The following is a 57,671-nucleotide window of genomic DNA, read 5'->3' as shown; positions in this document are numbered from 1 at the left end:
CCAATAAGACAACAGCTCTTGTAGTTTGAGAATTAAAAGCTGATGGTACATGCTTTACTATATACTCTACTATTTCCTTAATTCTTTCATCTGATATTGGTGACTCCTTACTTATTGCATAAATGCTTCTTCTTTCCTTTATTGCTTCATAAAAATTTTTATTCATTTATAACCTCTCCTATCTTTTTATATAAAATTTTTTTATTAATCCTCATAAACCTTTTTAAAAAAATTATTTCAAAACTTTTCTCTGCTAAATTAAATTATTTTAAAACATTTCTTAGTTGTATTAAATTCTCTAAAAGCTGAGTTTTACTTTCTTCATCTAAATCTTTAAATAAATTATCTAAAAAGTCCTTATGTTTAGGAAATATATGCGAAATATAATCTTTTCCTTTTTCCGTTAAGGAAACATAATAAACTCTTTTATCTTTATTACATTTTCTACGAACTACAAACTCTTTTTTTTCTAGTTTATTTATTACATAGGTAATTGTTCCACTAGTTACAAGAATTTTTTCTGCTACTTTTTGCACTGGTTGGTCTCCTTTATGATATAACATTTCTAAAACACCAAATTCACTTATATTTAAGTCAAACTCTTGAAGACTCTTCTCTATTTGAAAAAATAAATTATTATAAGTTCTAGCCACTGCAACAACTAGCTTTAAATTTACATTATCCATATATTCACCTACATTATCTTGATTTCAAGATAATTATACCTCTAACATATCTTGAAGTCAAGATAATTATTGAAAGTAATTATCAATTACTACCAAAGCTATCTTCTTTCGCTCCTTAGCCTTGTTCCAAGTGTCTAAAATAAGCTACTTCCTTATAATAAATATAACCATAAAGTATATAGTTATATTTATAACAAAATAAAGCATAAAGTTTCCTATATGTATATAATGAAACCTTATGCTTTATTATTTTTCTAGTCTTAATTATGTAACTCTTATATTTGCTCAATACCTAATAACACTTCTCTATAAATTTAATTCTATATTCCTTTTATAGCCGATTCAAAATCATCTACATATTGAATAGATTCAGTCCATCCTGCAATACTTCTTCCTAATCTTTTAAATTGAGATATAGTTATAGCATTTCCTTTAGTAATTAAAAATCTGTTTTTAAAAGGAACAGCCATGTATCTTTCTAATAAACTTTCTAACATAGTTGCTACTTGTGGACTTGATGGTTTTAATTCTGGTGCATCTATTACTAAAGTATAATCCTTTGAAGGAAATGTTTTAGTAATTTCATCATAATCCTTTAAAAAAGATGCTCCATCCTCTTCACTAAAAAATCCAGATGCTTGTGCATGAAAAACTTGTTTCACTTTGTCCACCTTTAATTGATAAGTTGAATTTTTCCCTTGATATTGTTTCATTTGAAAATCTCCCTTGAAATATTATTTATAATTAATTTTTTAACTATATTAACAATTTTAAAGTTTAAATAATAATACTGTTACAACAGAACCTGATCCCATAGATGCTAAAGTTAAATAATCTCCCTTTTTAACTTTTCCTGTTTTTATAGCTCTATCAAGGGCAATAATAGGACTAGTTGTTCCAGTATAACCATATTCATTTCCCACATAGGTTGTCTTATTTGTGTCAATTCCTAACTTTTCTAAAGTAAGTCTAGCATCTGGAATTGTAAATTGAGAAAATATTAAGTGATCAATATCTGCTACCTTTATTCCATTATCTTCTGAAATTTCATTAATTAAATTTACCCATACATCAGAGATAAAACTTCCATCAAAAGGCTTCCAGAACCACTTATTATCCTCACCATTGGCTACCCCATATTTTGTAATCTTAGAATAACCAACTTTAGGCATAAGAATATTGTTACATTCTGAAGTTTGTGTTAAATGAACTGAGTCAATAAATCCTCTCTTTTCATCCTCTTCAACTTTTTCTAATATAACAGCAGCTGCCGCATCACCAAAGTTTGTATAAGAAACTGAATCTTTTTCATTTCCTACAGCACTAAATAATATTCCCCCTACAACTAATGCTCTCTTAAACCTTTTATTAGTCATAAGTATTCTACTAGCTTGATCTAAAGCAGTAATCATTCCTAAGCAATTGGCATTTGTATCATATGCCATCTTAATTCTAACATCATCTCCACCTAGCATTTCTAATAATTTGACTGCATTAGAAGGTGATGTATATTCTGGAGTATCAGTTGCAAAAATTATTAAATCTATCTCTTCTATATTTAAGTTTGAATCCTTCAAAGCATCTTTACTAGCTTTATATGCCATAGTAATTACAGTTTCATTTGTATCATTAGAAAGATATCTATATTCTCTTTCTAAATGCTTTAATAGTCCTGTTACCTCTATCCCCATCTCCTTAAAATGGTTAATAAAGTAGTCATTATGTACTCTATTATCAGGATGATATACTCCTGTACTAATAATATTTATGTTTTGTTCTTTCATGAATTCTACCCCTTGTGCTTTAATAACATATGTGTTTTTATTCATTTTTTCATAATATGTATACAATTATCATTGTATACATATTATAGTAAATTGTGACAATATACAACAATTTTCCAAGAAAATTTTTATTTTGATTATAATTTATATTCAACTCTTATTAACATGCACAATAAAAGACTGCAAACATTTTAATGATTGCAGTCCTATTTCTTTATAATATATAACAAACTAATTGTATATATTATATTTCTTTATTTAGTTATCCTTTCTTAAACTAATCTTTATATCTTCTCCATTTATATCTCTTATAATGATTTTCACTTTATCTAAATCATCAAAAGTAGTTAAGTCATACATAAAGGCTATTCTTACTCCACCATCTATATTTTCCATATTTCCATTAGTGAATTTATAAATATTACTCTCATTTTCATCAGTAAGTATCATTTTATTAACTATATTTTCATCTACTTTTAACGCTTCTATATTTATATCCATTTTTACTATTGTATTAGTGGCTGAAGATACCATAGAATCAAATTTGATATTTTCATTTTCCTCTTCTAAAACATAACCTATACTTTCAACATTCGTAACTCCATCATATAAATCTAACTCATAATTCCAGTTGCCATTAATTTTTTCTATTGAATCAGAATTATTTTTATATAAAGCAATGTCAACAATTTCTAGGGATATACTCTTTATATCTTCAATTATACTTTTTGTATCTGTAATTATTAAATCACATTCTATCTCTCCACTTTCTGCATTAACTAAATCTATATTCCACTCAACCCCTGTAAAATATGGTGAATACATTCCTTCTTCATCTTTGCCTAAAATAACTCTATCATTATTATCTTTAATATTAAAACCAAACCTTAAACCACTAACATCATTTAATTTATCAGCATCATCAAAGTTCAAAGTAAATGATATTCCTATTTTATTTTTGTCAGGAATTATTTCATTAACTTTTATTGATATTCCATTATCTTTTACTTCATTATCTAACATCTCTTGAACATAGCCATTACTTTTAGCTTTTTGTATTCCTCTATCTTTTAAAAGCTCTTCAATACTAGCTAATACCTTCGGTCCTATAGAAAATGATAAAATTAAACATACCCCAATAAATGATGCTACTATCTTTTTATTAATTTTGCTTTTGATTTTCTTATTTCTATTAATTTCTTCACCATTTCTAATTTCATTAAACGCATCATTTACTTTCTCTAAAATCCCTTCTGGAATACTTTCCTTTTCACTTAACTTGTCTTTAATCTTCTTATCTATATCCACTACTTACTTCCCCCTACCTTAAAATTTCTATTTTCCTCATTATAACTTTTTAAATAAATCTCCTTAAGCTTTTGCCTTGCCCTGCTTAATCTAGACTTTATTGTGCCTTCCTTCTCCTTTAATATCTCACTTATTTCCCTTGTATTAAATCCACTTACATAATAAAGTACAATAACTGTTTTATAACTTTCATCTAGAGAATTTAAAGTCTCATTAAATACTATATTTTCTTCTATACTAACCTTAGCCTCTAATAAATCCTCATTCTCAATACTCTCATAATAATCTTCAACATATATTACCTTTTTATTTTTCAAGATAATATCATTACATTTATTTATAAGTATTTTAATTAGCCAGGTTTTAAAATAAGAGGTATTCTTAAGTACACATATGCTTTTATATGCAGATAATATTGTTTCTTGTATTGCATCTCCTATGTCTTCTTCAGAGCTAAGCCTAGTTTTCGCTACCTTATACATCATCTGAAGATGCTCATTTATTATAGATATAAAAGCTTCTTTATCCCCATTTTGAGCTTTTTTTATAAGAAGTTCCATTAATTTGCCTCCTGAAAGTTTTCTACGCATGCGTTTCTCTTTACATATATTAGACTTAATATATCATAGAATAGTTGCATTGAATTTCTTTAAATAAAAAAATAGTAGCTCTTCTTATAATTAGAAGAATTCTACTATTGTTCTTAAAACTTACTTATATGAGTTTATTACTACTATTTTTTAAATATATTTTCTGCTTGCCTTCTATATAAAATTATTGTAGCTACTAATAATACTATAGAAATAGTAAATATAATTGCTGTTATTAAAACTCCTTTATTAACATAAAAGTCCCTTAGAAAATTTCATTTATTAATCCTATTGCATTACATACTGAGTGAAAAATAATTGCCCAAACAAAATATGCATATGAATCATATTCTAATTTTATAATTTCCTCACTAGGAAATATAATTGATATTCATGTTGAAATTAGCATTTGTATAAGTATTACAATAGTTTGAAATAAAAAAGCATAGATAAAAAATAATATAACTTATTATCATTGATATTGTTTGATATATAATATTCACTTCTACAGAATCTATAAATACCCCTCTTTAAATAATCTATATATTTCATTATTATATTATTGTAGATTTATAATATATAGAATTGATTTTAGTTTTAATAATTTAGAAAGATTATTTAAACTAAATTTATTCATCTACTCTTCATTTTTCTTATATGCATCTTTACCTTCAAAGTCTGTGGTAAGTAATCTTCCATTAACCATAATTACAACCCCTAATAATAAACTATCGTAAGCTTCTTCATAATTAACGTCGAAATATTCTATAGCTGTTAAGATTGAAAAAAATAAAACTCCAATAATAATAAAAGATAAAATTTTCTTTTTTACCGTATTTCCTATAAGTCTTAAAGGATTTTTCCAAACCTTAAATAATAAAATATAAGCTATTGTTGCACTTATCATTGCTGGAATATTTCTGTATAAAAAATCCATAAACATCCTACTATATATTTATAATAAATCTACTCTACTTTCTTTACATCCATTTTCTTATCTTCTCTTTCAGTGTTAATAATTCTACTATTAATACTCGTCAAAACTCCAATGACAGTCCACTGAAAGATTTCTTTAAAGTAAATATTAAAACTATCAAAAATACTACCTACTACTCCACACAATATAATTAATACAACTATTGAAATAATCTTTTTCTTCCTTGTATTTGCAATATATCTAAAAGGATTTTTTAAAGCTTTGAAAAATATTAGATACCCTATAGAGTTACCTACCATACTAGATAACACAATAATAAAAAATAATGCCTTTTCATACATAACCATTCCCCCTGTATATATCTTAAAATTTACCCTATAATTAATTGTATCACCCTTATTTAAGGGTTTTTGTTGAAAATTGTAAAAGCACTTATTTTTTTCTCCCCACAATATGACTTTTATTTTTCCTTTTTTCTTTATATAGTAGGATTTTATAAAAGTAGTTTATTAGTTCTATAAGTTCATATTAAAATCTTAAAAATACTTATAAAAAATAAAAGCTACACATCCTAAAATAAGATGTGTAGCTTTTACTTCTACTTCAAATATTATTGTCTATAATAACTCGTAATTTAAACATAAAGGAACATCATAATTTTTATCTCTTATAAGTTCTGCATCTATATTATAAATATTTTTTAATACTTCCTTTTTCATTATTGAATTTGGTTCATCTTTATAAAGTATTTTTCCATCCTTCATTGCAATAATAAAGTCAGAATACTTTGCCGCATGATTTATATCATGTAAAACCATAACTACTGTACACTTATGTTTTTCATTTAAGTTATTTACAATATTAAGTACTTCAAGCTGGTGAGACATATCTAAAAAAGTGGTTGGCTCATCTAATAATAATATATCTGTTTCTTGTGCTAATGCCATTGCCAGCCAAACTCTTTGTCTTTGTCCTCCAGATAAATCTGATAATTCTCTTTCTCTAAAGTCAAGAGTATTAGTTACCTTTAATGCCCATTCAATCTTTTCTTTATCTTTTCTAGATAATTTATTTACATTAGATCTATGAGGATATCTTCCATAGGAAACTAATTCTTCTACTTTTAACTCTGAAGGAGCAGTAGGATTTTGTGATAATATAGCCAGTTTTTCTGCTATTTCCTTACTCTTCATATTATCCATATTTTTATCTAGAAGAAAAACTTCACCCTTTTCCTTTTTAAGTATTCTTCCTATACTTTTTAGTAAAGTTGATTTACCACATCCATTAGGTCCAATAATACTTGTTACTTTCCCTTCTTCAATGCTTAAATCTAAATCATCAATTATTATTTTTTTATCATAGCCTATTTTTAAATCTTTTATATTAATAGCATTCTTCATATCTTACCTCTTATGATTTAAATAATAAATATACAAAATAAGGAATACCAATAATTGATACTACTATTCCCACAGCCAGTTCTGATGGAGCAAAAATAGTCTTAGCAATAAAGTCTGATACTACTAAAAGTAAGGCTCCAATTAAGGCTGTTACAGGCATAAGTTTTCTATGTTTTATTCCTACTAGTTGCCTTGCTATATGTGGTGCCATTAATCCAATAAAACCAATATTCCCAGCAACGCATACAGATGCACTAATTAATCCAACACAAGCAAATAGTAATTTTTTCTTTTCTTTTTCTAAGTTTATACCAAGACCAACTATACTTCCTTCTTCTAATTGGAAATAATCTAGTAAATACACCTTTTTATAAAGATATAATCCTAAAATTATTATCCAAGGAAGCATCATATAAATAAATGTCCAGTTTGCATTATATATGGAACCTGCTTGCCAAATAGCTGCAAACTCAAAATCTGTAGCATTCATTTTCATAGAGAAAAGCATGGATACAGCTGAAAAACCACTATTTATGGCTATACCAGTTAATATAAGTTTTTGCATATCCATCTTGTTATTGTTTTTTGAGAATAATAATATTAGTATTGCTGCTGCTAAACCACCTATAAATCCAAATACAGGCATAGCAAAGATGTTTAAAAAATTACTTCCATCTGATACTGATGAATTAAAACTAACAAAAAACATGTATATAATAACAGCAGCTCCTGCTCCAGAATTTATTCCTAATATCCCTGGATCAGCTAATTCATTTTTAGTAATTCCTTGTAAGAAAAGCCCTGCTATTGATAAACCTATTCCAACTAAAATAGCAATTATTATTCTTGGAAGTCTAAATTCAAATACTACTAATCTAAACTTTTCATTATCGTTTAAATTAAATAGAGTTTGGAATACCTCTCCAATACTTATATCAAACATCCCATTTGTTAAATGTAAATAGAAGGCTGCTACAATTAACAATATTAGTGCTATTATTATAAAAGAATAATTAACTTTTCTCTTATGCATTTTTTGCCCCTCCTTTTGTCTTTATCATATATAAAAAGAAAGGAACTCCAATAATAGCTGTTACTGTTCCAATTGGTGTTTCAAATGGATATTCTATGTATCTACTTATTAAGTCACATAAACTTAAAAAGAAAGCTCCCCCAATTAAGGAATATGGAATTATATACTTATAATCATGTCCAACTATCATTCTAATCATATTAGGTATTACTAATCCAACAAAAGCAATCTTACCAACTAATGCAACTGAAGTGGCTGTAAGTAAAACTACAGCACCCATAGATAAGAATTTCACTATATTTGTTCTTTGCCCTAAACTAATAGCTATATCCTCACCTAATGAGCTTATTGTAATGTCCTTAGCCACCATAAATGCTATTAAAATCCCAACAATCCCTATTGGAACTATTAATTTTAATAACTCAATATTTACAGTATGAACCTTTGTATTATACCAAGCTGAAATAGTTTGAGATACTTGGTAGTACATTGCAATTGCTGATCCTAAACTACTTAAAAAACTACCTACTATTGTTCCTATAATAGCAAGTCTAACAGGTGATAACCCATTTTTTATAGATGAACCTATACCTAAAACTAATACAGCTCCTAGTATAGAACCAAATATAGAAACTAAAATTAGACTTCCATTTGAAAGTCCTGGATAAAAAACCATGGCTATAGTAATTAAGAAAGCTGAACCATCATTTACTCCCATTAATGAAGGTGATGCTAGATAATTTCTTGTTATCCCTTGCATAATTGCACCAGCTACAGCTAAAAATCCCCCAACAACTAATACAGCTATGGCCCTAGGTAATCTATTACTTCTTATAATTAAGTGATCTACATTATTGGCATCAAATTTAAATATAGCATCATACACAACTTCTTTTGGTATGGATTTAGTTCCTAAGGTAACAGATAAAATAGTCACAGCTATTATTCCTACTATACATATCATAAATATTATTAACAATTTTTTATTAAACTTCTTCATCTTTATCCCCTTAAAAAATTGGGACTGCCCCAAGACAGTCCAATTAAGAATTACTAATTAAAAATGAATAACTATTAATGTAATATCTTCTAATATGCAATAAATAATTTTATTTTGAAAACTCCTACTGAAGTTTTTTCATAAATTTTATTTTACATTCTTCATTATCCATTGCGCGGCAGCACTATATGCCACAGCAATATTCTTCTATTTTAATAAATTCTCTACAACTGCATCTAAAAATCTAACTTTTGACCAAGCTGTTCCCCCTTGAGCTAAAGGATCAACTGAGTTAACAAATACTTTATTATTTTTAGAAGCTTCTATACTCTTAAATATAGGATTTTCTAATAATTGATTTAAAGCTTCAGGAGCATCACTATTCTCAGAATCCTCAAATTGTAAGAAGATTGCATCTGGATTTATTTCTGCTAAAGTTTCTATAGTAAGCTCTGCTTGTGCTTTAGAATTTGTAATTATTTCAGGAATCTTTACTCCTAAATCAGTATATAAAACTGGATTTAAATATACATCTGCCGGATATACATACATTATTCCGCCTCTAATTCTAATAACTAAAACATCTTTATCTTTATATTCACTTGAAAGTTCTTCTTTTGTCTTTGAAGCTTTTTCTTCATAATCTGAAATTAATTTATTAGCTACATCTTTCTTTCCTGTTATCTCTCCTAGAGCTAATAGATTATCTTTCCAATTAGCTGATATATGTGAATATGGTAATGTTACAGCTATCTTGTTTAACTTATCAGAAACTTCTTCTTTAAATTTTGAACTTCCAATAATAACATCAGGATTTAATCCTAAAATAACTTCTGCATTAGGACTCATTTTATCTCCAACTAAAGTTACTCCTTTAAAGTCTTCAGCTAGATATTTAGGTACTTCCCCAGCTACTTCTAAAACTCCAACTGCATTAACACCTAAAACTGCTGCATCTTCCATTCCTTCTAAACTTGCAAGAACTACGTTCTCAACCTTTTTGTCAAAAGAATATTCTTGTCCTAAATAATTTATTGTAAATGGCTTGTCCTCATTTTCTGTAACATTTTGTTCTGTAACATTCTTATCTGTAGTATCCTTATTAGTGCAAGCTGCTAAACTTCCAGCTAAAACTACTGATAAAAATAAAGTTAAGTATTTTTTCATATTATCCCTCCGTTGGTATTGATAATCATTTTCAATTCATGATTATTCTATCAGAATCTTTCAGAAGGGAAAATAGACTTTCCGGAGAATTTTTTGTACTTTTGCCGATTTTACTTTTTTAGTACTAAACTTGTTACTAGATTAGTATTAATTTCTCTATATTTTCTAGGGCATACCCCTACATTTTTTTTGAATGTTTTACTGAAATAAAAGCAATCATTATATCCAGTCATATCAGCTATTTCAGAAATTGTATAGCTAGAAAACTTTAATAATCTTTTAGCTTCTTTTAGTCTATATTCTGTTAAGTATTTTATTGGAGATAAGCCTGTAACTTCTTGAAAAACCTCACTAAATCTCCTTCTATCAATATCTAATATATCCGATATTTGACTTACTGATATTGGTTCATTAAAATTCTTATTTATGTATTCAATTCCCTTATTAACTAATTTCAATTTATCATTATATTGCACGTCTCTTACAGTCTCAACTAAAGAATTAATTAAATTTATAAATTCTACTTTGCAAGAGAATTTTGTGAAATTATCTGGACTTAATGATTTGTCCCGAATATTTTCACAGTATTTTATTAATGGTAGCCTGTCCTCAATTTCTAAATAAAATGATTCTTCCTGTATATTTTCAAACTTTTCAGTAGTAGATATATTTTTATAATGAACTACGTAATACTCTATACCTACATCTTCAGTTTCTACTCTAATATCCATTCTTGAGCCACAATGTAAAACAGTATTATTATTTAAATTATATTTTTGATTATTTACAGAAAAAGAGCATTCTCCCCTTATAGGTATTACTATTCCACATAAATCTTTTGCAGTTTTTCTATTAAGATCTTTTTCTTTAGGAAGCAACTTAGCTTTAAATATATCAATAAATTCAATAGAACTCTCAGAAAAATATTCAATTAACCAATTAATGCTTTGTTTCATGATTGTTGACCTTTCCCTTCTATTATTTTATACTTGTTACTAAATATTAGCATAAAGGAGCAATTTATATGGATAATTTTAAGATAAAATCAAACTATACTAATAACTTTTATGATATTAAATTCTACATTCCAGAAGATTCAAATGCAAGTGATTTACCACTAATAGTAGTCCTAGATGGTGGATATTATTTTGAAATAGTTAAATCTTGTATTAGACAGCAAAGTCAATTATTTGTTAAAACCGGGGTTAAACCTTCTATAGTTGTAGGTATATGTCATCAAGAATTTGAGAAAAAAGAAAAGAGATTTTTAGACTTTACAGCTCCAGCAGATAAATATTTCATAGATGAAAAAAGAAAATTTATGATACCTGATAACCTAGGTGGTAGTGAAAATTTCAATAATTTTATAGAAAAAGAGCTTCTACCAATAATCGAATCTAATATAAATTTTGATAAGAATAATATGACTATACTTGGTCATTCATTAAGTGGTTACTATGTATTGTGGAATTTATTAAAGGGTTCAAATATCTATAAAAATATAATTTCCTTTAGCCCATCTGTATGGTGGAATGATTACGAAATTTTAAACTTCAAAGGCCTAGAAAACAGTGATAAAAATATTTTTATAGGTGTAGGTGAAAAAGAAGGATACATGGTTGAAGGAGCTGAAAAAATATATAGTAATATTAAAAGCTTTAATAACAACACTACTCTCTATATTGCACCAGAAGAAAATCATGGTTCTGTAGTAATAACTGGTATAAGCAGAGCTCTTAGATATATTTTCTCATTCTAATAATTAAATAGAATGGTGCTGTCGCACAATGTAAAATTAATAATTAAGAATAAATAATATAAAATTAATGAAAAAAACTCCCTTAAGAGTTTTAAAAATCATTTATTTTTTAGTAATTCTTTAATAGTTACATAAATAATTCTTAATTTCAGTTGATAATGCCACAGCTCCATTCTATTTATTTTAAGTTTAACTTTTTAAATGTCTACTTTAATAAGCATATTCTAAAGCTTTACTTTCCTAGTAAAAATTAATAAGTAATTATCATAATTCATCTCTCTCAAAATTGAACTGCATATTTAACATTATCTAATCCATTTTCCATAAATACATCTTCAAGTGTTAATGAATCTTCCCTTAAGTCTACTACGTTATCTAGCTCATATTCCCATTTATAATTAGAATTATTAAATATATTTACCGACTTGCTATTTGTATTTATTTCAGATGGCTCACTTATAGTACCTACAGCCAAAACCTTAGTTTCATTTGTATTTGTTTCATCTACTAATACAAACTTTTCAAATCGATTATAATTATCGGGTAAATTAGTTAATGCATAAATGCCCTTATCTATAACCTCATTTACAGTATCCTTAGTTGCCTTTAAAACTATTATCTTTTCTTGACTCATTAAATTACTTGTTATACACATAAGATTACCTCCTTATTTTTATTTCCTTATCTTTAATTGTTTAAGCATGTATCTTATCTAGTCTATGAGTAACTTTATAATTATTTTCTATGGATTTTCTTCTAAATTCCTATTATGTTCATTACTATTTAATCCTCTTCCTATAAATCCTCCTCCAGGTTATAAGATTTATATTATTGTTTGCAAATTAACTTATAAGTATTCTAAATAAATTATGAGTTTATTTATCAGATCATTTCTACAGAAGTTTTCATATCAATTGTTTGATTAACCACATTTATTAATCAATAAGTGATATACTGAACACATAAAAAGTTAAAATTTGATTGGAGGTATAAGAGTGAAAAATATTTATGATTGTTATACACTAAACAACGGCGTTAAAATACCATGCGTCGGATATGGAACATACAAGGCAGCAGAGGGAAACAGTGCAGAAATCATACGCACTGCCATTGAAGCAGGATATAGATATTTTGATACAGCCTCATTTTATGAGACAGAAACCTATCTTGCTGAAGCTGTCCGCGGCAGTAAAATCAAAAGAGAGGAATTCTTTTTTGCTTCTAAGGTATGGAAAGATGAGATGGGCTATGAAGAAACTAAAGCTGCACTATACAGGACTCTAAATAATCTAAATACAGATTATCTAGATCTTTACTTAATCCACTGGCCTCTTCCTTCTCCTGATTACAAAGAATGGAGACAACTAAATATAGATACTTGGAGAGCAATGGAGGAACTATACCATGAAGGAAAAATCCGTGCAATAGGATTTAGTAATTTTCTACCACATCATATAGAAAACATTATTCAAAATTGTAAAGTTTCCCCTATGGTTAACCAGTTAGAATTTCATCCTGGCTATACTCAAGATGCAACTGTGCAATACTGCAAAGAACATAATATTCAAGTACAAGCATGGAGTCCAATTGGAAGGACAAGAGTTTTAAAAGATCCTCTTATTTTGGAGCTAGCTGAGAAATATAAGGTATCTCCAGCTCAGATTTGTTTAAAATTTGCCCTACAAAAAGATATAATACCAATTCCAAAATCCTCTTCCATGGCAAGGATGAAAGAGAATCAGGATCTGTTCTCCTTTGAAATTTCAAAAGAAGACATGTACCGTCTTGATACAATGCCTCAAACAGGCTGGTCAGGAGAACATCCAGATAGAGAAAGAGTTCCATTATAATTTTCTAAAGCATAAAAAATATTACTGGAAACTCAAATTTCCAGTAATATTTAAATAATAAAAATAATAATTACACAGAATTATCTATTGTCTCTCAAATACACAAAACTATCATTTAATCAAATTTAATATTTCTATTGTGCCTTTAATACAATGCGTTCTTCTTTTCCATTCCATTTAATTATGAAAGTAATTTCAGTATCTTCAGAAAGTATTGTCCCATTTCCACCAGAGTCACTATCCTTTACATAACAATTTTTATCAATAGTTAACCTATTTACTATCAAATACCATCTATAGTTTCACTCTCAAAATCAATAGTAATAATGTACCTATCATAACAATAGTAGCCTAAATAAGATTATTTAAAAATTGAGCTTATAATTAAACTTATCATATATGTTATAAATGAAAATATTATTGCTATAAAAAGAATATTTATAATTAACATGTTATAGCTTATTATCATATTTATTGATACATATTTTGTTATTCCTAATAAATTTAATATAATAAGGATTAAAAACATGCTAAAAAGACCCTTGCTAGCTCCTTTTATATCTGCTTTACTTAATGATATATGAGAAGATATACATATTGCTAACAATATAAAAATTATAAATTCTACATTCTTAAAATTATCTAATGTAAATACTAACTTTGTTAATTCTTTAAATGATAATACCACATTAATTAAGTTAACCTGATTGATATTATTAAGTATAGTTGACATAAAAACATTATAAACACTTGGTATAAGAAAATACATTAGAATACCAATAGAAATAGTTCCTCCTAAAATAGGGGCTATCCCGATAAAGAAGTTCCCTATTTGTTGATATATACTCTTAGTATTATATCTATGTTTTACATAACCTAATGTATTATCTTCACTACTCGGCTTAAAAAGCTTTATTTCTGTTATCTCATGCCTAAAAATAATAGCTACTATTGCATGGCTTAACTCATGTATAGGAACACCTATAAACCCTGTTATATAAATAGATTTTCTTCCAAAAGCTTTATAAAAATTTTTAATAGACCTCTCTCTAAAAAATCCTAATATAAACCCAACTACAACAATAGAGCCTACAAGGCATACAATTTCAAATATAGTTATAATTAATAATTCTTTTAAAAACTCCATGCATTAATTCCTCTCTATATTTACTAATTTAATAAAGTCAATATTTTAAGAATACCAGGTTTTAGTCCTACTTTTCTCGCATTTTAAAGTATACTTTTTTAATAAAGTTTAATTTAAATTATTAATTAGATTAATATAACAAAAAACTATTATTTCACATTTGGAAAAATAAATTTTATAGAAAAACCTTTATTTATTATTGAATCAATTTCTATATCTATTTTCATTAAGTCACAATATTTCTTAACTAAATATAATCCTATCCCTGTTGATTTCTTTATATTATCATAATTCCCTGTAAATCCTTTATCAAAAATAAAGGGTAAATCTTGTTTTTCTACACCAAGTCCATTATCTTTAATTTCGAGATAGATTCTCTCATCTTCTTTATATATTCCTGATTTTATCCAAATATATTTATCTTTATCTTTTGAATATTTTAAAGCATTTTCTATAACTTGAGATAAAATAAACTTCATAGTTTTTTCATCTGTAACTACATTTTTATTATAAATTTCTACCTCTAAGCTTACATTGTTTTCTTTAATTAAGCTATTTAAATCCATTATTACATCTATTGTAATTTCATTAATATCAACTTTTTTAAATTTAAAATTTATATGTGAAGATTGAAGTCTTGCATAATATAAAATCAAGTCCAAATCAATACTAATTCTATAAATAACATGATTAAACCTTTTATATACTAAAGGGGACATTTCATCTTTCCTATTTTCAAGTAATAGAGTTCCTAGATGAAGCGGGGTTTTTATTTCATGAATCCAACCTTCTATTAAATCCTCATGTTCTAAATACTTTTCTTCACTTTCTTTAATCTCTTTTTCCAAACTTCTTAATTTATCACCAATATTTTTTATTGAATCTATATAATTTTCATTAAAGATATTCAAAAGTTTTGCTTCATTCTCTTCATTAGGTTCATTTAAAAATCTTTCGAAATAAATTTCCTGATTGCTTATTTTATTTCCTTCAAAAAACAGACCAACTAAGATAATTATTAAGGTAAAAAGAACCATTAATCCAACTAAAACTTTAAAATTATTTGGAGACACTAACCACATCATAAATATAAAAAATAAATTAGTTAAGATAAGAAGAAAAATCCATATTCCTGATTCTATAAAACTACTTTTAATTTTACTCCTCATCTATAACCTCCAATTTATATCCAATCCCTCTAATTGTTGTAATAACATTATCTAAATTAATTTTTGATAAACTTTTTCTAAGTCTTGTCATGTTAACCTGAAGAATATTTTCATCAACAAAATCTTTTGTTCCCCAAAGTTCAATAAATAAATCTTCCTTTTTAACTGTTTTGGGATAATTAATCATAAGATTACGAAGTATCTTTCCTTCATTTTCTGGAAGTATAATAGAATTTTCTAAATACTTTACTTCGTAGATTTTTTCATCTAAAATCAAATTCCCAACAGAAATATTATTTATAATTTTTTCGTACATCTTAATTATTTTTTCTGCTCTTGCAATTATTCTATCTGGATGACAAGGCTTGGTTAAATAATCATCTGCACCTAAATCTAATGCATGTAACTCATCTTTCATTTGATTTCTAGATGTAAGTATAAGAACTGGAAAAGATGTTCTTTGCTTCAATGATTTACATATTTCAAACCCAGACATTCCTGGCAAATTCAAATCTAAAACTATTAAATCTGGATTAGATTTTTTTATATCCTCTAAAGTATTGTTAAAATTTGTTATGCTTTCTACTACATATCCTCTCTTTTCAAAAATACTTTCAAGCTCTTCTCTAATATATAAATCATCTTCTATTATTAACACCTTTTCCAAAATACTCAGCCCCTATCAAAAACATTTAATGAATTTATTTCTTTATAACTTGTTCTATCAATTATTTTTATATAAATAAGTTCTACAATAACTAACATAATAATTATAACAGAAGCTATTGGTCCAATATATACTAAAAGCTTTTTACTTTCCTCATTTAAAAAACTATTAAACATTGCCCATATTCCAAATATTGAACTTATTAAAGAAGCTCCTATAACTAATCCAAAAAATATTCTTACTTGAGATTTTGCAGACTTAAATACCTCTGATTTTTCTGCTCCTAGCTTAAGTAAGATTTCGTATCTTTCTTTTGTAGAGCTAAGCTGTATTAAAAACTTAATACCAATCATTGTATTTCCTATTATTAAGAATATAATTCCTAAATATAAAGTTAAATAACTACCTGTTACAATATAAAACAGATTTCTTCCCATACCTTGTAGATAGCTCTCATATTGTAATCCACTTTCAGATAAAATTTCATTAACTTCACTTATAGCTTGCATTAATCCTTTCTCTTCAACCAAATTATTATTTATATTTAAATTCCAAATTGGATAGTCTGTATTTCCTATAAGATTCTTATATAAATCATCCGAAACAATAAGAGCATTTGAAAGAGTTATTGCTCTATCAGCTACAATGTTATCTATATAATACTCCTTAGCTAGATCATATTTTTCTCCTTGAATTATAATATATGGATTTTCTTTTAAAACTTCATTTATAAAATCTTCTGAGTAAAATCCTGAATTAGAATAAAAGGCAACTTCATTATTTTCTAAAATAAGATTTTCTTTTCCTGATGCTTCTCTCATTTTATTAAAAGATTCTAAAGAAATTATATACGGATAATTATCAGTTGTTAAATACTGCAATATTATCTTCTTACTCTTTGATTCAGGCATTTTTTCTATTTTCTGTCTAAAGCCTTCCCAAGAGAACTCTAATACTTCATTATCCCCTGAATTAAGTGATGCTCTCATACTATCTAAATAGACAGGATAATAATTTTCTACATAAGAATTTAAATCTAAGGTATTTATAGTTTCCTTAATTTCCTCTTCAGAAGCTGTTATTGAGAAATCTACTGTTCTATTAGTATTATCTTGATTTGATATAGCTACAGAAGCCCCAAAAGCAATACATATCATTGATAATAAAACTAATAAAGAAGAAAATGCTAAAGTATTTGATTCAAAAAATATATTTTCTTGAATTTGTCTCATTGTAAATGTAAATAAACCACTAGATTTCTCTGACCTTTTATTTAACGTATTTCCAATTAAAGCACTAATTCCTTTAAAGAACATAAAAGTGCCAGTAATTCCTGTAACTAAAACTATAATAGCAACAACTAAATTTAAAGATTTCAAAAGTAAAATAGCAACTAGGTAGGCTATTATTAGTAAAATGACTCCTATAATTAAATAAATCCATCTAGATTTTTCAGAAGAAATAATTTGCTTTTTGGAGCTATCTTTCTTTATTAAATCAAGAGGTTCCTTCTTACTTATAGAAATACTTAATAAAATCATAGCTATAATTTGTACCAACAAAAATCCTATAACAGTTCCTATAATACCTGTATATGAAAATTTGAATTGATGTCCTATAATTCCTATTCCAATTATCTTTATAGTAGCTAAACTTATTAATTCCGTTAAAAACAAAGCTATTGGTATTCCTATTAAAAGAGAAATTAAACTATTGTATATTGTTTCTCCCATAAGTAATCCAAAGATTTTTCCTCTTCTCATACCTAACATCTGATACATTCCAAATTCTTTTTTTCTTCTTTCCAAATGATATCTACTAGAAAAATATATTAAGAAAAATAGGAAAAATAAAGATAATACATATACAAGCTTAATTAAAATCATTAGCTTTTGAATTGCATCACTTTCCATAGTTCTTAAAAAACTAATTACATCTTGATCTTCTAAAGAAAGTAAAACATAAAAAGATACTATAGCTACAATTAAAGAACCAAAGTAAAGTCCATTTTCTTTTCTACTCTTTTTTGCATTTTTGAAAATATGCTTAAAGAACATTTGCACTTCCTCCTCCTAATTGAGCCATTACCATTAAGATTCTTTCATAGAAATCACTTTGACTCTCTTTTTCCTTATTTCTTCTAAGTTCATGAAAAATAACTCCATCTTGTATAAATAAAATTCTTGAACAAAAACTTGCTGCATTAACATCATGAGTAACCATTAAAATAGTTGATTCATTTTCTTTATTTATAATCTCAAGCTTACTCATTAAAGACTTAGCATTTTTTGAATCCAAAGCTCCTGTTGGTTCATCTGCTAATACAATTTCTGGATTTGTAATTAAAGCTCTAGCAGCGGCAACCCTTTGCTTTTGACCTCCTGACATTTCATTTGGATACTTATTTAAAATAGATTCGATATCTAATTGTTTAACTATTTTAAGCAACTTTTCCTTAGCTACTTCATAACTAATATTGTGAATAGACAAAGGTAAAATAATATTCTCTTTAGCTGTTAAATTATCTAGTAACTCAAAATCCTGAAATAAATAACCAATTTTATTCCCTCTAAAATCGGCTAATTTCCTTCCCTTAAAAGTACAAATATCTTCACCATTTAATAAAACCTTACCAGATGTAGGCCTAAGCATAGTTGAAATACAATTAAGTAATGTTGTTTTACCTGATCCACTAGCCCCCATTATTCCTAAAAACTCACCTGGTAGAACATCAAAAGTAATTCCTCTTAAAGCTTCAGTCTTACTTTCATTACTTCCGTATACCTTCTTAATATTTTCAACTTTTAATAATTTATCATTAATATTCATTTATTCTCCTCCTACTCTTTATATATCTAATTCTAATAAAGAGTAGTGTAAATTAAAACTTACACTTTGTGTAAGGTTCCACTTTATCTATAGTACATTATTGATTAACTTATATTTTGTGTAGAACATTCTTAAAATAAAAACTCACTATAATTAAATCTTTAACCCTTATTATTTATTACCCTAAACATAATCTATTAATATTATTACAGCATCATTTTTACCAAAATATACTTCATTTATAAAATAGATAATTTAATTTTTTCTTTTTAATTTATATTTAATTCTTATTGCCTAAGAGTATAACTTTTATATCATATCTTCAATATTAGGAGTTGTCTTATTTCTTTATATTACGCTCAAGAATAAAAAGCCTAGATATTCTAAAATTAATTAAAATACCTAGGCTCATTACTAATAAAAACTGCACACTCATTCACTAATTGTAAGAGTGTGCAGCCTTATATTATACTTATTATTAAACTTCTTTAGATAACTTTTCTAAATCAGCAATTATAACATTTACTAAATCTAATTTGCCCTTGGCATAGTCTTTTTCATTTAACCAATCTAGTCCAAGTTCTAAAGCTTTTTTAGTTTCTTTATATTCCTCTAATAATTTTTTAATTGTTTCTTCTCTCATTTATATCTCTCCTCATATAATTACTCAATTGTAACTAATTTCCCAAGGTTATTTTTATTAAATTAAGAAAGCTTGTCCCAATGTAAAACTACTCAACTGTAACTGATTTTGCAAGGTTACGTGGCTTATCTACATCGCAACCCTTTTGTTTTGCCATATAATAAGATATTAATTGTAGTGGAACTACTGATAATACTGGTGTTAGTAGTGAATTAGTTCTTGGAATATAAATCACATCATCACATACTTCCTTAGCATCTTTGTCCCCTTCATTTGCTATTGCTAAAACCCTTGCTCCCCTAGTAACTACTTCTCTAATATTACTTATCATCTTATCTTTTAATTTATCTTCAGTTAGTAATGCAATTACAGGTGTTCCCTTTTCTATTAATGCAATTGGACCATGTTTAAGTTCTCCTCCTGCATAAGCTTCTGAATGAATATATGATATTTCCTTAAGCTTTAATGAACCTTCTAATGCAACTGCATAATCTAATCCTCTACCTAAGAAGAATAAATCTTTATCCATATAGTTTTTTGAAGCATATTTTTGAAGCTCATCTTTTTTATCTAAAATCTCTTTTACCTTATCAGGTAATATTAATAATTCTTCTTTAAGTTCTTCTGATACTTCCTTATTTAATGTTCCTTTAAGTTCTCCAAAATAGATTCCTAAGATATACATTGCTATAAGTTGAGTTTCATATGCTTTAGTGGATGCAACTGCAATTTCTGGACCTGCCCAAGTATAAAGCACATGATGTGCTTCTCTTGAAACTGAACTTCCTACAACATTAGTTATAGCAATAACTTTGGCTCCTGTTTTCTTGGCATCTCTTAATACTGCTAATGTATCTGCTGTTTCCCCAGATTGACTTACTACTATAAGTAGCGATTTCTCTGTTATTAATGGATCTCTATATCTAAACTCTGAAGCTATATCTACTTCAACTGGTATTTTAGCTAACTTTTCTATAATTGTCTTTCCTACTAATCCAGCATGATAGGCTGTTCCACAAGCCACTATAAATACTCTATCAAAGTTTTCTAATTCTTCTTTTGTAAGATTAATATCATCTAATTGAACTTTTGTATCCTTTAAAACTCTAGATGTTAAAGTATCTTTTATAGCTTTTGGCTGCTCATGTATTTCTTTTAACATAAAGTCTTCATATCCGCCTTTTTCAGCTGCATCGACATCCCAAGTTACATGATAAATTTCTTTATCTATTTTTTCTCCATCTTCAGTTTTTATTTCTACGCCGTCCTTTGTTAAAATTACAAATTCTTTATCTTCTAATAAATAAACTTCTCTAGTATGATTTAAAACTGCTGGAATATCTGAAGCTATAAAATATTCACCTTCTCCTACTCCAACTATTAATGGACTATCTTTTCTAACTGCAACTATCTTATCAGGTTCTTCTTTACTGATAACACCAATAGCATAACTTCCTTCCATCTTTGAAGTTGCTTTAGTTACAGCTTCAAATAAGTCACCCTTGTAATAGTAATCTACTAAGTTAGGAATTACTTCAGTATCTGTATCTGAGCAAAATGTATATCCCTTAGTCTTTAACCATTCTTTAAGCTTTATATAATTTTCTATTATACCATTGTGAACAACACTTATTGTTACATCTCCATTACTATGAGGATGTGAATTAATATCTGATGGTTCTCCATGAGTTGCCCATCTAGTATGACCAATTCCTATATGTCCCTTCAATGGATTTTCATTTAAATTTTCTTCTAGGTTTTTAAGTCTTCCTTTATATTTCTTTACTTTTATTTCTCCATCTTCTAATATTGCAACTCCTGCTGAATCATATCCTCTATACTCTAATTTAGATAATCCTTCAACTAATATAGGAGATGCTTCTTTTCTTCCTACGAATCCAACTATTCCACACATTATATTTTTCTTCCTTCCATTGTCTATTATTTTTCATTCTAAATTAAGGACCCATTACAACATATAAAAATTATATTCCTCATTATTAATCTTGCATTGTAATAGTACCTTGAAGGTTTTAACACCAGGCTAATATTGTCCTATAAGTCACCTTATAGATTTGTTAGCCGTTAACGGTAGTGTGTAATACCGTGGGGCACCCGCCGAAGTATCGATAACTCCCCAACCTCGTCAACTTAAGTGAGATTCCAAATCTTTGATTTGGTTAATCGAACTTACTCAGCCTTGCTGAGTTTCCTCTTTGACTCCAAATCTTCGATTTGGCTAGTCGAACTTACTCAGTTTTACTGTATTTCCTCTATTACTCCCAATTCTACACTTGGTCAGTCGAACTTGCTCAGCCTTTCTAAATTCCTATATAGCTTTAAATTTTATATTTAAATAGACGAACTTAATTAAATTGAAATTTGAACTATCATCGGTTTTCCTTCTCATTTCATTTTAATTTTTATACTCTACATAACTTCAACTTAATAAAATAAGTTTTAAAGTTTCAGTTAAGTTCGCCTATATAAACCATAATTTATCACCTAAAAGAAACTCCTTATCAACTCAAAATGTATTTGCATCTTCAAAGGAAACTTCACTGGCATTCGCTGGCTGGGTAAGTTCCACCAACCAAATCGTAGATTTGGGGTTTTAAAGGAAACTCGACTCGCATTCACTCGCTGAGTACACTCTGCGTAACTTCAACTTACTAAAACAAGTTTTAGAGTTTCAGTTAACTTCGCCGTACTAAATCAAAGATTTAGAGGCATCAAAGGAAACTCGACTCGCATTCGCTCGCTGAGTAAGTTCCACCAACCAAATCATAGATTTGGGGTGTCACTTAAGTTCTGGCGCTTTATTTTATGACTATCCTCCTTTTCTTAACATCATTTAATTTATAGTACAGTTTATGCAACTAAAATTAAAATCTACACTAATTTTAGCACACTTTCTATTAAATTCAACCATTTATAGTTAAATTTAATTATTTTATCTTATTTAAATAAAATAAATTTAAATTACTCTCATTTTCTCCTGTTTACTCTTATTAATAACTATACATGTAGATGTCTAGACATATATTCAATGATAATTAATAATATATAATGCATAATTATAGAAAAAAACTCAGCCTAAGCTGAGTTTTTATTATTAACATTAATGTGATAACTATGGAATTTATCTTACTATAGTTGCTTTTATTTGATTAGCTATGAATTTCTTTGGTAAATCCACTTATTAGATTTAATTTTTCTTCTCTTGATAACTGCTTTATAGCATACTCTCTTTTCATTGCATCTTTTTTATCTTGAAATTCTTCAAAATATACTATTTCTACTGGAAGTCTAGGTTTAGTATATTTTGCTCCTTTTCCACTATTATGAGCTTTAAGCCTTTTTTCTAAAGAGGTTGTCCATCCTGTATATAAAGTGTTATCTGAGCATTTTAATATATAAACATAATTCATTTTATCACCTAGTTTAACTTTTCTTATAATCTAATAAATAAATTATAACTTAAAAATAGGTTATCTTAAACACTGATACTTAAGATAACCTATCTTCTACTTATTTCCTAAAGGACTCTTCTATTTTATTTTTCATTTCTTCAACTTTATCTTTAGCTACCTCTGTCTTATTTCTAATAGAGTTATCATATTCGTTGAATAAATTTCTCATATGCTCCATTGTGCTTGCCAAAGAAGCATCTTCTATTGTACCCATACTATTCATTTTATTTTCAAATTCTGTTCTATATGTTTCCCATTCTGCAGCATCTATTTTATCCACACCATTTTCTACTCTACTTCTAAAATCTGTGTATAAATCTTCTATATCTTTTCTAGACCTTTCAATATCTGTACCTGCTGCTGTGCCAGGAGTATTGGAATTACCTGTATTAGGATTAGTACCATCATTCATTCCTTCCCCATTATCTATTCCTGATCCATTATTCATTCCTGATCCATCATTCATTTTAGTGTTATTATTAGTTGATGGATTCTTATTATTTCCCCCACACGCTACTAGTCCTAAACTACAAGCAATTAACATGCCTATTAATAATTTTTTCATTTTCATGCCTCCTTTCTTCTACATAATTATCTTCTCTCTTATTTCAGAAATTATGTGGTGAAGAAATATCATATAAAATGAAAAAAACTCTAAAAAGAGTTTTTTCTTCTTTAATTTCAGTAAAATAAATCAATTACCTACTTAATTATTAATTGTTAAATAATAATTGTATTATCACTCCGCCTAATATAGTTAATGCATAAACTAAATTTGTAATAACGCAGTTCTTTACAGCTAGTATAAATGTATCTTTCTTAGTTTGAAGCTTGTTAAACTTATCTATATTCCCTTGAACAAACTTTAAAACTAGTAATGTAACTAAAGAAATAATAGGTAAAGATTTAGTAATTACGCCTATTACTATTGAAATAAATCCAATATAGTAAAGCCACTTAAATAGCTTTAAAGCATTTTCTTTTCCAATATATATTGGAAGTGTATATCTCTTATTTACTATATCTTCATCTATGTCGCATATATTATTGGCAAGCATTATATTGGATATTCCCATTATTGGAGATAAGCTTATTAAGAATATATTTGCTAACTCTATAATATTAAAACTTATATTTATGTTGCTTAAGTCATTAAAACTTATATTTAATATTCCAGTATCAAATACATGAATATAAATAGTTAAGAATGTTATTATAAAGCCCATAGTTAATCCTGAGAATATTTCACCAAAAGGTGTTCTTGAAATTGGTATAGGTCCAAAAGAATATGTAATTCCTATAACAAAGGATATAGCACCAATTAATAAAACTATTATATTTGTATTTTTAACTAATAATAATCCTAAAGCAGCAGCAATAATTAGCATAGTAAAAATAGTTACCCTAACTATCTTTGGGTTTAAATTATGGCTTACTATTGCATTATGAGTTTCATATCCATAACCTTCTTTTTTTATGGCTTTAGCATAGTCCATATAGTTATTTATAGCTGTAGTAGTCATATCAAATATTATCATTGAAGAAAACATTATAATTGCGTTTTTTACGTTAAAAGTATCAAATCTATATAATGCATAAAATGTTCCTAATAAGAAAGGAATAACACTTGCTACCTTTGTTCTGATTTCTACTAAATTTAAAAAGCTTTTAATATTCATTTATTTTCCTCCTTATTTATTACTTTAATATTTTAACATAAATAGAAGGAAAACATAATGTATTTTAAATTTTCCTTTTTCCTACTTAACTAATTTACTCCGCTTAATATCTTGCGTATAATTTTATTTTAATATAAAAAATTTTAAGCCTTGTGCAATAAAGCACAAGGCTGATTTTTTTATCCCATAAACATGAATGTATGACAAGTAAATACTGAAGCTACTTGCATAAAGCATAGTAATGAACCTACTATAATTCCTGGAATATATGGGTTATTACAATACTTAGCTAAACGACGTAGTAGAAGTACTGCTACTGGGAATACTGGTATTGCATTAATCATATATGTGAATGTAAATGGTGCTCCAAATATATTTGGTTGGAATCCTGTTTTTGCAAATAGGTAGTATCCGATGAAAGTAATAGCAAATGCAGGAATCATATTCATTAATGCAAAGAATAAATCATTTATTAATGTTGGTTCTTTACCTATCTTAGAGTAATAAGATGAATTTATAGCAATACTTACAGCTATACCAAATACCAAGAAGAATGGTAAGTATGTAAAGAATAAGTATAAATGATCTAGTGGAATTTCACGCATACCCCATAGGTAGTATCTTAAGTCAATTTGGAATACGTATTGCGCAATATATACAACAACCAATACGCTTAATACACCAAGTATAGCTAGTAAAAGTGATTTTAAGAAGTCTTTAATTGGAATTCTTACACCCCATGATTTTAAGGTATCTCCTTGTTTTCTAGCATATAAGTAGTATGAACCAAATGAAGTTATTAAAATAAATATACCATTTGCTAAAGACCATAATGCATAGATATTAGTAGTTTGTTGTGCTAAAACATCTGTAACAAAGTATCCATATCCTTTTTTGAATATAAATGATACGCTTAAGAATGCAAATGCACAGTTAGCTATAGTTAATACCCAGAACCATATCTTTCCTGTCTTATTAGGGGCAGGTCTTAATTGTTTGTTATCTTCAGCTTTTAAACTTGAGAAGAATTTAGTTTTTGTTAATGTTGCAATAGTAAATATGCAGATTGCTAAGGCTCCAAATAATCCTAGAACAGAAGCAAGAGAGTAGAAGTTCCAAATTTGCATAGAGCCAACTTCGTAGTTAGGAGCAACAAATGATTCTTGGAAAAAGTCTACCACTGAAGCTACAGCACCATTACCACCTTGTGGCTTAGGGTGAATTTCATCTGCTTTTGTAATACGACGAATAACTTGTTTTCCATTTATATCAGTAGTATAAGTATGTCCAGGAATTACTTTAACATCTGTAAGTGTACTTGGATCTTGTCCAAAGCTTACAAAAGACTTAGCTTCATTTGAATCTAAGAATTGTTGTGCAGAAACTGGAGCTCCATTTGAATCTTGAGTGCTAAAGTAAACATGGTCATAGTATGTATAGTAAAGACCTACATTACGATCTCCATACATATTTGTCCAATTTCCTTGAAAGTCAGTAAATAGTGGATTACTTGCAACTAAGTATACAGCAGAAATTACAGGATTTCCACTCATGTTATCTAAAACTACACTAGTATTTGTAGCATTCCCTCCCATTGAGTGACCAGCGATACCTATTTGATCTAAGTCTACATAATCTAATTCAGATACATATTTTACCGCAGCATAAACTCCGTATGCATCAGCATTCATATCAGTGAAGAAAGTTTCAAAAGGTGTTATATCAGAACCACCATGATTTAACATATCAGGTGTAACAACTACAAATCCACGACGTGCTAATTCAAGTGCATATTGAGCATAGCATTCTTTTGTTGTTGATAAACCATGAGCAAATACAACAGCAGGTGCTTTATTATCAGCAGTTGCAGCCTTTGGACTATAAACTCTAATACTTACGTTATCACCTGAACGTGTTTGTACAGTAGTAGTTTCAATTTTAACTTTTCCAAAGTTGCTTAAAAGTAGATTAGCACTAACGGCACATAATAAAGTGAAAATAATTGATAGAATTAGTCCTTGTTTTGCTGTAAGTTTAAATTTAGATTTTTTCTTCATAATTTATCTCCCTTTAGTTATAATTAAAACGTTAACATTTCATGTATAAATTATATAATGGAAGTTAAATTATAAATATGATTAATTTTATAATTTAGTATAACTATCTTGCACTTATGTCAAAAATATTATTTTAGATTTATGACAATTAGTTATAATGTTTAGTAAGGGGGACATAATTATGAGTGAAAAATTAGAGGTTATTTACTATCCAAGTATAGATAATATTAAGTTATTTGTTGTTGATATAGAATATAGATCACCACATACTCACCCAGAAATAGAGGTTCTATTTGTTTTTAAAGGGAATCCTATTTTTATGATTAATAATGAAAAATTTGAATTCCATCAAGGAGATATTATAATAATTAATAGTAATGAAAAGCACGAAATAATTTCAAATATTGAAACATCAACTTTTTTAGTTTTAAATATTTCTACTAAGTATTTTGAGGGATATTTTTCACAAATTAATCAAATTGCATTCAAAGGGCATTGTACATATAATTCAAAACATAAGTTACTGATATATACTTTTTTAAATCTTGCTAGACTTTACATAGAAAAATCTAATTTTTATAAAGTTAGCTGTGCAAGCATGGTAAATGTTATGTTTGTCTATTTATTAGAGAACTATTCAATGTATGATATTTATAATTATAAAAGCCAAGATAGTTGTCAAAATAAATTGAGATTAGAAAGAATTATGCATTATGTAGAAGAAAATTATTATGATAAGATTTCACTTAAAGATATTTCTGATAGGGAAGGAGTATCTGTATGTTTTTTATCAAGATTTATTCATAAGTATTTAGAATTAAGTTTTCAAGATTACTTAACATTTGTAAGATTTAATCACGCTAAAGAGCTTATTCTTACAACGGACATGAAGCTAGTAGATATTTGTTATCAATGTGGCTTTTCAGATTATCGTTATATGACTCAAGCATTTAAAAAATATTGTAAATGCACGCCAAAGGAGTTTAAGTTAAGGGAAAATATTTCAATGCCAACAAAAGATTTTTTAGGAACAACCATTCAAAGAGTATATGATAATGATGAAGCACTAAATATAATTGAGGATACAATTAAGTATTATAATTTAGTAGAACCACGTTAATATATGATACTTATATTGTGTAATTTATATCCTATATATGATTATCCCTAAATTTAAAATATAACTTGTATTAAATAATTTTAAACTAAGAATCAATGTTTTCAATATAAATCATTGATTCTTTTTTATAATAAATTAATATTCTTATCAAGTACATATATAAATTTCTCACCATTTTCAACGAATCCTTTTGTATGACCATTGTCATATCCTATTATTTCTAAGACTAAAATTTCATATTCATCAATCTTATTTATATCATATTTAAATACTGCATCACCAGCATGTATTTTGCTTCCACGTACCTTCATCTCAGAAATTCCATCTTTTCCATCACTTCTAAATTCCTTATGAGTTCCTCTTGAAAGTTCTATATAATCTTTTGAATTTAATTGTTCAGATATATTTGAGTCTGTGTTTATATCGTTCCCCTTATATAAATACCATTTTCCATATAATTTTGAATCTGAATTAAAATTTATAATACCAAATATCAATAAGCAAACTAATCCTATAATCCAAATCTTTTTAACGTTATTCATACAATCCCCCCCTATATTCTATATATGTAAATTATACTATATCAGTCTTAAAGAAAGTCATTATAATCAAATAAAGTTATCGCTACAATAAAACAGCAAAATACAATTAAAATCTATTTTCATACTATTAAGCCTATTTAAAACATAGGCTTAATTTTCATATAAACAAACTTATTTTTAGTAATTCTGTAGGAATTACCTCCTTAATTGTTAATTGTTAATTTAAAAAAGCTGCCTCTCGGCAGCTTTATATTAGTCTAATTTCTTACTATCAATCCAACTCATCATTTCTCTTAATTCTTTACCAACCTTTTCAATTGGATGTTCTGATTCCATTTTTCTTCTAGCATTGAACATTGGTCTTCCAACTTGGTTTTCTAATAACCAGTTCTTAGCGAATGTACCATCTTGGATTTCTTTAAGAACTTTCTTCATTTCCTTCTTAGTTTCGTCAGTTACTATTCTATCTCCAACTGCGTAGTCACCATATTCAGCTGTATCAGAGATTGAGTATCTCATCATGCTCATTCCACCTTGATATAGTAAGTCTACGATTAATTTCATTTCGTGTAAACATTCAAAGTAAGCATTTTCTGGAGCATATCCTGCTTCTACTAAAGTTTCAAAGCCAGCTTTGATAAGTGCTGTACATCCTCCACAAAGAACTGCTTGTTCTCCGAAAAGATCTGTTTCAGTTTCATCTTTAAAGGTAGTTTCTAAAACTCCAGCTCTTGCTCCACCTACTCCATTTGAATATGCAAGTGCTAAATCACGAGCATTTCCAGTAGCATCTTGATATACTGCTATTAAACATGGTACTCCTGATCCTTCAGTATAAGTTCTTCTTACCATATGTCCAGGTCCCTTAGGAGCACACATAAATACATCTACATCTGCTGGTGGAACTATTTGTCCATAATGAATATTAAATCCATGAGCAAATACTAAAGCATTTCCTTCTTCTAAGTTTGGAGCAATTTCATTTTTATATATTTGAGCTTGCTTTTCATCTGGTAATAGAATCATTATAATATCAGAAGCTTTAGCTGCTTCTGCAACTGTTGCTACCTTAAGTCCAGCAGCTTCAGCTCTTGGCCAAGATTTACTTCCTTCATATAATCCAACAACAACATCTACTCCACTTTCATGTAAGTTTAATGCATGAGCATGTCCTTGGCTACCATATCCTACTATAGCAACTTTCTTCCCCTTTAATAATTCTAAATTTGTGTCCTTTTCATAATACATTTTTGCCATTTGTCTACTAACCCCCTATTATTTTAAACATCTTCTTCGCTTATTATTTCATTAATAGCTGCACCTGGTGCAACCATAGGAAATACTTTTTTATCATTGTGTATCACATAATCTATTACTACTGGCCCTTCTTTGTAAGCTAAAGCTTCCTTTAGTACAGGAACTAGTTCTTCTTTTTCATGAACTCTAAATCCCTTGCCACCAAAGGCTTCAGCTACCTTTACAAAGTCAGTAGTTCCATTTAAATCTGTTGATGAATACCTTCCTTCATAGAAGAAGTTTTGCCATTGCCTAACCATCCCTAAGGAATTGTTATTTACTATTATTACTTTTACAGGCAATTTATTTTTAGCTGCTGTTGCTAATTCATTGCAGTTCATTCCAAAACTTCCATCACCAGCTATATTAAATACTGTTTTATCTTTATTAGCCATTTGTACACCTATTGATGCTCCAAGTCCAAAGCCCATAGTTCCAAGTCCACCAGAGGATATAAAGCTTCTAGGTATCTTAAACTCAAAATGTTGAGCAGCCCACATCTGATGCTGTCCAACTTCAGTTGCAAGCACAAAACTACCATCATCTAATTCACTTAGCTTTCTAAATAAGAATTCTGGTGTTAATTCTCCTGTCTCTGAAGTATCCTTAACCTTTAGAGCTTTAAGCTCATTCATCTTAGCTAACCACTCATCATTTTTCTTTTCTTTAAGGAGTGGTATTAATCTTTGAAGAACTATCTTTAAATCCCCAACTACAAAGGCATCTACCTTAACGTTCTTATTGATTTCTGCTGGATCTACGTCTATATGAACTACCTTTGCATGCTTTATTTGATTTTGAGTATTAATAACTCTATCACTAAATCTGGCTCCTAAGTTAATTAATAAATCGCATTTGCTTGCTAATATATTTGAAGCTTTACTTCCATGCATCCCTATCATTCCAGTATATAACGGATGATTATATGGGAATGATGATATTGACATAAGGGAAGTTGCTATTGGTGAATTAATCTTTTCAACAATTTCCTTAAGCTCTTCATAAGCTGCTGAAGCTACAATCCCACCCCCTGCATATATAAATGGATTTTCAGCTTCATTTATTAATTTAGCAACACTCTGTAGTGCTTCATCAGTTATATGCTTAGTTTTTCTTTCAACTTCTTTAGGAATTATAGGTTCGTATATAGCTTTAGCTGCTGTTATATCTTTTGGAATGTCTATTAATACTGGACCTGGTCTTCCTTCTTTAGCAATATAAAAAGCTTCTTTAACTACTTTTTGTAAATCATTAATATCTTTAACTATATAATTATGCTTAGTTATTGGCATTGTAATTCCAGCTATATCGACTTCTTGGAAACTATCCTTACCTAATAATGGTCTAGTTACATTACCTGTAATAGCTACCATTGGAATAGAATCCATATAAGCCGTTGCAATCCCAGTAACTAAGTTTGTAGCTCCTGGTCCTGATGTTGCTAAGCATACACCTATTTTCCCAGTAGATCTTGCATATCCATCTGCTGCATGGGATGCCCCTTGCTCATGAGCTGTTAGTATATGATTTATCTGATCTCTATAGTTATATAACTGATCATATATATTTAAAACAGCTCCACCAGGATACCCAAATATAGTATCAACACCCTCATCTATTAGAGACTTTATTAATATCTCAGCTCCTGTTAGAAACATAAATACCCCCCTTTTTTCATTATTTCAATATTGCTCCTGTGCTTGCAGAACTTACAAGCTTAGCATATCTAGCTAAATATCCTTCAGTTACCTTTGGTGGTAGTGGTTTGAAGTTCTTTCTTCTTTCTTCTAGAACTTCATCATCTACTAATAATTCTAGTTTTCCATTTGGAATATCTATTGATATGATATCTCCTTCTTCTACTAGTCCTATTACTCCACCTTCAGCTGCTTCTGGAGAAATGTGTCCTATAGCTGCCCCTTTTGTAGCTCCACTGAATCTTCCATCAGTTATTAATGCTACATATTTATCTAAGCCCATTCCTGCAATTGCTGATGTTGGTGATAACATTTCTCTCATACCAGGACCACCCTTTGGTCCTTCATATCTTATTACTACAACATCGCCTTTTACTATTTTCTTAGAAAGAATTGCTGCAATAGCATCCTCTTCTAAATCAAATACTCTTGCAGGTCCTGTGTGAACTAACATTTCTTTTAGAACTGCTGACTTCTTAACTACAGCCCCATCTACTGCTAAGTTACCCTTTAACACTCTAATACCACCAGTTATACTAAATGGTTCATCTATACTCTTGATAATATTGTAATCAAGTACTTCAACACCTTCTAAGTTTTCCTCATGAGTCTTAGATGTTGCTGTTATACAATCTAAATCTAAAAGACCTTTCTTTGAAAGTTCCTTCATAACTGCTTGGATTCCGCCAGCCCAATATAATTCTTCAATATGAGTATCTGAAGCTGGTGCTAATCTACAAAGATTAGGTGTTACTTCTGATACTTCATTAATCATATCTAGGTTTAAATCAACTTTTGCTTCATTAGCAATTGCTGTTAAATGAAGAACACTATTAGTTGAACATCCAAGTGCCATATCTACTGTCAATGCATTTTTTATAGCTCTTTCATTAACTATATCCCTTGGCTTAATATCTTTTTCTAATAAATCCATTACTCTCATACCTGCATATTTAGCAAGTCTCATTCTTTCTGAATAAACTGCTGGTATAGTACCATTTCCAGGTAAACCTAAACCTAATACTTCTGCTAAACAGTTCATTGAGTTTGCAGTAAACATTCCTGAACATGATCCACATGTAGGGCAAGCTTTGTTTTCCATATCACATAAATCACCTTCTAGCATAGTTCCATTTTCAAAGGCTCCAACAGCTTCAAACATTGTTGAAAGTGATACATCTTTACCTTTAAACTTACCTGCAAGCATTGGTCCACCACTTACAACTACTGCTGGTATATTAAGTCTTAATGCAGCCATCATCATACCTGGAACAATCTTGTCACAGTTTGGTATTAAAACTAATGCATCAAAAGCATGTGCCTTAACCATACATTCAATAGTATCTGCAATAAGTTCTCTTGTTGCTAAGGAATATCTCATTCCTTCATGTCCCATTGCTATACCATCGCAAACTCCTATTGTTGGGAATACTATTGGAGTTCCTCCAGACATTAATACTCCCTTTTTAACTGATTCTACTATTTTATCTAAATTAATATGACCTGCTATTATATCATTCTGTGAAGTTACAACTCCTATTAAGGGTTTGTTTATTTCTTCATCAGTAAGTCCTGTTGCCTTTAATAATGATCTATGTGGGGCTTTTTGTGGCCCTTTCTTTATAACGTCACTCCTCATTTATATTCCACCTCTTATTCTATCTTTTCTAAAACCAGCCTTCCTATCTCATTAGTTCCAACTAGTTTCATTCCTTCACTCATTATGTCCCCTGTTCTATACCCCTCTTCTAGAACCTTAAGGACTGCCCCCTCGATTACCTTAGCTTCAGTTTCTAAATTGAAACTGTATCTTAACATCATTGCTGCTGAAAGAATTGTTGCTAGTGGATTTGCAATTCCCTTCCCTGCTATATCTGGTGCACTTCCATGTATAGGTTCATACATTCCAAGCTTTCCTTCTCCTAATGATGCTGATGGCAACATACCAATTGATCCTGTTATCATACTTGCTTCGTCTGATAATATATCCCCAAACATATTTGAAGTAACTATTACGTCAAATTGTTTTGGATCTCTAACTAATTGCATTGAAGCATTATCTACATACATGTGATTAACCGTAACTTCCGGATAATCCTTGGCAACTTCTTCAATAACACCTCTCCAAAGCCTTGATGTTTCTAATATATTAGCCTTATCTACACTAGTTAACTTTTTATCTCTCTTCATTGCTGTTTCAAAAGCAATCTTAGCTATTCTTCTAACTTCATTAACATTATATCTTTCAGTATCATAAGCACCTGGTACTCCATCTATTTCTTCTCTGCCTCTTTCACCAAAGTAGATACCACCAGTTAATTCTCTAACTACACATATATCTATTCCATCTCCGATAATACTATCTTTAAGTGGAGAAGCCTCCTTTAATGGTGCATATAATAAAGCTGGTCTTAGATTGCAATATAAGTTCATTCCACCTCTAAGTCCAAGTAACGCTTGTTCAGGTCTTACTTTCGCATTAGGATCATCCCATTTAGGACCTCCAACAGCTCCAAGTAAAACTGCATCAGCTTTCTTGCAAGCTTCTAATGTTTCTTCTGGAAGTGGTACTCCTTTTTCATCTATAGCACAACCTCCAGCTATTAAATATTCATATTCAAAAGTATGGTTAAACTTATCCCCAACACAATTTAAAACATTCACAGTTTGTTCCACAACCTCTGGACCAATTCCATCCCCAGGTATAACAGCTACTTTAAAATTCATCTTTAATCCCCCTGTTTTTAGTGAAGAATGAAGGAATGAAAAGTTAATAAAAATATGCTATTTTTATTAACATGAAAAAATTATGGTAGAAATTCAGCTAAGGCTGAATTTCTTTAATTATCATGGGGCTGTCGTGCAAATAGCCCAAATTAAGAATTATTGATGTAATTCTTACAGAATTACTAAAATTAATTTCTTTTCAAAATTCCTTCAGGAATTTTTTAATTATTCATTCTTAATTTTCATTGTGCGACAGCACTATTTCCTCCATTCTTTCATTCCTTCATTTTTTCATTCCTTCATTATTTTGCTTGTTGAGTTTTAATGTAATTAACTAATCCGCCACAGTTAATTATATTTTGCATAAACTCTGGGAATGGTTCCCCTTGATATTCTTGATTCTTTGTATTATTTTTTATAATACCGCTGTCAAAATCTATTTCTAACTCGTCTCCAGCTTCTATTGATTTAACTGCTTCGTCACACTCTAATATTGGTAATCCTATATTAATTGCATTTCTATAGAATATTCTTGCGAAAGTTGATGCTATTACGCAGCTTACTCCACTTTCTTTTATTGCTATTGGAGCATGTTCTCTTGAAGAACCACATCCAAAGTTTTTATTTGCAACGATTATATCCCCTTGCTTTACATTCCTTGCAAATTCCTTATCTATATCCTCCATACAGTGTGTTGCTAATTCCTTAGGATCTGATGTATTTAAGTATCTTGCAGGAATTATTACATCTGTATCTACATTGTCACCATATTTAAAAACTCTACCTTTTGCTTCCATTTCCTTGAAAACCCCCTTTTTATAATTAACAATTAGCAATTAACAATTGACAATTGTGGATATAATTCAGCCTAGCTGAATTATTAAAACTTATATATTTTCCATAACTCAGCTTGCCTGAGTTATATCCTTCATTTTTCATTATTCATTCTTAATTTTTCATTTTCTACTATGCATTCTGCATTACTGCTACTACAGTTTCTGGATTAGTAATCTTTCCTGTTAATGCTGATGCAGCTGCTACTGCTGGACTAGCTAGGTAAACTTCTGATTCAACGTGCCCCATTCTTCCAACGAAATTTCTGTTTGTAGTTGAAACTGCTCTTTCACCCTTTGCAAGGATTCCCATATGTCCGCCTAAACATGGTCCACAAGTTGAAGTTGAGAATATTGCTCCCGCTTCTACTAAATCTTTTATAATTCCTTCTTCTAATGCTTGAAGATATATTTTTTGAGTTCCTGGGAACACGATACATCTTATCCCCTTCTTTATCTTCTTTCCTTTTATTATATCTCTAGCTATTCTTAAGTCAGAAATTCTACCATTGGTACAAGAACCAATAACTACCTGATCTAATTCTATTTCCCCAACTTCATCAATAGTTCTTGTATTGTCTGGTAAGTGTGGGAATGCTACTGTAGGTCTTAAAGTACTTAAGTCTATTTCATAAACTTCATCATACTCAGCATCTTCATCTGCTTCATAAACCTTCCATTCTCTAGTTGAATGTTCCTTTAAGTATTCAACTGTTGTGTCGTCTACTGGGAATATTCCATTCTTACCACCAGCTTCAATAGCCATATTAGCCATTGTAAATCTATCATCTATTGAAAGATATTTAATTCCATCTCCAACGAATTCCATTGATCTATATAATGCACCATCAACACCTATCATACCAATGATGTGAAGGATTATATCTTTACCACTTATCCAAGGTGCTGGCTTATTCTTTAAAACGAATTTTATTGCTGAAGGAACTTTAAACCAACATTTACCTATAGCCATACCTGCTGCCATATCTGTTGAACCAATTCCTGTTGAGAATGCTCCAAGTGCTCCATAGGTACAAGTATGTGAGTCAGCTCCAATAGCAACATCTCCTGCAACTACTAATCCTTTTTCAGGTATTAAGCAATGTTCAATTCCCATTTCTCCAACATCGTAGTAATGTGAAATATCTTTTTCCTTAACAAATTCTCTAATCATTTTATTTTGTTCTGCTGCTTTTATATCTTTATTTGGTGTAAAGTGATCAGGTACTATTGCTATCTTATCCTTATCGAAAACTTTTTCTAGTTTTAATTTATAAAATTCATTTACTGCCACTGGTGATGTAATATCATTTCCTAGCACTAAATCTAAATTTGCATCTATTAATTGCCCTGCCTTTACACTTTCTAATCCTGCATGAGCTGCAAGAATTTTTTGAGTCATAGTCATTCCCATGAGTTTAGTCCCCCTTTTTAAAAATAAGTTTTTAATTTTTTTTCTATATCTTTTAATAATTTATATTCAATTGAATCAACTAAGGCTATCAAACTAGCTTGTACGACATCTCTAGATACCCCAACGGTACTCCAGTTTTCAATTCCATCTGTGGATTCTATAAGAACTCTAACCTTTGCTCCTGTAGCACTTTCAGAATCTAGGACTCTTACTTTATAGTCTACAAGTCTAACTTCTCTAAGTTGTGGATAGAAACATTCAAGAGCTTCTCTCAATGCTTTATCCAAGGCATTTACTGGTCCATCCCCTTCTGCTGCTGTCATTTTGTTTTTACCATCTACAATCACATTAATTAATGCTGTAGAAGTAAATTCCTTAGTATTCCAAGGCTGTTCCCCAATAGTCTTAAAGTGTTTTAGTTCAAAGAAAGGCTTGTACTTTCCAATTGTTTTTCTTATTAAAAGTTCTACTGTACCTTCTGCCCCTTCAAACTTATAACCCTCATACTCTAATTCTTTTAATCTATTTGTAATTTTCCCTACTTCTTCACTATCTCTAGTGATATTTGGGAATACTTTTTGAATTTCTTTTAATATTGTACTTTTACCACTTACCTCAGATATTAAGAATCTTCTGTCATTTCCAACCTCTTCTGGTTTAATATGTTCATATGAATTTGACTTTTTACATATAGCATCTATATGCATTCCACCCTTATGAGCAAAGGCTGATGCTCCAACATATGGCATACTATCTAAAAGTTTAATATTTGAAATTTCAGCAATATACTTAGCTGTTTTAGTAAGTTCCACTATTTTTTCTTTAGGCAAAGCTTCATATCCCATCTTTAATTGCAATGTAGGTATAATTACTGTTAAATTAGCATTACCACATCTTTCTCCTACTCCAATAAAGGTTCCTTGAATATGACATGCCCCAGCTTCCACTGCAGTTATTGAATTAGCAACTGCCATTCCTATATCGTTATGACAATGTATTCCTACTCTCCCACCTACAGTATTAACAGCTTCTTTAGCTATTTCACTTACTTCTGATGGTAAAGTCCCTCCATTAGTATCACATAATACTACTACATCTGCTCCTGCTTCCTTTGCAGTTATTAAAACTTTTAATGCATAATCACTATTTTCTTTATATCCATCAAAAAAGTGTTCTGCATCAAAGATAACTTCTTTATTTTTACTTTTAATATAGCTTATTGAATCTTTTATCATACTTAGATTTTCTTCTAAAGTAGTTTTTAAAATTTCCTTAACTTGAAAATCCCATGCTTTACCGAATATTACTATTACATCTGTTTCTGCTGCTAATAAGCTTTTTATATTAGTATCTTCCTCTACCTTAGTTCTAAATCTTCTAGTAGCTCCAAAAGCTGCTAGCTTTGAGTTCTTAAGCTTGACTTCTTTCATTTTCTTAAAGAACTCCATGTCCTTAGGATTAGATCCTGGATTTCCTGCCTCTATATAAGAAACCCCCATCTTATCTAAAGCCATAGCAACCTTAATTTTATCTTCAAGAGAAAAAGAAATATCTTCTCCCTGTGCCCCATCCCTTAAAGTAGAATCAAAGATTTCGATGACTCTATCGCTCATTGCTTAACCCCCTTTTTGCAATTAACAATTAATTGAAGTATTCTCCATAACTAGTAATATCCTTGTCTCCTCTTTCTAAGGCTGTTATTCCAGTTCTAACTATCTCAACTATTCCGTAGTCTTCCATTAGTTCTATTAAAGCATTTATCTTGCTATCATCCCCAGTTAATTCAATAGTTACTGTATTGTGAGCAACATCTATTATCTTGCTTCTAAATATCTTAACTACTTCGTTTATAGAACCTCTTTTTTCAGCAGATGCTTGTACTTTAATTAAAACAAGCTCTCTATATACAGAATATTCTGACTTTAATTCATGTACTCTTAACACATCTTCAAGTTTATTTAATTGCTTTGTAAACTGTTCTACTACGTCATCATTCCCCATTAAAACAATTGTCATCCTCGATATATCTGGATTTTCTGTTCTACCAACAGTTAAACTGTCTATATTAAATCCACGCCTAGCAAATAATCCTGAAACTCTGGTTAATACCCCTGATGAATTTCTAACTAATACAGATAATACATGTCTTTCCAAATCCTTAGCCCCCTTTTAAAAAATTGTGTAAAAAAACCACCCTTAATGATAGACTCATTTTGGTGGTAATAAACTTCCGCCCTAAATTAAACAATCACTAGGTTCTAACAAACCCTTGCCTTTAACGGTGCTTACCGGTTATCGCTTACTTATACAATTAAGATTGTACTTTCTGGATACTGCTCTGGAGTGATTATTATTTAGTAAAGTATCCATTTACACCAACCATGGACTCTCTTAAACTTTATTCCTAAATAAAGGTCTCCTTCTTTGCATTTACAAATCGTAAGGTCCTATTTAATTTTGTTATTGCTAAAATTTTACTACCCATTTATATAACTGTCAAGAATTTTTAGAAAACTTTGTCAAATTGCTTTTTGAATACTTTTCCAAGTTAGTTATTTTATCACTTTGTAAGTATAATGTTATTTTTATTATTAAATTATCAATGAAATTTTTATTGTTATGAAATTCTTTTATCAAAATTATTATTTTTTTATCACTTTAATTTGTAACCATTATTATACTTTTATTTTATTTTTTTCTATATTTACATTTATATTAAATAAGTTTATAATTTACTTATAAGGTTTTATATACCACTTAAAAAGATTAATATAATTGTTATTTATATTTTCAAAACTCATATCTCATTTATTTGTAACGGGAATTTTCACTAGTTATTTCTTTAATTGTTTATTTTAAGCATAAAATATTATTTTTTTGCTTTACTATAAAGTAATTTAAAATAGAAAGGATGATTTATATGTACGGATTTCCACCACTACAACTTACTGTAGTAAGCATTACAAACAATACTGATAAGACTATTAATGATATTTCCTTTAATTATGAAGGAAGTATGACTAATGATGTAGTAATACCTACACTTAAAGCTAATAGTAATAAACAAACAGGAATTTCTACTATTCATCTACAAGATCATAGTAATATTATGATGTATAACAAGGTTAACGGGGAAACTTTCTCCTATATTTTAAAGCCTGATATAATTAACCCAGGTATTGCTGTTAAATATTCAGGAGTACTTCGTATAAGAATTAATGACGTAAAAGAAAATGGAGAGCTAGAGATAGCTGTAACAATAGAAGAGTAAAATTGAATTTAATATATTAAATTTAAAGGAGTGGCTTTAATGGGTGCAATGCCTGGAATGGTTGGTATTACAATGCCAGCTAATGTTTTAGTTTTAAGGATTACTAACACTACAGATAAAATTATAAAAAACATACAGTTTAACTATGATGAAAGTAATATGAAGGATGTAGTTATATCCACTTTAAAGCCTAATCAAAATAAACAAGTAGGTATTTCAACAATTAATATCAAAAAGGATAGTAAAATTAAAATGTATAATGAAGTAGATGGTAAGACTTATTCTTATATAATTAGGGATAATTCTATTAAATCTGAACTATCTAAACAATATATGATACCTACAAGCATTTATATTAATAAGGTGAATGATAATGGTGAATTAGAAATAACTACAAAGTTAGAAGAATAAAAAAGGGATTGTCGCTAGAAGATTGTAATCTTCCCATGCGGCAACCCCTTCTTTTTATTTATTAATGTTTTATTCTTTTAATGAATACTATACCAGCTAAGCTAATAATAGCTGTTATAATTGGGAATATAACATTTGCATCATCAGAAGTTTTTGGAATTGTAATTTCTTCTTTTTTTTCTGGTTTTTCTTCTTTTGGCTCTACTACCTTTTTATTCTTAAAGGCTTCTTCCCATTCTTTTATCTCTGAAGCTGTTATTGAAATTTCTCCATTATCTTTAACCACTAGTTTTCTAGTAGCTTCTGATTTTATATAGCCCTTTGGTGCTAATTTTTCACGTACTATATATTCTCCTGGAAGTATATTTTCAAATCTTACAACTCCATTTTTATCAGAAATAGAAGTTGCTATAACTTCTGTCCCCTTAAGAAGCTCAAAGGTTGCATTGCTTAAAACAGAATTACTATCACTATATTTAATAAACTCAATAGAATTTTCTACTTTATTTATAAATAGTGTTTCTGCTTCCATCTTATCTTTACCAACAATGGAGCTTACTCCATTCTCGTCAATTACAATATAAGCAGTCTTATCCGAAGTTTTGAAATACTTACTATGAGAACTTACTTCTCTAATTTCATATTCTCCTGGTTTTACATTTAAGAATGTTACTAAACCATTTGCATCTGAAAATACTGTTGATCCATATCTCTCACCATTAATTAGTAATTCAAATTCTGCACCAGCAAGAATACCCTTCTTATCATTAATATACTTAGTAAAGCTAATGCTACCTAAAATCATTTTATTTATATAAAGTGATTCTAAATCTTCACCTGTCTTTATTACACCACTTTCCTTGAAAGTAACTGTTCCATCACTATTTACTGTTACTTCTACTTCCACCTTAGAAATTTCATATCCCTTTGGCGCGGATACTTCTTTCAATGTATAAGTTCCTTCTTTTATACCACTGAAAGATACTAATCCAGTATCTGTTGAAGTTACAGTATACTTAATTTCTTCATCTTGATATAGGGCAAATCCTGCTCCATTAACTGGATTTCCATAGTTGTCATTCTTATTAAATTGGAATAAACCAGTCTTTTCAATGATCTTCTCATTCTCAATTTTCTCAAGTTTACTTTCGTCAATAAATGCACCTTCCTTTGTAACATTTACTGTCCATGGCCCTGCTTCTTTGTAGCCAGTTGGAGTTGTTTCTATTAATGTGTAGGTTCCTAATTCAATATTTTCAAAACTTACAACTCCATTTTCATTAGATACAGCCGTTGCAATTTCTTTTTCTCCTTGTATCAACTTAAACTCTACACCTGGAATTACTGTATCTGTTCCAGATATAAGTTTCTTAAAGTTAAATTCAACTCTACTAATATTATTAACATAAAGTCCTTCTAAGTCAGCTATTTCCTTGTCTTCTTCCCCTACCTTAAAGGTAACTATTCCATCACTATTCACTGTTACTTCTACTACTGCATTGGATATTTCATATCCATCAGGTGCCTTTGTTTCCCTTAATATATAAGTTCCTTGTTTTATACCAATAAAGGATACCTCTCCTATGGATATTTCATCACTACTTCTTAAGATAAGTTTATATGATAAAAGGATACTTTCTAATGATAAATTTCCTGTAGAAATTGAAGTATATTTTACTTTGCCATCTTGATATAATGCAAATTCTGCGCCCTTAACTGGGTTATTATGATTATCCAATTTATTAAAATTAAATGATCCTATAACCTGAGCATTCTCAATTTGTGTAAGGGCCTTTCCTTCAAAAATTACGCCATTTTTAGTAACCTCTATATCCCATGGCCCTGCTGCCTTATATCCATATGGAGTTGTCTCTACTAACCTATAGCTACCTATCTCAATATTACTAAATCTTACAGTTCCATTTGCATCTGATACTACTGTAGCAACTATATTATCACCTTGAATAAGTTTGAACTCTACACCTGGTATACCTGTCTTTGTTCCAGATATAACCTTATTAAAGGTAAATTCAACCGTAGTAATCTTATTAACGTATAAATTATCCAAGTCTCCTAGTTCCTTGCCTTCTCCATTTACCTTGAAAGTAACAGTACCGTTGCTATCAACTGTCACTTCTACTACTGAATTGGAGATTTCATATCCTTCAGGGGTGTTTGTTTCCTTCAAGATATAAATTCCTTCTTTTACGTTATTAAAAGATACTAATCCTTCTTCTGAAGAAGTTGAAGTATATTTAACCTCTTCATCTTGATATAATGCAAACTTAGCTCCCTTAACAGCTTTTTCATGGTTATCTAACTTATTAAACTCAAATCCACCAGTAACTTTAACATTCTCAATTTTATCAAGCTTTGTCTCACCAATAAATGCTCCTTCTTTTGTAACATTTACTGTCCATGGTCCTGCTGCTTCATATCCAAAGGGCCTTGTTTCTACTAATGTGTAAGTTCCTAATTCAACATTTTTAAAACTTACAACACCACTTTCATTAGAAATATCTGTCGCAATTACCTTATCACCTTGCATTAACTTAAACTCTACATTAGGAATACCAGTATCAGTTCCAGATACTACTTTATTGAAACTAAATTCAGTTTTGCTAATATTATTAACAAAGATCCCATTTAAGTTTTCTAAAGCTTCTTCCTTGCCATCTACCTTAAATGTAACTTTTCCATCCTTGTCTACTATTACTATTATTTCATCAGTGGATATTTCATATCCATCTGGTGCCTCTGTTTCTTTCAATGTGTAAGTTCCTTGTTTTATATCATTGAAAGATACTAATCCTTCTTCTGAAGAAGTTGAATCATATTTAACCTTTTCCTCTTGATATAATGCAAACTTAGCTCCCTTAACAGCTTTTTCATGGTTATCTAACTTATTAAACTCAAATCCACCAATAACTTCAACATTCTCAATTTGGATAAGTTTTTCATCATCAATAAATGCACCTTCCTTCGTAACATTTACTGTCCATGGTCCTGCTGCTTCATATCCAAATGGTCTAGCTTCTATTAATGTGTAGGTTCCTAATTCAATATTTTCAAAACTCACTTCACCATTTTCATCAGAAGTAACTGTTGCAACTACCTTCTCTCCTTGCATTAACTTAAACTCTACATTGGGAATAACAGTATCAGTTCCAGATACTACTTTTCTGAAACTAAATTCAGTTTTGCTAATATTATTAACAAAGATCCCATTTAAGTTTTCTAAAACTTCTTCCTTGCCATCTACCTTAAATGTAACTTTTCCATCCTTGTCTACTATTACTATTATTTCATCAGTGGATATTTCATATCCATCTGGCGCAGTTGTTTCCTTCAATATATAATTTCCTTCTTTTATACCACTGAAAGACACTACTCCAGTACCTGTAGAAGTTGCTGTGTATTTTTCCAATCCATCCTGATATAGAGCAAATGTTGCTCCATTAACAGCTTTATCATAATTGTCTATCTTGTTAAATTTAAAAGATCCAGTCTTTTCAATTGGTGTAAGTATATCCCCCTTGAAAGGTCCAACCCAATGTATTTCTGAAGAACTTCCAGAGCCATCTAATCCATTTGCTATAATAGTTCCATTAATTGCACTATAACCTGCTGAAGAAAAAGTAATATCAGCATTTGGAGCCAATATACTTCCAAATACTATAGTCCTCTCGATTTTCACTTCTTTTAAAGATGGATCAAATGTCCATATAACTCTATTTGAAATCCCATCTACATTAATCTTATCCAACATTGTATCTCCAATAAAGGTTTCACCATAATTTATGACATTACCTTTATATTTAATTATAATCGTAGAATCTTTAGCATCTTCTGCATAATTAAACTTAATATTTTTCCTTCCTGATGTTAAATCAACTTCAAAAATATTAATTCCATCAACGCAATTTAAGATTACTGTATTACCATCATATATTGCTTTTGCTGTTTCTTTTGTATTCCACAAATCTTTATTTAGTTTTACAAGATCTGCTTTAGCATCCCCTAAGAATTTGTCTATTTCACTTTGCCGCTTATAGATATTGCCTACTTTAGGGTCAAGTTTTTGGGGATCCACAGAGTCTCCAATTACTGCATCACCATTACTTATAAGAGTTTTCCCTTGAATATTAATCTCTTTTTGTGCCATAACTCCAACATTGAATTTAGGAATTACAATATCATTGAATTGATTAATCCCTCCTCTTAATCCCTCATTAAATGTAACAATATTAACATTTTTAAGTGATCCAGCTGCTATTGGTCCTCCAGTTTCATTAAAGTTTTTGAATTCATTAAAGAAGATCCCACTAAAATCATCTGCTCCACCTAGTTGATTTGCTCTTGACACTGGAGTCCAGTCTAACTTATTTGCGTTAATTTTTTGCTTACCATCAGTTATTGGTTGTTGTTCTTCCGCCATTACTATATTAGACATATTCATAAATGTTAATAGGGCTGATACAGTAAGAGCTATTGCTTTTTTAAATTTCATAATCCCCCTCCTTCATTAATATGTCTATTTAGCATGCATTTAAGTTATGCACCTATTTAATACATTTAATATAAATATTATTAAAGGAGTTTTATTATTAACTGACTCTATGTATCCACACTATTTCTTATACAAATAAGAACATCTTAAATAACAAAAAGCAGTAGATTTATTATCATAAATCTACTGCTTTTTCTATTATTAATATAATCCTTCTTATTTAAAAGAAGTTCAGAAACCTCTGAACTCCCTCCTAAACTGCTAATTATTAATTGTTACTTGCTAATTGTCATCATCCTATCTTAATACAACTCATTGAAACAGAAGAATTTTGAATGCTCTTATGAATAACTTCTACTTTATCATCCTTTTCTTGAGCTCCTATTACATATAATAAAGGTAAGAAATGTTCATCTGTTGGTACTGCAAGCTTGGAGATATCTCCTAGTGCTTTATAGTTTAGTATTGCCTTATGATTATATGACTTTACTGAATCTATAACATAATTATCAAAAGCTTCAGCCCACTCATATGGTTTTCCATAAACATCAGGACTTGCAACTCCTAAATTATGAACTATATCTCCACTTCCTATTATTAGTATTCCTTCTTCTCTAAATTTAGCTAACCTTTTACCTATCTTATAATGTTCCTCTTCTGCTAATTCAGCATTTAAGCTTAGCTCCATAGTAGGTATATTAGCATTTGAGTATAAATATTTTAAAACTCCCCAAGAAGCATGGTCTAGTCCCCACTCATCTGTAAGCTCTACTCCCTCTTCTTTAAGTTCACTATAAATCTTTTCAGCATATTCTTTCCCACCAAAAGGCTCATATTTTATATTATATATTTCTTCTGGAAATCCGTAAAAATCATAAATTTGTTTTGGCTTTTCACTATATGTCAAATATGTTCCTTTAGTTTTAAAATGAGCTGAAATTATAATAATAGCCTTTGGTATTTCTAACTCTTGTCCAAGTTTTATTAATGACCTTGTATATTCATTATCTAAAACTACATTCATTGGACTACCATGAGATAAAAATAAAACTGGCATCTTTTTATTCATTTCCATCACCTCATAAATCGTTATTTATCCGATCGCTATCATTGCTAACACTCCCCCTTCTAAAAGTGGGAGCTAAGCACTGATACGCGCCTGGATTAGTTTTTCTAACCTTCCGGTGGAGTAGGATATTTCTGTACTCTGTGAAAGTGATTCACACAAAATACAAGATTTTGGTTCTCTACTTTTTAAGAAAACTCCACCTGAAGATAAGAATCACTTTATTATACACATATTATCCCTAACTCTACCCTATGTCAAATTTTTATTATTTTTCAAATTGATGTATAAAATAATATTTTATAATTAATCTTCTTCATTAATTCTTACTAAATATAATCATAATATACTAAAAGAGACTACCTTACTATTAACTTATTAATGTAGTCTCTTTAATTCATTTATCCATAATTTTAGAATGTTAAATATACTAGCAAATTAAAATAGACGGTGAAATAATCATATGGCGAAGATTTTTACAGCCATTAGATTATGGAGCATATTATATTTTAATTTGTCTTTATATTCGCATTCTTTAATTCTTACTCATTATTATATAGTCTATTAAAATCAAAAAAACTCAGACAAAGTCTGAGTTTTTTCATTAACTGTTAATTTTTAATTGTCACTTGTTAATTGTCTAAATTTTGCTTAGTATTAAATCTACTAATCCATGAGCCATCTTATCTATTTCTTCTTGGTTTTCTCCTTCTAGCATAACTCTTACTAGTGGTTCTGTACCTGAAGGTCTTATTAGTACTCTTCCTGCTCCATGAAGTTTTTCTTCAATCTTTTTAATTTCATTTACTATTTCTTCATCTTCTAAGTATATGTTTTTCTTATCATTTGGAACCTTTGCATTTACAAGTACCTGTGGAAGTTCCTTCATTATACCTGCAAGTTCGCTTAAAGCCTTTCCACTTTTCTTTCTTATTGCAGCTACTTGAAGAGCTGTAACTAATCCATCACCAGTTGTATTATAGTCTAAGAAGATAATATGTCCTGATTGTTCTCCACCTAGAACAAATTTATCATTAACCATTTCTTCTAATACATATCTATCTCCAACCTTAGTTTTGATAGTCTTTATTCCTTCTTTTTTACATGCAATATCTAAACCTAAGTTACTCATAACTGTTACTACTAAAGTATCATCTTTAAGCTTTCCTAAGTCCTTTAAGTATTTTGCACATAACATTAATATAAAGTCACCATTAATAAGATTACCTTTTTCGTCTACAGCTAAACATCTATCTGCATCTCCATCAAAGGCAAAACCTAAATCACAGTTCTTTCTTACAACATAATCTTGTAATTCTTCTGGATGAGTTGAACCACACTTTTCATTTATATTAGTTCCATCTGGATTATCATTTATTACATAAACTTCAGCACCTAACTCTCTAAAAGCTTTTACTGCAGCCTTGTAGCAAGCACCATTTGCACAGTCTAAAGCTACTTTTAATCCTTTTAAGTCTACTGGTATAGTTGATAAAGCGTAATCTGTATATTCATCAAGAGCACCAACTTCTCTATGTGATCTACCTAAATCGTGTCCTGTTGGACTTGGTACTCCTTCAAATCCACTTTCTATAACTCTTTGAATTTCATCTTCTAATTCATCTGGTAATTTGTATCCTTTATTATCAAAGAATTTAATTCCATTATATTCTACTGGGTTATGTGATGCTGAAATCATAATTCCTGCATCAGCATTATATTCTCTTATTAAATGAGCTACTGCTGGAGTAGGTACTACACCTAATATTACTGCTTCTGCTCCTACTGATAATATTCCAGATACTAAAGCAGCTTCAAGCATATCTCCTGATATTCTTGTATCTTTAGCAACTAGTATCTTTGGCTTATGAGTCCCTTCTGTTAATACATATGCACCTGCTCTACCTAAGCTATAAGCTATTTCAGATGTTAATTCAGTATTAGCAATTCCTCTAACTCCATCTGTACCAAACATTCTACCCATATTTTTTACCTCGCTTTTTTCTATCGTTCTACGTTAATTCCACATAATAATATTATATATTATTAATCTATACAATAAAACCTAATTATTTCTTAATTTTTTTCAAGTCTTTCTAATATTAAATTGTATCCACCAGTACCATAATTTAAACACTTATTAACCCTACTAATAGTAGCTGTACTAGCACCTGTATCTTCAGCTATTTCAGTATAAACCTTCTTTTCCTTTAAAAGCTTTGCAACTTGAATTCTTTGAGCCAATGCTTTTAATTCATTTATAGTTGCAACATCTTCAAAAAAACTGTAACATTCCTCTATAGTTTGAAGCTTTAAAACTGCCTCGAAAAATAAATCTAGCTCTGGATTTTTAAGCTTATTTTCAGCCATAATTATCATCCACTCCTAACCACTCTTATTCTCTTTTGAAAAAATATGTTTTAATCTGTAATTTACTTTTTAACTCTTATAAAATTATAACTTCGACTTTGATATTTTACAACTATATTGGAGTAAAGTGATTACTCTTCCGGCTCATAACTTATATCTCTATTAAATTCACTTAGTCCTCTTTCATTTAAATCTTCATAAATACTCTTAGTTGGAACTAGCCATACTTCTCCTGTACCTCTATAAACATTAAGTAAACCTTCTCCATTTATTGCAGAGCCCACTAATGTTGTGCCTGACTTTTCAACAGTAAACTCTATATTACCGCTTCTTAAAACTGCAAAACTTCCATCTACTTTTAAAACATCTCTATATAACTTACATCTTAATATTTCTTTTTCAGGTACTGGAACTTCTAATAGAACTATACCACTTCCACTTAATCTACTTTGGAAGATTCCTTCCTTTCCAAATATAAGGGATGAAATACTTTTTTGCATTACTGGTTCTATTTCTATACTCTCCTCACATGCAAAAAATAGTCCATCATCTATTATTATTTCTTCATCTTCTAATTCTATTAATGTAAAATGTCCAAAACTAGGCTCTAAAAATACTTCACCTGTCCCTCTAAGTATAGGTTTAAACATAGATTCTCCGGTAACCTTATTTGAAAATAGCTTTTTACCCATTCCAATTAATCCACCAGACTTAGCTACTATCTCAATATTCCCCTTCATATAACTTAAAGCCCCTGCTTCTATCTTTATAGCACTATCATCTAAAATTATTCTACCTTGCTTTAATCTAATAGAAGATGACTTCATTAAATTTAATTGCATTGCTGTATTTAAATCTCTAGCTCCTTGTAAATCATCATATTCTAATACTTGAAATATGCTTTCATTTTTCATCTCAGCTATCATAGTTAATCTATTTTTTATATTCTGTGAAGTTATCATTTAAATCCCCTCCACCAATAATTTTACCATAATACATAAAGGTAAAAATAGTAAACTACATATAATTTAAGAATTTTATTATTTGAGTTATATATAAATTAAAAATTCTATTATTTAAATTAGTTTTTCTATTAAGAAAAAACTCTTAAAGCAAAAGAGCTCAGCCAAAACTGAGCTCCTAATTCCTAACTTTAAAAACTCAGCTCGTCTGAGTTTTTTCCTTTAGTTTATTATAAGTAAAAAGATAATATAGCTATAATGAATATTCCAAATAATATAAGTATGCCGACTTGGAGCATGCGACGGAGTGCAGACTTATATTATTGGAATATTTATTAGTGATTATCTTAATATTCTTTTGCTTCTTCTTCTCCATTAAGTACTCTTAAAGCACCTTCAGCTAGTGCTAATAATTCATCTTCTCCAGGATATACAGTTACATTTGCTATCCATCCAATTCTAGCTTTTAATGCCTCAACTACTACATCTGAATATGCTATTCCACCTGTTAATATTATGCTATCTACTTTGCCTTCTAAAACTGTGGCATTTGCTCCAACAGCCTTAGCTATTTGATAAATAAAAGCATCTAAGTATAACTTAGCTTCTTTATCACCTTCTTCTACCAATTTAAGGACATCTCTAGCATCGTTAGTATTTAAGTATGCAACATATCCACCCTTACCTATTATTTTGCTATACATTTCTTTTTCAGTGTACTTATTGCTGTAACATAGTTTAATTAAGTCTCCTACTGGCACTGTTCCAGCTCTTTCTGGTGAAAATGGGCCTTCTCCATCTAAAGCATTATTTACATCTACTACTCTACCTTTTTTATGAGCGCCAACAGAAACTCCTCCACCCATATGTACAACTATTAAATTTAAATCTGAGTATCTTATATTATTTTCTTTGGCATATCTCTTAGCAACTGCTTTTTGATTTAAAGCATGGAATTTACTTAATCTTGGTAATTCAGGAACTCCTGAAACTCTTGCCACTTCATCTAATTCATCTACTACTACTGGATCTACTATAAATGCTGGGATATTTAATTCTTTAGCTATTCTATCTGCAAGAATTCCCCCTAAGTTAGAAGCATGTTGTCCTTGCACTCCAACTTTTAAATCTTCAAGCATAGTATCATTTACCTTATAAGTTCCACTTTCCATTGGTCTTAGCATTCCACCTCTACCAACTATAGCATCTAAAGTATTTAAGTCAAAATTCTTTTCTTTTAATATATTAACTATTATTTCTTTTCTAAAATCTATTTGATCGAATATAGTTTCATACTTACCTATTTCTTCTGAAGAATGTCTTAAAGTTTCTTCAAATAATTCCTTAGTATCCTCATAAACACCTATTTTTGTAGATGTTGAACCTGGATTAATAATTAATAGCTTATTTGACATGATATAACCTCCATAAATATATTTAACTATTTTGCTTCTGCAACTAAAGCTGCTAATGCAATTGAATAAACCTTTGTTTCAAAACTATCAGCTCTTGAAGTTAAAATAACTGGTGCTGATGTTCCTACTAATAATCCACCATTTCTTGATTTTGCTGTATATGTTAAAGTCTTATACATAACATTGGCTGTTTCTATATTTGGAAGTAATATTATATCTGCCTTTCCAGCTACTTCACCTGTTACTCCTTTATGTTTTGCAGCTTCTTCTGATAATGCATTATCTAAAGCTAAAGGACCATCTACTATACATCCTTTAATTTGTCCTCTATCATTCATCTTAGATAATAATGATGCATCTACAGTTGCAGGCATATCTGGATTTACTACTTCAACTGCACATACTGGTGCAACCTTAGGAAGTTCTATTCCACAAGCATGAGCTACAGCTACTGAGTTATTTAAAATTTGGACTTTTGCTTTTAAATCTGGGTATGTGTTAAATGCTGCATCTGTTAATAATATTAATCTATCTATTCCTTCTATTTCAAAAACAGATACATGGGACATAAGCTTTCCAGTTCTTAGTCCAACTTCTTTATTTAATACACATCTTAAAAATGTTGCTGTATCAACTAATCCCTTCATAACCATATCAGCCTTACCACTTGAAACTAAGGTTATAGCTTCTAATGCTGCTTTATTTGGATTTTCCACATTAACTATTTCAAATTGAGTTAAGTCCATATTAATCTTTTCAGCTATTTCTCTAATTTTACTTTCATCTCCAACTAAAATGGCATCTGCAATTCCTTTTTCCTTTGCAGCTTTAACTGCTTCTAAAACTGGTTCATCTTGAGCTACTGCTACTGCAACCTTCTTTGTTGAACAATCATTTACCTTCTTTAATAAGTCATCAAAATTTCTACTCATTTTTGCACCTCTCACACTAAGTTTTTATAATATTAGTATAAATTAAAAATATTATGAATTTTCTTTTTAAAAAATATTATGCTTTTCTTTTGAAAAAAATATAATTCTTTATTCTAACAATACTATATACCCATCTTAAGCCATGTCTGATTGTTAAAATAATATCAAGTAAACACTCTAATAATCCATATATTTATATTGTAACAAAAAAAATCCTGAAAACATTAATTTTCAGAATTTTCTATGATTTTTTATTTTGTTGGCTTATATTCTTCTATAATTTTCTCTGCGACCTTTAGCCCATCCACTGCAGCCGAGATTATTCCTCCTGCGAAGCCTGCTCCCTCTCCAGCTGGATAAAGACCTTTAACAGAAATACTGTTTAATTTTTCATCTCTATTCATTCTAATTGGTGCAGAAGTTCTTGTTTCAATGCCTGTTAAAATTGAGTCATAATCACCATAGCCTTTAATCTTTTTACCAAAGTCTACAATACCTTCTTTTAAAGCTTCTATTACATAAGGTGGAAGACATTTTCTTAAATCTTCAAATACATATCCTCCTGTGTAACTAGGTTTAACTTTTCCAAGCTTTTCACTAACTTTATCTTGCATGAAATCTCCTAAAAGCTGAACTGGAGCTTTATATCCACCTCCACCTAGCTTAAAGGCTAACTCTTCGTAATATCTTTGGAATTCCATTCCTCTTAAAGGTGATGTTCCTTCAAAATCATCTGGTCCCACTGTTACTACTAAAGCTGAGTTAGCATTATCTAGATCTCTAGCATGATAACTCATACCATTAGATACTAATCTATTCTTTTCTGAAGCAGCAGATACTACTACTCCACCAGGACACATACAGAAAGAATATACTGCTCTTTTTAACTTTTCACTTTGGTAAGTTAATCTATACTCAGCAGCCTTAAGTCTTGGATGCTCATACATCTCTCCATATTGGCTTTTATTTATTACCTCTTGTGGATGTTCTATTCTAACTCCAATAGCAAAGGCCTTTGGTTCCATATTTACACCAACTTTATGTAACATTTCATATGTATCCCTTGAACTATGTCCAATAGCAAGTATTAATTCATCGCATAACTGTTCTTTTCCATTTACAATAATGCTACTTACTCTTCCATCTTTAATTTTTATTTCTTCTAGTTTAGTAGAAAATAAAACTTCTCCACCTAACTCTTTTATTCTTTCCCTAATATTCTTAACTACACCCTTTAGAAGGTCTGTTCCAACGTGAGGTTTCGCTAAATATTTTATTTCCTCTGGAGCACCAGCCTTTACTAGCTCCTCTAGCACATAATCACATCTACTATCCTTTATTCTAGTAGTAAGCTTTCCGTCAGAAAAAGTTCCTGCTCCACCTTCTCCAAATTGAACATTAGATTCAGTGTTAAGTTCTCCTGTTTTCCAAAACTTATCAACAGTCTCTGTTCTTTTATCCACATCTTCTCCACGTTCTATTACTATTGGCTTATAACCTTTTTCAGCTAATAATAAGGCTGAGAATATCCCTGCAGGTCCAAAGCCTACAACTACTGGTCTATTTTTTAATTCCTTATCACCAAAAGGTATCTCTGCATTGTAAGAAGGTGCTTCTAACCTTACATCCTTATCCTTAAGCTTATTAACAATTTTTTCTTCATTCTTATGTTCAACTTCAACACAGTATATGTATTTAATGCTATTTTTCTTTCTAGCATCTAAACTTTCCTTTATTATTTTTATATTCTTAACTTCTTCTTTAGGAAGTCTTAATTTCTTAGCTACTTTATTAACTAAACTACTCTTATCTTCATCTATGCTTAATGATAAATTATTTATTCTAATAGACATATAAATCGCCTCTCTTTTTATTAGTATTTACATAAATCTATGTTTCAATTAATACTCTAAACCTATAGTCTTCATAAGATTATAAGTTTAAAATACTTCTTTATTAAATTATCTGAGTTGAAAGCATCTATATTTAATTTCTATATAAGTTGTTAAAATAACTTCATATATTAAACATTTTTAATATGAAATAAAGCTTAATAAAATGTAGAGAATCCTTTTATAACTTACACATATTGTTTATTTGCACTTTATTCTATCATATTATTATGTTAAATACATTAAAAAATGTATGAATGAAATAGTGAAAAAACGAAAAAATGTATGAATGAAATAGTCTTTACTATGCAAAACTTTCTTCATTCATACAAATATCTATTAAAAAATCTACAAAGATTTTTTATAATAATTTTTTCATTCTTTAATTAATAAAATGCTTCGCATTTTATTACTGCTCAGTATTATTGTTGTTATCATTACTTCCTTGCTCAACTTCTTTTGTAACTGTTATACTTATTGGCTCAACGTAGGATACAGTATAATCCCCATTGACTCCGCTGAAGGTTACTTTAGGTGTTACCTCAAAGGTTCCCTCTTCTTTATAGCTACTTAAATCTATAGAAGCCTTTAAATTATCAGCAACAACACTGCTTATTTCATCTTCATATCCTTTGATAGTAACCTTAATTAAATCTTTAGATGGTGTAATCTTTAAGCCTTTATTAGCACCACTTAAGCTATATTTAATACTAAAGTCCTTAGTAATCATACCAGCCAAGTTTACTTTTACACTAAGCATATCATCACCTTGAGCTACCATAACACCTTCTGGCAAAATTATTTTTAAATTAACCTCTTGAGAACTTGTTATTGAAGATAAATCTATTGGTGTTGTTTTAACTTCACCTATTGTATCAAGTATTTCCTTTGGACCTAAGATTTCAACTGTATTTCTACTGCTTTCTAAGGATCTTAATTTAACCCCAGTTGGTAATGTTCCTGTAGTTTCAACACTTACCTTCACTGATTTTCCTTTGCTAATCCTTACTTCTACCTTAGCAGTTTCTTGAGAAAGAGTAACACCTAATACTTTCTCTCCAGAATCATCTACAGGCTTTATTTCATAATCTCCAACTATGTCTTCACTTGCCCCTTCTTTGTTATCAACAACAACTAATTTACTTACTTTATTTATTGATGATTCTGCTCCGCTAACTTTAACCTCTTCTGGTGATATAATTGGTTCTGATGCAAAATATCCTTGCTTAGTTGTAACCTTGATATTTGAAATTACAGGAAGTGTTTTCTCAACCATATCTTCAATATTTAATTGTATAGTTAGTGTATTTGTATTTCTTATACTTACTGATATAGGAGAATCAACTATTGTAACTGGTACTTTATTGACTCCCTTTTTCCAAGCATACTCACTTAAATCTACTTGAAGCTTAAAATCACTTTTTTTAATTTTATTAATATCATTATTATTCCCTTCTACTTTTAAAGTAGCATATAATTCTTGATCAGGAGATAAAGCTAATTTAGAACTAGTTAGAGCATCTAAGTTTACTAATTCAACTGGTATTTTACTAATTTCAGTAGTTCTTATTTTGTTTTCTACATTAGTAACATATATCCATAAACCTATAGATAATAAGACACATATTATTGGAACTATTAACTTGTTTTTTTCCTTATTATCCATGACTTCACCTTCTCCCCAGCTGACTTAACTTTTTTCTTATCTTTATGCTCTATTAATTTAATTAGTACCATTCTTAATCTTTCTTTATCATAACCCCTAGTTAACTTACCATTTATGGCCAAAGAAACAATCCCCGTTTCTTCAGATACAATTATAATTATTGAGTCTGATATTTCTGATAACCCAATAGCAGCTCTATGTCTTGTACCAAGTTTCTTATTTATAGAAGTATTATTAGTCAAAGGTAAAACGCAACCTGAGGCCAATATTCTATCATTTCTAATTATAGTAGCACCATCATGAAGTGGTGTATTAACAACAAAAATATTTTCTAGTAAATTAGATGTTACCTTTGCATCTAAAATCGTTCCTGAGTTTAATATTTCTCCTAGTCTAGTTACCTTTTCTATTACTATTAATGCACCTGTTTTTGAAGCTGCTAAGTTATCAACAGCGTTAACTATTTCATTAACAGTTATATTTCTCTTTTCCACATCCTGCATACTATGAAGCTCTTCAAAAGCACTTCTACCTAAGTGTTCTAAAGCCCTTCTTATTTCTGGCTGAAAAATAATTACTACTGATAATAAACCTATAGTTAGTGTCTTATTTAAAATAAAATTGAGCATTTCAAGCTTTAATATATAACTTATTGGTATAAAAATTATCATAAAGATTATACCTTTAAGTAATTGTTCTGCTCTTGTTTCTTTTATTAATGAATATCCCTTATAAAAAATATAAGCCACCACTAATATGTCTAAAACTGCAAATATAGATATATTTTTCAATGTATTCATTATAAATGTACTTACTTCCTGCATCCATGTGGCCCCCAATCTTTGATATATATATAATTATACACCAATTCATTAAATCTTAGTATAAAGTCCACGGTCTTTTTTTAATTTTAATAATATTTTAAGAGTTTCTATAATATAAATTTATGTAAAGAAAATTTTTTAGGGGTGATTTTTTATGGTTCTACTTATAGCTATTTTAAAAAAGCATAAAACCTTAGTAATTTCAACTATTGCAGGTGTATTTATTATTTGTATTTCATTATTTTTATTAGTTTTTAATTCTAAAGATTTTAAGGCTAAAAGGGAGTTAACCCAAATTAGTAAAGAATTAAATAACATCAATTTATCTCTATCAGATAGTGTAGATGACTTAAGTATAGATACTTCAAAAGCTTCTTCTAATCTTTCTGAAGGTCTTACTTCATTAAAGGAATTATCTTTAAGAGTTTCAGAAGTAAATTCTACCTCTATTAAGAATTCTGAAATTAAAGATGCTTTATCTACTTCAGTAGATTCCACTATTAACTTATACGATACCTCTTTAAATTTAATAGCTAGTCCTGGTTCAATTAATAGTAATGACATATTAATTAATTTTGATGATTTAAAAAATCAATGTATAAGTAATTATGAAATCTTAAGTGCTAAGAATGTTAATGTTAGATTTTCTAACTCTACCTTGAGCTTTTTTAATAATTATTATGGTTATTTAAATACATTAGTGAAAATTAACAGAGACTCTCAATTTAAAGATTCTATAGAAAAAGAATTTGTATATAAACTAGAGGGCTTTAAAAGTGATTTTACCTACTTAAATGAAGATTTAACTCCAGCAATAAATAAGGTAAAAGAAGATAATAGGGACTTAGAAGTTATAATTGATGATATTTATAAAAAAGAAAAGTTATATGAGGATTTAGAAACAACTCTATCTAGAATATCAGTTCCTGAAGGTCGTATGGATACCTATGAAGCTTTAAAGGAATATTTAAATGCCTATAATCCTTACTTAATATCTATAAAAGAAGCTGTTATCCTAGATAAAACTAATGGTAATAAAGAAGAAGATATTAATAAAAAATATAAAGAAGCTTCATCAAAAAGAGAAAATCTTTTAACTACTTTTGAAGGCTTTATAAATAAATTAAATAAAATGTAGTATAACTTTCTCTCTTTTGGTAATAATAAATTTTGGATTATTTAGTTATCCAAAAGGAGGTTATTTATGAAAATATTAAGAAGCTTTATTTTATTAATAACCCTTTTATTTTCAGCAAATACTATAACATATGCCACTAGTAACGCATATAATCTAAAAAATAATAACATAAGTAAGAAATTGAATTTTGAATTAATAAATATGACTGATAATGATGTGGTAGAAGTTTTTAACCACAATGATAACTTAATTTACTTAACTGAAGAAGATGTAAATTTAATGGCCAAAATAGTCTATGCTGAAAGTAAAGGTGAGCCCTATGAGGGTAAGATTGCAGTTGCATCTGTTATTTTAAATAGGGTGCTTAGTCCAGGTTTTCCTAATACAATAAACGAAGTCATACT

52 protein-coding genes (2 of these 52 only partly in view) are annotated in these 57,671 nt (G+C 29.2%); 7 read left to right on the top strand and 45 right to left on the bottom strand.

Annotation, left to right across the window (positions count from 1 at the left end):
- The 13 genes from E5347_RS10170 to E5347_RS10110 all read right to left on the bottom strand — a co-directional run.
- Positions 1-166, bottom strand: the start of a protein-coding gene (locus E5347_RS10170; RefSeq protein WP_136007017.1) for a nitroreductase family protein. 434 nt of this gene lie to the left of the window's left edge; only the first 166 of its 600 coding nucleotides appear in the window; the start codon lies at positions 164-166; the stop codon falls past the left edge of the window.
- A 97-nt stretch (positions 167-263) separates the two neighbouring features.
- A complete protein-coding gene (locus E5347_RS10165; RefSeq protein ID WP_136007016.1) occupies positions 264-686 on the bottom strand; it encodes a MarR family winged helix-turn-helix transcriptional regulator in 423 nt (140 codons plus the stop codon).
- 320 nt (positions 687-1,006) lie between these two features.
- A complete protein-coding gene (locus tag E5347_RS10160) occupies positions 1,007-1,399 on the bottom strand; it encodes a hypothetical protein (protein ID WP_136007014.1) in 393 nt (130 codons plus the stop codon).
- 57 nt (positions 1,400-1,456) lie between these two features.
- Positions 1,457-2,470, bottom strand: coding sequence for a ketoacyl-ACP synthase III (locus E5347_RS10155; protein ID WP_136007012.1), 1,014 nt, complete (start codon positions 2,468-2,470; stop codon positions 1,457-1,459).
- A gap of 258 nt (positions 2,471-2,728) precedes the next feature.
- The gene (locus E5347_RS10150; RefSeq protein WP_136007011.1) at positions 2,729-3,778 is read right to left on the bottom strand and encodes a DUF4179 domain-containing protein; all 1,050 of its coding nucleotides are present in this window, start codon (positions 3,776-3,778) and stop codon (positions 2,729-2,731) included.
- Entirely contained in the window at positions 3,778-4,338 is a 561-nt protein-coding gene (locus E5347_RS10145; protein WP_136007009.1) for an RNA polymerase sigma factor, read from the bottom strand. The genes E5347_RS10150 and E5347_RS10145 overlap by 1 nt, the downstream gene beginning before the upstream one ends.
- Before the next feature lie 667 nt (positions 4,339-5,005).
- Positions 5,006-5,305, bottom strand: coding sequence for a hypothetical protein (locus E5347_RS10140; RefSeq protein WP_136007007.1), 300 nt, complete (start codon positions 5,303-5,305; stop codon positions 5,006-5,008).
- A gap of 29 nt (positions 5,306-5,334) precedes the next feature.
- A complete protein-coding gene (locus E5347_RS10135) occupies positions 5,335-5,646 on the bottom strand; it encodes a hypothetical protein (RefSeq protein ID WP_136007005.1) in 312 nt (103 codons plus the stop codon).
- 276 nt (positions 5,647-5,922) lie between these two features.
- Positions 5,923-6,708, bottom strand: coding sequence for an ABC transporter ATP-binding protein (locus tag E5347_RS10130; RefSeq protein WP_136007003.1), 786 nt, complete (start codon positions 6,706-6,708; stop codon positions 5,923-5,925).
- Between the two features lie 10 nt (positions 6,709-6,718).
- Positions 6,719-7,741 carry a FecCD family ABC transporter permease gene (locus E5347_RS10125; protein WP_136007001.1) on the bottom strand — a complete coding sequence of 341 codons (1,023 nt, stop codon included), beginning with the start codon at positions 7,739-7,741 and terminating at the stop codon, positions 6,719-6,721.
- Positions 7,734-8,741, bottom strand: a complete 1,008-nt coding sequence (locus tag E5347_RS10120) for a FecCD family ABC transporter permease (RefSeq protein ID WP_136006999.1) — start codon at positions 8,739-8,741, stop codon at positions 7,734-7,736. Before E5347_RS10120 ends, E5347_RS10125 begins: the two co-directional genes overlap by 8 nt.
- 207 nt (positions 8,742-8,948) lie before the next feature.
- A complete protein-coding gene (locus E5347_RS10115; RefSeq protein ID WP_136006996.1) occupies positions 8,949-9,908 on the bottom strand; it encodes an ABC transporter substrate-binding protein in 960 nt (319 codons plus the stop codon).
- 110 nt (positions 9,909-10,018) lie between these two features.
- Positions 10,019-10,864, bottom strand: a complete 846-nt coding sequence (locus tag E5347_RS10110; protein WP_136006994.1) for a helix-turn-helix domain-containing protein — start codon at positions 10,862-10,864, stop codon at positions 10,019-10,021.
- Positions 10,865-10,932: 68 nt separating this feature from the next.
- Here E5347_RS10110 and E5347_RS10105 point away from each other — a divergent pair, with 68 nt between their 5' ends.
- Positions 10,933-11,667, top strand: a complete 735-nt coding sequence (locus E5347_RS10105; protein ID WP_136006993.1) for an alpha/beta hydrolase — start codon at positions 10,933-10,935, stop codon at positions 11,665-11,667.
- A gap of 280 nt (positions 11,668-11,947) precedes the next feature.
- On the opposite strand, the gene E5347_RS10100 is transcribed toward E5347_RS10105, so the two are convergent.
- Entirely contained in the window at positions 11,948-12,322 is a 375-nt protein-coding gene (locus tag E5347_RS10100) for a hypothetical protein (protein ID WP_136006991.1), read from the bottom strand.
- A gap of 340 nt (positions 12,323-12,662) precedes the next feature.
- On the opposite strand from E5347_RS10100, the gene E5347_RS10095 reads away from it, so the two are divergent.
- Positions 12,663-13,517 carry an aldo/keto reductase gene (locus E5347_RS10095; RefSeq protein WP_136006989.1) on the top strand — a complete coding sequence of 285 codons (855 nt, stop codon included), beginning with the start codon at positions 12,663-12,665 and terminating at the stop codon, positions 13,515-13,517.
- Positions 13,518-13,651: 134 nt separating this feature from the next.
- Here E5347_RS10095 and E5347_RS16880 read toward each other — a convergent pair whose 3' ends face one another.
- From E5347_RS16880 to E5347_RS10045, 12 genes are all read right to left on the bottom strand, one after another.
- Positions 13,652-13,804: a hypothetical protein gene (locus tag E5347_RS16880; RefSeq protein ID WP_168354944.1), complete on the bottom strand. Its 153-nt coding sequence runs from the start codon at positions 13,802-13,804 to the stop codon at positions 13,652-13,654.
- Positions 13,805-13,878: 74 nt separating this feature from the next.
- Positions 13,879-14,664: a hypothetical protein gene (locus E5347_RS10090; RefSeq protein WP_136006987.1), complete on the bottom strand. Its 786-nt coding sequence runs from the start codon at positions 14,662-14,664 to the stop codon at positions 13,879-13,881.
- Positions 14,665-14,813: 149 nt separating this feature from the next.
- Positions 14,814-15,833 carry a sensor histidine kinase gene (locus tag E5347_RS10085; RefSeq protein ID WP_136006986.1) on the bottom strand — a complete coding sequence of 340 codons (1,020 nt, stop codon included), beginning with the start codon at positions 15,831-15,833 and terminating at the stop codon, positions 14,814-14,816.
- Positions 15,823-16,491, bottom strand: coding sequence for a response regulator transcription factor (locus tag E5347_RS10080; RefSeq protein ID WP_243109769.1), 669 nt, complete (start codon positions 16,489-16,491; stop codon positions 15,823-15,825). The genes E5347_RS10085 and E5347_RS10080 overlap by 11 nt, the downstream gene beginning before the upstream one ends.
- A gap of 14 nt (positions 16,492-16,505) precedes the next feature.
- Positions 16,506-18,557 carry an FtsX-like permease family protein gene (locus tag E5347_RS10075; RefSeq protein ID WP_136006982.1) on the bottom strand — a complete coding sequence of 684 codons (2,052 nt, stop codon included), beginning with the start codon at positions 18,555-18,557 and terminating at the stop codon, positions 16,506-16,508.
- Entirely contained in the window at positions 18,547-19,323 is a 777-nt protein-coding gene (locus E5347_RS10070; protein ID WP_425350452.1) for an ABC transporter ATP-binding protein, read from the bottom strand. The genes E5347_RS10075 and E5347_RS10070 overlap by 11 nt, the downstream gene beginning before the upstream one ends.
- A gap of 484 nt (positions 19,324-19,807) precedes the next feature.
- Positions 19,808-19,972 carry a hypothetical protein gene (locus E5347_RS16875; protein ID WP_168354943.1) on the bottom strand — a complete coding sequence of 55 codons (165 nt, stop codon included), beginning with the start codon at positions 19,970-19,972 and terminating at the stop codon, positions 19,808-19,810.
- Positions 19,973-20,060: 88 nt separating this feature from the next.
- Entirely contained in the window at positions 20,061-21,887 is a 1,827-nt protein-coding gene (glmS, locus tag E5347_RS10065; RefSeq protein ID WP_136006978.1) for a glutamine--fructose-6-phosphate transaminase (isomerizing), read from the bottom strand.
- Positions 21,888-23,142: 1,255 nt separating this feature from the next.
- Complete coding sequence (locus E5347_RS10060; protein WP_136006976.1) at positions 23,143-23,403, bottom strand: GIY-YIG nuclease family protein; 261 nt, start codon at positions 23,401-23,403, stop codon at positions 23,143-23,145.
- A 100-nt stretch (positions 23,404-23,503) separates the two neighbouring features.
- Positions 23,504-24,010 (bottom strand): hypothetical protein, encoded by a 507-nt coding sequence (locus E5347_RS10055; protein ID WP_136006974.1) that lies wholly within the window; start codon positions 24,008-24,010, stop codon positions 23,504-23,506.
- Positions 24,011-24,158: 148 nt separating this feature from the next.
- Positions 24,159-25,124 (bottom strand): 1,4-dihydroxy-2-naphthoate polyprenyltransferase, encoded by a 966-nt coding sequence (gene menA, locus E5347_RS10050; RefSeq protein WP_136006973.1) that lies wholly within the window; start codon positions 25,122-25,124, stop codon positions 24,159-24,161.
- Between the two features lie 179 nt (positions 25,125-25,303).
- Positions 25,304-27,181 carry an alpha/beta hydrolase gene (locus E5347_RS10045; RefSeq protein ID WP_136006971.1) on the bottom strand — a complete coding sequence of 626 codons (1,878 nt, stop codon included), beginning with the start codon at positions 27,179-27,181 and terminating at the stop codon, positions 25,304-25,306.
- Between the two features lie 181 nt (positions 27,182-27,362).
- On the opposite strand from E5347_RS10045, the gene E5347_RS10040 reads away from it, so the two are divergent.
- A complete protein-coding gene (locus tag E5347_RS10040) occupies positions 27,363-28,301 on the top strand; it encodes an AraC family transcriptional regulator (RefSeq protein WP_168354942.1) in 939 nt (312 codons plus the stop codon).
- Between the two features lie 125 nt (positions 28,302-28,426).
- On the opposite strand, the gene E5347_RS10035 is transcribed toward E5347_RS10040, so the two are convergent.
- From E5347_RS10035 to ilvN, 9 genes are all read right to left on the bottom strand, one after another.
- Positions 28,427-28,843, bottom strand: a complete 417-nt coding sequence (locus E5347_RS10035) for a hypothetical protein (RefSeq protein WP_136006969.1) — start codon at positions 28,841-28,843, stop codon at positions 28,427-28,429.
- Between the two features lie 252 nt (positions 28,844-29,095).
- Positions 29,096-30,100 (bottom strand): ketol-acid reductoisomerase, encoded by a 1,005-nt coding sequence (gene ilvC / locus E5347_RS10030; RefSeq protein ID WP_136006968.1) that lies wholly within the window; start codon positions 30,098-30,100, stop codon positions 29,096-29,098.
- A gap of 23 nt (positions 30,101-30,123) precedes the next feature.
- Complete coding sequence (gene ilvB, locus E5347_RS10025; protein WP_136006967.1) at positions 30,124-31,797, bottom strand: biosynthetic-type acetolactate synthase large subunit; 1,674 nt, start codon at positions 31,795-31,797, stop codon at positions 30,124-30,126.
- 19 nt (positions 31,798-31,816) lie between these two features.
- A complete protein-coding gene (gene ilvD / locus E5347_RS10020) occupies positions 31,817-33,475 on the bottom strand; it encodes a dihydroxy-acid dehydratase (protein WP_136006966.1) in 1,659 nt (552 codons plus the stop codon).
- A 14-nt stretch (positions 33,476-33,489) separates the two neighbouring features.
- A complete protein-coding gene (gene leuB, locus E5347_RS10015; RefSeq protein WP_136006965.1) occupies positions 33,490-34,563 on the bottom strand; it encodes a 3-isopropylmalate dehydrogenase in 1,074 nt (357 codons plus the stop codon).
- A gap of 302 nt (positions 34,564-34,865) precedes the next feature.
- A complete protein-coding gene (gene leuD, locus E5347_RS10010) occupies positions 34,866-35,360 on the bottom strand; it encodes a 3-isopropylmalate dehydratase small subunit (protein WP_136006964.1) in 495 nt (164 codons plus the stop codon).
- A gap of 169 nt (positions 35,361-35,529) precedes the next feature.
- A complete protein-coding gene (leuC, locus tag E5347_RS10005; RefSeq protein WP_136006962.1) occupies positions 35,530-36,810 on the bottom strand; it encodes a 3-isopropylmalate dehydratase large subunit in 1,281 nt (426 codons plus the stop codon).
- A gap of 17 nt (positions 36,811-36,827) precedes the next feature.
- The gene (gene cimA / locus E5347_RS10000) at positions 36,828-38,423 is read right to left on the bottom strand and encodes a citramalate synthase (protein ID WP_136006960.1); all 1,596 of its coding nucleotides are present in this window, start codon (positions 38,421-38,423) and stop codon (positions 36,828-36,830) included.
- A 28-nt stretch (positions 38,424-38,451) separates the two neighbouring features.
- Positions 38,452-38,964: an acetolactate synthase small subunit gene (gene ilvN, locus E5347_RS09995; protein WP_136006958.1), complete on the bottom strand. Its 513-nt coding sequence runs from the start codon at positions 38,962-38,964 to the stop codon at positions 38,452-38,454.
- Positions 38,965-39,730: 766 nt separating this feature from the next.
- Here ilvN and E5347_RS09990 point away from each other — a divergent pair.
- Positions 39,731-40,081, top strand: coding sequence for a hypothetical protein (locus E5347_RS09990; protein ID WP_136006957.1), 351 nt, complete (start codon positions 39,731-39,733; stop codon positions 40,079-40,081).
- Positions 40,082-40,120: 39 nt separating this feature from the next.
- On the top strand, positions 40,121-40,492 hold the full coding sequence (locus E5347_RS09985) for a hypothetical protein (protein WP_136006955.1): 372 nt from the start codon (positions 40,121-40,123) through the stop codon (positions 40,490-40,492).
- 61 nt (positions 40,493-40,553) lie between these two features.
- Here E5347_RS09985 and E5347_RS09980 read toward each other — a convergent pair whose 3' ends face one another.
- From E5347_RS09980 to cdaA, 10 genes are all read right to left on the bottom strand, one after another.
- Positions 40,554-45,002 (bottom strand): SpaA isopeptide-forming pilin-related protein, encoded by a 4,449-nt coding sequence (locus E5347_RS09980; protein ID WP_136006953.1) that lies wholly within the window; start codon positions 45,000-45,002, stop codon positions 40,554-40,556.
- Positions 45,003-45,294: 292 nt separating this feature from the next.
- Positions 45,295-46,071 carry a 4,5-DOPA dioxygenase extradiol gene (ygiD, locus tag E5347_RS09975; RefSeq protein WP_136006951.1) on the bottom strand — a complete coding sequence of 259 codons (777 nt, stop codon included), beginning with the start codon at positions 46,069-46,071 and terminating at the stop codon, positions 45,295-45,297.
- Positions 46,072-46,708: 637 nt separating this feature from the next.
- The gene (gene glmM / locus E5347_RS09970; protein WP_136006950.1) at positions 46,709-48,052 is read right to left on the bottom strand and encodes a phosphoglucosamine mutase; all 1,344 of its coding nucleotides are present in this window, start codon (positions 48,050-48,052) and stop codon (positions 46,709-46,711) included.
- Positions 48,053-48,144: 92 nt separating this feature from the next.
- Positions 48,145-48,438, bottom strand: coding sequence for a YerC/YecD family TrpR-related protein (locus E5347_RS09965; protein ID WP_425350448.1), 294 nt, complete (start codon positions 48,436-48,438; stop codon positions 48,145-48,147).
- Between the two features lie 131 nt (positions 48,439-48,569).
- Positions 48,570-49,400, bottom strand: a complete 831-nt coding sequence (locus tag E5347_RS09960) for an AIM24 family protein (RefSeq protein WP_136006948.1) — start codon at positions 49,398-49,400, stop codon at positions 48,570-48,572.
- Between the two features lie 347 nt (positions 49,401-49,747).
- On the bottom strand, positions 49,748-50,815 hold the full coding sequence (gene buk, locus E5347_RS09955; protein WP_136006946.1) for a butyrate kinase: 1,068 nt from the start codon (positions 50,813-50,815) through the stop codon (positions 49,748-49,750).
- A gap of 26 nt (positions 50,816-50,841) precedes the next feature.
- Positions 50,842-51,747, bottom strand: coding sequence for a phosphate butyryltransferase (ptb, locus tag E5347_RS09950; protein WP_136006944.1), 906 nt, complete (start codon positions 51,745-51,747; stop codon positions 50,842-50,844).
- A 251-nt stretch (positions 51,748-51,998) separates the two neighbouring features.
- A complete protein-coding gene (locus E5347_RS09945) occupies positions 51,999-53,600 on the bottom strand; it encodes an NAD(P)/FAD-dependent oxidoreductase (protein ID WP_136006942.1) in 1,602 nt (533 codons plus the stop codon).
- Positions 53,601-54,048: 448 nt separating this feature from the next.
- Positions 54,049-55,305: a CdaR family protein gene (locus E5347_RS09940; protein ID WP_136006940.1), complete on the bottom strand. Its 1,257-nt coding sequence runs from the start codon at positions 55,303-55,305 to the stop codon at positions 54,049-54,051.
- Positions 55,278-56,129: a diadenylate cyclase CdaA gene (gene cdaA / locus E5347_RS09935; RefSeq protein WP_136006938.1), complete on the bottom strand. Its 852-nt coding sequence runs from the start codon at positions 56,127-56,129 to the stop codon at positions 55,278-55,280. Before cdaA ends, E5347_RS09940 begins: the two co-directional genes overlap by 28 nt.
- Positions 56,130-56,283: 154 nt before the next feature.
- On the opposite strand from cdaA, the gene E5347_RS09930 reads away from it, so the two are divergent.
- Positions 56,284-57,267, top strand: a complete 984-nt coding sequence (locus E5347_RS09930) for a hypothetical protein (protein ID WP_136006937.1) — start codon at positions 56,284-56,286, stop codon at positions 57,265-57,267.
- Positions 57,268-57,333: 66 nt separating this feature from the next.
- On the top strand, positions 57,334-57,671 hold the 5' portion of the coding sequence (locus E5347_RS09925; protein WP_136006935.1) for a cell wall hydrolase. Its footprint extends 220 nt past the window's final position; only the first 338 of its 558 coding nucleotides appear in the window; it begins with the start codon at positions 57,334-57,336; the stop codon falls past the right edge of the window.

The organism is Clostridium sartagoforme, from assembly GCF_004794105.1.
GTDB lineage: Bacteria > Bacillota > Clostridia > Clostridiales > Clostridiaceae > Clostridium > Clostridium sartagoforme_B.
Note: the sequence above shows the minus strand (reverse complement) of the source record. Positions and strands in the feature narration are given on the sequence as shown.

Coding starts and splice junctions, on each gene's coding strand:
- E5347_RS10165 (WP_136007016.1), bottom strand. CDS start 686: ATGGATAATGTAAATTTAAAGCTAGTTGTTGCAGTGGCTAGAACTTAT.
- E5347_RS10160 (WP_136007014.1), bottom strand. CDS start 1,399: ATGAAACAATATCAAGGGAAAAATTCAACTTATCAATTAAAGGTGGAC.
- E5347_RS10155 (WP_136007012.1), bottom strand. CDS start 2,470: ATGAAAGAACAAAACATAAATATTATTAGTACAGGAGTATATCATCCT.
- E5347_RS10145 (WP_136007009.1), bottom strand. CDS start 4,338: ATGGAACTTCTTATAAAAAAAGCTCAAAATGGGGATAAAGAAGCTTTT.
- E5347_RS10140 (WP_136007007.1), bottom strand. CDS start 5,305: ATGGATTTTTTATACAGAAATATTCCAGCAATGATAAGTGCAACAATA.
- E5347_RS10135 (WP_136007005.1), bottom strand. CDS start 5,646: ATGTATGAAAAGGCATTATTTTTTATTATTGTGTTATCTAGTATGGTA.
- E5347_RS10130 (WP_136007003.1), bottom strand. CDS start 6,708: ATGAAGAATGCTATTAATATAAAAGATTTAAAAATAGGCTATGATAAA.
- E5347_RS10125 (WP_136007001.1), bottom strand. CDS start 7,741: ATGCATAAGAGAAAAGTTAATTATTCTTTTATAATAATAGCACTAATA.
- E5347_RS10120 (WP_136006999.1), bottom strand. CDS start 8,741: ATGAAGAAGTTTAATAAAAAATTGTTAATAATATTTATGATATGTATA.
- E5347_RS10115 (WP_136006996.1), bottom strand. CDS start 9,908: ATGAAAAAATACTTAACTTTATTTTTATCAGTAGTTTTAGCTGGAAGT.
- E5347_RS10110 (WP_136006994.1), bottom strand. CDS start 10,864: ATGAAACAAAGCATTAATTGGTTAATTGAATATTTTTCTGAGAGTTCT.
- E5347_RS10105 (WP_136006993.1), top strand. CDS start 10,933: ATGGATAATTTTAAGATAAAATCAAACTATACTAATAACTTTTATGAT.
- E5347_RS10100 (WP_136006991.1), bottom strand. CDS start 12,322: ATGTGTATAACAAGTAATTTAATGAGTCAAGAAAAGATAATAGTTTTA.
- E5347_RS10090 (WP_136006987.1), bottom strand. CDS start 14,664: ATGGAGTTTTTAAAAGAATTATTAATTATAACTATATTTGAAATTGTA.
- E5347_RS10085 (WP_136006986.1), bottom strand. CDS start 15,833: ATGAGGAGTAAAATTAAAAGTAGTTTTATAGAATCAGGAATATGGATT.
- E5347_RS10075 (WP_136006982.1), bottom strand. CDS start 18,557: ATGTTCTTTAAGCATATTTTCAAAAATGCAAAAAAGAGTAGAAAAGAA.
- E5347_RS16875 (WP_168354943.1), bottom strand. CDS start 19,972: ATGAGAGAAGAAACAATTAAAAAATTATTAGAGGAATATAAAGAAACT.
- glmS (WP_136006978.1), bottom strand. CDS start 21,887: ATGTGTGGAATAGTTGGATTCGTAGGAAGAAAAGAAGCATCTCCTATA.
- E5347_RS10060 (WP_136006976.1), bottom strand. CDS start 23,403: ATGAATTATGTTTATATATTAAAATGCTCAGATAACACTTTATATACA.
- E5347_RS10055 (WP_136006974.1), bottom strand. CDS start 24,010: ATGAAAAAATTATTAATAGGCATGTTAATTGCTTGTAGTTTAGGACTA.
- menA (WP_136006973.1), bottom strand. CDS start 25,124: ATGAATATTAAAAGCTTTTTAAATTTAGTAGAAATCAGAACAAAGGTA.
- E5347_RS10045 (WP_136006971.1), bottom strand. CDS start 27,181: ATGAAGAAAAAATCTAAATTTAAACTTACAGCAAAACAAGGACTAATT.
- E5347_RS10040 (WP_168354942.1), top strand. CDS start 27,363: ATGAGTGAAAAATTAGAGGTTATTTACTATCCAAGTATAGATAATATT.
- E5347_RS10035 (WP_136006969.1), bottom strand. CDS start 28,843: ATGAATAACGTTAAAAAGATTTGGATTATAGGATTAGTTTGCTTATTG.
- ilvC (WP_136006968.1), bottom strand. CDS start 30,100: ATGGCAAAAATGTATTATGAAAAGGACACAAATTTAGAATTATTAAAG.
- ilvB (WP_136006967.1), bottom strand. CDS start 31,797: ATGTTTCTAACAGGAGCTGAGATATTAATAAAGTCTCTAATAGATGAG.
- ilvD (WP_136006966.1), bottom strand. CDS start 33,475: ATGAGGAGTGACGTTATAAAGAAAGGGCCACAAAAAGCCCCACATAGA.
- leuB (WP_136006965.1), bottom strand. CDS start 34,563: ATGAATTTTAAAGTAGCTGTTATACCTGGGGATGGAATTGGTCCAGAG.
- leuD (WP_136006964.1), bottom strand. CDS start 35,360: ATGGAAGCAAAAGGTAGAGTTTTTAAATATGGTGACAATGTAGATACA.
- leuC (WP_136006962.1), bottom strand. CDS start 36,810: ATGGGAATGACTATGACTCAAAAAATTCTTGCAGCTCATGCAGGATTA.
- cimA (WP_136006960.1), bottom strand. CDS start 38,423: ATGAGCGATAGAGTCATCGAAATCTTTGATTCTACTTTAAGGGATGGG.
- E5347_RS09990 (WP_136006957.1), top strand. CDS start 39,731: ATGTACGGATTTCCACCACTACAACTTACTGTAGTAAGCATTACAAAC.
- E5347_RS09985 (WP_136006955.1), top strand. CDS start 40,121: ATGGGTGCAATGCCTGGAATGGTTGGTATTACAATGCCAGCTAATGTT.
- E5347_RS09980 (WP_136006953.1), bottom strand. CDS start 45,002: ATGAAATTTAAAAAAGCAATAGCTCTTACTGTATCAGCCCTATTAACA.
- ygiD (WP_136006951.1), bottom strand. CDS start 46,071: ATGAATAAAAAGATGCCAGTTTTATTTTTATCTCATGGTAGTCCAATG.
- glmM (WP_136006950.1), bottom strand. CDS start 48,052: ATGGGTAGAATGTTTGGTACAGATGGAGTTAGAGGAATTGCTAATACT.
- E5347_RS09965 (WP_425350448.1), bottom strand. CDS start 48,438: ATGGCTGAAAATAAGCTTAAAAATCCAGAGCTAGATTTATTTTTCGAG.
- E5347_RS09960 (WP_136006948.1), bottom strand. CDS start 49,400: ATGATAACTTCACAGAATATAAAAAATAGATTAACTATGATAGCTGAG.
- buk (WP_136006946.1), bottom strand. CDS start 50,815: ATGTCAAATAAGCTATTAATTATTAATCCAGGTTCAACATCTACAAAA.
- ptb (WP_136006944.1), bottom strand. CDS start 51,747: ATGAGTAGAAATTTTGATGACTTATTAAAGAAGGTAAATGATTGTTCA.
- E5347_RS09945 (WP_136006942.1), bottom strand. CDS start 53,600: ATGTCTATTAGAATAAATAATTTATCATTAAGCATAGATGAAGATAAG.
- E5347_RS09940 (WP_136006940.1), bottom strand. CDS start 55,305: ATGGATAATAAGGAAAAAAACAAGTTAATAGTTCCAATAATATGTGTC.
- cdaA (WP_136006938.1), bottom strand. CDS start 56,129: ATGCAGGAAGTAAGTACATTTATAATGAATACATTGAAAAATATATCT.
- E5347_RS09930 (WP_136006937.1), top strand. CDS start 56,284: ATGGTTCTACTTATAGCTATTTTAAAAAAGCATAAAACCTTAGTAATT.